This window comes from Mycobacterium sp. NTMscope_Eco_3 (assembly GCF_976985685.1).
On the sequence record NZ_CDRJYZ010000001.1, the window covers coordinates 2063618 to 2121288 of the forward strand.

The 57671-nt window shown below is 67.5% G+C and carries 49 protein-coding genes and 1 pseudogene (2 of these 50 running past the window's edge); 33 read left to right on the forward strand and 17 right to left on the reverse strand.

Annotation, left to right across the window (positions count from 1 at the left end):
* A protein-coding gene (locus tag AC0KTM_RS09455) for a type I polyketide synthase (protein ID WP_472415474.1) crosses the window boundary here: on the forward strand, positions 1–11375 show its 3' portion. Its footprint begins 1135 nt before the window's first position; only the last 11375 of its 12510 coding nucleotides appear in the window; its start codon lies off the left edge, out of view; it ends in the stop codon at positions 11373–11375.
* Between the two features lie 25 nt (positions 11376–11400).
* Positions 11401–14010, forward strand: coding sequence for a sugar epimerase family protein (locus AC0KTM_RS09460; RefSeq protein WP_238957959.1), 2610 nt, complete (start codon positions 11401–11403; stop codon positions 14008–14010).
* On the opposite strand, the gene AC0KTM_RS09465 is transcribed toward AC0KTM_RS09460, so the two are convergent.
* From AC0KTM_RS09465 to AC0KTM_RS09510, 10 genes are all read right to left on the reverse strand, one after another.
* Positions 14007–15233 (reverse strand): cytochrome P450, encoded by a 1227-nt coding sequence (locus AC0KTM_RS09465; protein ID WP_238957960.1) that lies wholly within the window; start codon positions 15231–15233, stop codon positions 14007–14009. The genes AC0KTM_RS09460 and AC0KTM_RS09465 overlap by 4 nt on opposite strands.
* A gap of 20 nt (positions 15234–15253) precedes the next feature.
* Positions 15254–16051 (reverse strand): SDR family NAD(P)-dependent oxidoreductase, encoded by a 798-nt coding sequence (locus AC0KTM_RS09470; RefSeq protein WP_238957961.1) that lies wholly within the window; start codon positions 16049–16051, stop codon positions 15254–15256.
* A 205-nt stretch (positions 16052–16256) separates the two neighbouring features.
* Complete coding sequence (locus AC0KTM_RS09475; protein WP_238957962.1) at positions 16257–16679, reverse strand: VOC family protein; 423 nt, start codon at positions 16677–16679, stop codon at positions 16257–16259.
* Positions 16676–17725 carry an NAD(P)H-dependent amine dehydrogenase family protein gene (locus AC0KTM_RS09480; RefSeq protein ID WP_238957963.1) on the reverse strand — a complete coding sequence of 350 codons (1050 nt, stop codon included), beginning with the start codon at positions 17723–17725 and terminating at the stop codon, positions 16676–16678. Before AC0KTM_RS09480 ends, AC0KTM_RS09475 begins: the two co-directional genes overlap by 4 nt.
* Positions 17722–18153, reverse strand: coding sequence for a hypothetical protein (locus tag AC0KTM_RS09485; protein WP_238957964.1), 432 nt, complete (start codon positions 18151–18153; stop codon positions 17722–17724). The genes AC0KTM_RS09480 and AC0KTM_RS09485 overlap by 4 nt, the downstream gene beginning before the upstream one ends.
* Before the next feature lie 13 nt (positions 18154–18166).
* Positions 18167–18892, reverse strand: a complete 726-nt coding sequence (locus AC0KTM_RS09490) for a hypothetical protein (protein WP_238957965.1) — start codon at positions 18890–18892, stop codon at positions 18167–18169.
* Entirely contained in the window at positions 18889–19017 is a 129-nt protein-coding gene (locus AC0KTM_RS09495; protein ID WP_007770904.1) for a hypothetical protein, read from the reverse strand. The genes AC0KTM_RS09490 and AC0KTM_RS09495 overlap by 4 nt, the downstream gene beginning before the upstream one ends.
* A gap of 17 nt (positions 19018–19034) precedes the next feature.
* The gene (locus AC0KTM_RS09500; protein WP_238957966.1) at positions 19035–19829 is read right to left on the reverse strand and encodes a CbbQ/NirQ/NorQ/GpvN family protein; all 795 of its coding nucleotides are present in this window, start codon (positions 19827–19829) and stop codon (positions 19035–19037) included.
* A gap of 22 nt (positions 19830–19851) precedes the next feature.
* Positions 19852–21381 carry a nitric oxide reductase activation protein NorD gene (locus AC0KTM_RS09505; RefSeq protein WP_472415475.1) on the reverse strand — a complete coding sequence of 510 codons (1530 nt, stop codon included), beginning with the start codon at positions 21379–21381 and terminating at the stop codon, positions 19852–19854.
* 219 nt (positions 21382–21600) lie between these two features.
* The gene (locus AC0KTM_RS09510) at positions 21601–22248 is read right to left on the reverse strand and encodes a hypothetical protein (RefSeq protein WP_095532428.1); all 648 of its coding nucleotides are present in this window, start codon (positions 22246–22248) and stop codon (positions 21601–21603) included.
* Between the two features lie 388 nt (positions 22249–22636).
* Here AC0KTM_RS09510 and AC0KTM_RS09515 point away from each other — a divergent pair, with 388 nt between their 5' ends.
* A complete protein-coding gene (locus AC0KTM_RS09515; protein WP_238957968.1) occupies positions 22637–23740 on the forward strand; it encodes an NAD(P)H-dependent amine dehydrogenase family protein in 1104 nt (367 codons plus the stop codon).
* Positions 23741–23747: 7 nt separating this feature from the next.
* Here AC0KTM_RS09515 and AC0KTM_RS09520 read toward each other — a convergent pair whose 3' ends face one another.
* Positions 23748–24347: a TetR/AcrR family transcriptional regulator gene (locus tag AC0KTM_RS09520; RefSeq protein ID WP_225326896.1), complete on the reverse strand. Its 600-nt coding sequence runs from the start codon at positions 24345–24347 to the stop codon at positions 23748–23750.
* Positions 24348–24556: 209 nt separating this feature from the next.
* Here AC0KTM_RS09520 and AC0KTM_RS09525 point away from each other — a divergent pair, with 209 nt between their 5' ends.
* From AC0KTM_RS09525 to AC0KTM_RS09540, 4 genes are all read left to right on the forward strand, one after another.
* Positions 24557–25345, forward strand: a complete 789-nt coding sequence (locus AC0KTM_RS09525) for an SDR family NAD(P)-dependent oxidoreductase (RefSeq protein WP_225326812.1) — start codon at positions 24557–24559, stop codon at positions 25343–25345.
* A 62-nt stretch (positions 25346–25407) separates the two neighbouring features.
* Entirely contained in the window at positions 25408–26490 is a 1083-nt protein-coding gene (locus AC0KTM_RS09530) for an NAD(P)H-dependent amine dehydrogenase family protein (RefSeq protein WP_238957969.1), read from the forward strand.
* 1 nt (position 26491) lies between these two features.
* Entirely contained in the window at positions 26492–27310 is an 819-nt protein-coding gene (locus AC0KTM_RS09535) for a mycofactocin-coupled SDR family oxidoreductase (RefSeq protein WP_275254809.1), read from the forward strand.
* 111 nt (positions 27311–27421) lie between these two features.
* Complete coding sequence (locus tag AC0KTM_RS09540; RefSeq protein ID WP_238957971.1) at positions 27422–28042, forward strand: hypothetical protein; 621 nt, start codon at positions 27422–27424, stop codon at positions 28040–28042.
* Between the two features lie 12 nt (positions 28043–28054).
* Here the strand turns inward: AC0KTM_RS09540 and AC0KTM_RS09545 are convergent, their stop codons facing one another.
* Entirely contained in the window at positions 28055–28684 is a 630-nt protein-coding gene (locus AC0KTM_RS09545) for a TetR/AcrR family transcriptional regulator (protein ID WP_238957972.1), read from the reverse strand.
* 92 nt (positions 28685–28776) lie between these two features.
* On the opposite strand from AC0KTM_RS09545, the gene AC0KTM_RS09550 reads away from it, so the two are divergent.
* Positions 28777–30000: a cytochrome P450 gene (locus AC0KTM_RS09550; RefSeq protein WP_238957973.1), complete on the forward strand. Its 1224-nt coding sequence runs from the start codon at positions 28777–28779 to the stop codon at positions 29998–30000.
* Positions 30001–30091: 91 nt separating this feature from the next.
* Here AC0KTM_RS09550 and AC0KTM_RS09555 read toward each other — a convergent pair whose 3' ends face one another.
* Positions 30092–30772, reverse strand: a complete 681-nt coding sequence (locus AC0KTM_RS09555) for a hypothetical protein (protein WP_472415476.1) — start codon at positions 30770–30772, stop codon at positions 30092–30094.
* A gap of 79 nt (positions 30773–30851) precedes the next feature.
* Between AC0KTM_RS09555 and AC0KTM_RS09560 the strand changes: the two genes are divergently transcribed.
* The 5 genes from AC0KTM_RS09560 to AC0KTM_RS09580 all read left to right on the forward strand — a co-directional run bounded on the left by AC0KTM_RS09560 (position 30852) and on the right by AC0KTM_RS09580 (position 35940).
* Positions 30852–32366: a carboxylesterase/lipase family protein gene (locus AC0KTM_RS09560; protein WP_225326806.1), complete on the forward strand. Its 1515-nt coding sequence runs from the start codon at positions 30852–30854 to the stop codon at positions 32364–32366.
* Positions 32367–32384: 18 nt separating this feature from the next.
* Positions 32385–34388, forward strand: a complete 2004-nt coding sequence (locus AC0KTM_RS09565) for a DUF7064 domain-containing protein (protein ID WP_472415477.1) — start codon at positions 32385–32387, stop codon at positions 34386–34388.
* Complete coding sequence (locus AC0KTM_RS09570) at positions 34385–34879, forward strand: gluconokinase (RefSeq protein ID WP_238957975.1); 495 nt, start codon at positions 34385–34387, stop codon at positions 34877–34879. The genes AC0KTM_RS09565 and AC0KTM_RS09570 overlap by 4 nt, the downstream gene beginning before the upstream one ends.
* Positions 34880–34946: 67 nt before the next feature.
* The gene (locus tag AC0KTM_RS09575; protein WP_472415478.1) at positions 34947–35336 is read left to right on the forward strand and encodes a TA system antitoxin ParD family protein; all 390 of its coding nucleotides are present in this window, start codon (positions 34947–34949) and stop codon (positions 35334–35336) included.
* A gap of 25 nt (positions 35337–35361) precedes the next feature.
* Positions 35362–35940, forward strand: a complete 579-nt coding sequence (locus AC0KTM_RS09580; protein WP_238957977.1) for an AAA family ATPase — start codon at positions 35362–35364, stop codon at positions 35938–35940.
* Between the two features lie 19 nt (positions 35941–35959).
* Here AC0KTM_RS09580 and AC0KTM_RS09585 read toward each other — a convergent pair whose 3' ends face one another.
* Entirely contained in the window at positions 35960–37027 is a 1068-nt protein-coding gene (locus AC0KTM_RS09585) for a DoxX family protein (protein WP_225326801.1), read from the reverse strand.
* A gap of 95 nt (positions 37028–37122) precedes the next feature.
* On the opposite strand from AC0KTM_RS09585, the gene pncA reads away from it, so the two are divergent.
* Positions 37123–37683 carry a pyrazinamidase PncA gene (gene pncA, locus AC0KTM_RS09590; protein ID WP_238957978.1) on the forward strand — a complete coding sequence of 187 codons (561 nt, stop codon included), beginning with the start codon at positions 37123–37125 and terminating at the stop codon, positions 37681–37683.
* Positions 37683–38483, forward strand: a complete 801-nt coding sequence (locus tag AC0KTM_RS09595) for a nuclear transport factor 2 family protein (RefSeq protein WP_238957979.1) — start codon at positions 37683–37685, stop codon at positions 38481–38483. Before pncA ends, AC0KTM_RS09595 begins: the two co-directional genes overlap by 1 nt.
* An 11-nt stretch (positions 38484–38494) precedes the next feature.
* Here AC0KTM_RS09595 and AC0KTM_RS09600 read toward each other — a convergent pair whose 3' ends face one another.
* Positions 38495–38845: a DoxX family protein gene (locus tag AC0KTM_RS09600; RefSeq protein ID WP_472415479.1), complete on the reverse strand. Its 351-nt coding sequence runs from the start codon at positions 38843–38845 to the stop codon at positions 38495–38497.
* A 165-nt stretch (positions 38846–39010) separates the two neighbouring features.
* Here AC0KTM_RS09600 and AC0KTM_RS09605 point away from each other — a divergent pair, with 165 nt between their 5' ends.
* The 6 genes and pseudogenes from AC0KTM_RS09605 (at position 39011) to AC0KTM_RS09630 (ending at position 45252) form a co-directional block, all read left to right on the forward strand.
* Positions 39011–40015: a sigma-70 family RNA polymerase sigma factor gene (locus tag AC0KTM_RS09605; RefSeq protein WP_472415480.1), complete on the forward strand. Its 1005-nt coding sequence runs from the start codon at positions 39011–39013 to the stop codon at positions 40013–40015.
* A gap of 12 nt (positions 40016–40027) precedes the next feature.
* On the forward strand, positions 40028–41353 hold the full coding sequence (locus AC0KTM_RS09610; protein ID WP_225326796.1) for an ABC transporter substrate-binding protein: 1326 nt from the start codon (positions 40028–40030) through the stop codon (positions 41351–41353).
* A gap of 15 nt (positions 41354–41368) precedes the next feature.
* Positions 41369–42318, forward strand: a pseudogene (locus AC0KTM_RS09615) (carbohydrate ABC transporter permease).
* Positions 42319–42352: 34 nt separating this feature from the next.
* Positions 42353–43147 (forward strand): carbohydrate ABC transporter permease, encoded by a 795-nt coding sequence (locus tag AC0KTM_RS09620; protein ID WP_275254811.1) that lies wholly within the window; start codon positions 42353–42355, stop codon positions 43145–43147.
* 2 nt (positions 43148–43149) lie between these two features.
* Positions 43150–44220 carry an ABC transporter ATP-binding protein gene (locus AC0KTM_RS09625; protein ID WP_238957983.1) on the forward strand — a complete coding sequence of 357 codons (1071 nt, stop codon included), beginning with the start codon at positions 43150–43152 and terminating at the stop codon, positions 44218–44220.
* Positions 44221–44286: 66 nt separating this feature from the next.
* Positions 44287–45252, forward strand: a complete 966-nt coding sequence (locus tag AC0KTM_RS09630; RefSeq protein ID WP_472415481.1) for a patatin-like phospholipase family protein — start codon at positions 44287–44289, stop codon at positions 45250–45252.
* Between the two features lie 15 nt (positions 45253–45267).
* On the opposite strand, the gene AC0KTM_RS09635 is transcribed toward AC0KTM_RS09630, so the two are convergent.
* Positions 45268–45555, reverse strand: coding sequence for a DUF3349 domain-containing protein (locus AC0KTM_RS09635; RefSeq protein ID WP_238957985.1), 288 nt, complete (start codon positions 45553–45555; stop codon positions 45268–45270).
* Between the two features lie 220 nt (positions 45556–45775).
* Between AC0KTM_RS09635 and AC0KTM_RS09640 the strand changes: the two genes are divergently transcribed.
* From AC0KTM_RS09640 to AC0KTM_RS09695, 12 genes are all read left to right on the forward strand, one after another.
* Positions 45776–46609 (forward strand): DUF3097 family protein, encoded by an 834-nt coding sequence (locus tag AC0KTM_RS09640; protein ID WP_472415482.1) that lies wholly within the window; start codon positions 45776–45778, stop codon positions 46607–46609.
* A 104-nt stretch (positions 46610–46713) separates the two neighbouring features.
* Positions 46714–47358 (forward strand): class I SAM-dependent methyltransferase, encoded by a 645-nt coding sequence (locus AC0KTM_RS09645; RefSeq protein ID WP_472417434.1) that lies wholly within the window; start codon positions 46714–46716, stop codon positions 47356–47358.
* Positions 47359–47444: 86 nt separating this feature from the next.
* The gene (gene efeU, locus AC0KTM_RS09650; RefSeq protein ID WP_225326789.1) at positions 47445–49016 is read left to right on the forward strand and encodes an iron uptake transporter permease EfeU; all 1572 of its coding nucleotides are present in this window, start codon (positions 47445–47447) and stop codon (positions 49014–49016) included.
* A 74-nt stretch (positions 49017–49090) separates the two neighbouring features.
* Positions 49091–50269 (forward strand): iron uptake system protein EfeO, encoded by a 1179-nt coding sequence (gene efeO / locus AC0KTM_RS09655; protein WP_374109718.1) that lies wholly within the window; start codon positions 49091–49093, stop codon positions 50267–50269.
* Positions 50270–50271: 2 nt separating this feature from the next.
* Entirely contained in the window at positions 50272–51591 is a 1320-nt protein-coding gene (gene efeB / locus AC0KTM_RS09660) for an iron uptake transporter deferrochelatase/peroxidase subunit (RefSeq protein WP_225326787.1), read from the forward strand.
* A gap of 165 nt (positions 51592–51756) precedes the next feature.
* Positions 51757–52281, forward strand: a complete 525-nt coding sequence (locus AC0KTM_RS09665) for an OsmC family protein (RefSeq protein ID WP_225326786.1) — start codon at positions 51757–51759, stop codon at positions 52279–52281.
* Between the two features lie 23 nt (positions 52282–52304).
* The gene (gene cynS, locus AC0KTM_RS09670; RefSeq protein WP_472415483.1) at positions 52305–52790 is read left to right on the forward strand and encodes a cyanase; all 486 of its coding nucleotides are present in this window, start codon (positions 52305–52307) and stop codon (positions 52788–52790) included.
* Entirely contained in the window at positions 52787–53854 is a 1068-nt protein-coding gene (locus AC0KTM_RS09675) for an acyl-CoA dehydrogenase family protein (protein WP_238957988.1), read from the forward strand. The genes cynS and AC0KTM_RS09675 overlap by 4 nt, the downstream gene beginning before the upstream one ends.
* Before the next feature lie 13 nt (positions 53855–53867).
* Entirely contained in the window at positions 53868–54488 is a 621-nt protein-coding gene (locus tag AC0KTM_RS09680; protein ID WP_225326783.1) for an RNA polymerase sigma factor, read from the forward strand.
* Positions 54485–54754: a hypothetical protein gene (locus AC0KTM_RS09685; protein WP_225326782.1), complete on the forward strand. Its 270-nt coding sequence runs from the start codon at positions 54485–54487 to the stop codon at positions 54752–54754. The genes AC0KTM_RS09680 and AC0KTM_RS09685 overlap by 4 nt, the downstream gene beginning before the upstream one ends.
* Entirely contained in the window at positions 54751–55665 is a 915-nt protein-coding gene (locus AC0KTM_RS09690) for a formate/nitrite transporter family protein (protein WP_238957989.1), read from the forward strand. The genes AC0KTM_RS09685 and AC0KTM_RS09690 overlap by 4 nt, the downstream gene beginning before the upstream one ends.
* 100 nt (positions 55666–55765) lie before the next feature.
* On the forward strand, positions 55766–56656 hold the full coding sequence (locus AC0KTM_RS09695) for a universal stress protein (RefSeq protein ID WP_225326780.1): 891 nt from the start codon (positions 55766–55768) through the stop codon (positions 56654–56656).
* Here AC0KTM_RS09695 and AC0KTM_RS09700 read toward each other — a convergent pair.
* Positions 56651–57671: the 3' portion of an acyltransferase family protein gene (locus AC0KTM_RS09700; RefSeq protein WP_238957990.1), read on the reverse strand. The gene runs 287 nt beyond the window's last position; only the last 1021 of its 1308 coding nucleotides appear in the window; its start codon lies beyond the right edge, outside the window — the gene reads right to left on this strand; its stop codon occupies positions 56651–56653. The genes AC0KTM_RS09695 and AC0KTM_RS09700 overlap by 6 nt on opposite strands.

A 57671-nucleotide genomic window follows, 5' to 3' on the forward strand; every position in this document is an offset into this window, starting at 1 on the left:
CCGCCGCGGGTGTGGCGGGTGTGATCAAGATGGTGCAGGCGATGCGCCACGAAACGCTGCCCGCGACGTTGCATGTCGATGAGCCGAGCCCGCATGTGGATTGGTCGGCGGGGTTGGTGTCGTTGCTGACCGAGGCTCGGCCCTGGCGGGCGGATGGGCCGCGTCGGGCCGGGGTGTCGTCGTTCGGTATCAGCGGCACCAACGCGCACGTGATCATCGAGTCGGGCCCGGAGGCCCCGCAGCGGGAAGCCGGTCCGGCGCTACCTGTGGTCCCGTGGGCGTTGTCGGCGAAGTCGCCCACGGCGCTGGCGGCGCAGGCTGCGCGCCTGGCCGAACATCTGCGAGGCCACGATGAATTGGACGTCGCGGACGTGGGCTGGACGCTGGCCGGCCGCGCGATGTTCGAGCACCGGGCGGTGGTGGTCGGAGGCGACCGGGACCGGTTGCTGGCCGGGCTGGACGAGCTGGCCAACGACGACCCGGCCGGGACGGTTCTGCGCGGCACCGCGACGCCGCCGGGCAAGACCGTGTTCGTCTTCCCCGGCCAGGGTTCCCAATGGCTGGGCATGGGCGTCGAATTGCTGGATACCGCACCGGTTTTCGCGCGACAGATCCAGGCGTGCGAAGAGGCGTTCTCGGAATTCGTCGACTGGTCGCTGATCGACGTGCTGCGCGGCGCACCCGGCGCCCCGGGGATGGACCGCGTCGACGTGGTGCAGCCGGTGCTCTTCGCGGTGATGGTGTCGCTGGCCGAACTCTGGAAATCGGTCGGGGTCAGTCCGGATGCGGTGATCGGCCACTCGCAAGGCGAAATCGCCGCGGGCTACGTCGCCGGCGCCTTGTCGCTGCGCGACGCCGCCCGCGTGGTCACGCTGCGCAGCAAGCTGCTGCGATCGCTGGCCGGCCCCGGCGGCATGCTGTCGATCGCCTGCAGCACCGAGCGGGCGCGGGAGTTGTTGGCGCCCTACGGAAATCGGGTCAGCATCGCCGCGGTCAACGGCCGATCGGCCGTGGTGGTATCGGGCGATGTCGCCGCGCTCGACGAGCTCGTCGGCTTCTGCGCCGACCTCGAACTGAGGACCCGGCGGATCGACGTGGACTACGCCTCGCACTCGGTCGAGGTCGAGGCGATCCGCGATGACCTCGCCGAGGCACTGTCCGGTATCGAGGCGCGTTCCTCGCGCATCGCGTTCTTTTCCACGGTGACCGGAAACCGCTTGGACACAGCGGGATTGGACGCCGACTACTGGTACCGCAACATCCGACAGACCGTGCAGTTCGACCAGGCCGTGCGCAGCGCGAGCGAGCACGGATACCGGACGTTCATCGAGTCCAGCCCGCATCCGGCCCTGGTCGCCGGGATCGAGGACACCGCCAACCACCAGGCCGACCGCTACGCCGAGGTCTCCGAAGCGAAAGTCATTCCCACCCTGGGACGCGACGACGGCGGCCTCGACCGGTTCCTGACGTCGGCCGCCACCGCGTTCGTCGCGGGAGTGAGCGTGGGTTGGCGCGGCGCGCTGGGCGGCGCCGGCTTCGTCGAGCTGCCGACGTATGCCTTTGACCGACGGCGGTTTTGGCTGTCCGGCGAAGGCGTCGCGGCCGACGCCACGGGCCTGGGGCTGGGAACCAGCGAGCACCCGCTGCTGGGCGCGGTCGTCGAGCTGCCGGCCTCGGGCGGGGTGGTGCTCACGGGCCGCCTGTCGCCCAGCCAGCAGGGCTGGCTGACCGATCACGCCGTGTCCGGTGCGGTCGTGTTCCCCGGCGCCGGGTTCGTGGAGCTGGCGATTCGCGCCGGCGACGAAGTCGGGTGTTCGACGGTCGACGAACTGACCTTGCAGGCGCCGTTGATGTTGCCGGCCAAGGGTTCCGGGTCGGGATCGGTTGCCATCCAGGTGGTGGTGGGCCCCGCCGAGGAGTCCGGTCAGCGCGTCGTGTCGATCTACTCGCGCCCCGGCGCCGGTTCGGGCTGGGTGTGCCACGCCGAGGGAACGCTGAGCACCGGCTCGGTCGAGCCGGGCGCGGATCTGTCGGCATGGCCGCCGGCGGGCGCCGTCGCGGTCGACCCGGCGGACGGTTACGAGCAATTGGCCGCGCGCGGTTACGGTTACGGCCCGGCTTTCCGGGGCTTGACCGCGGCCTGGGTACGCGGCGACGAGGTATTCGCCGAGGTGCGGCTGCCCGACGCCGCCGGGGGCGTCACCGGGTTCGGCGTGCACCCGGCGCTGCTCGACGCGGCCATGCACGCGCTGGTCATCGGCCACCAAATGGCCGACCACACCGACGAAGTGGTGTTGCCGTTCTCCTGGCAGGGCGTGTCGTTGCATGCCGCGGGTGCGTCGGCGGTGCGCGCGCGCATCGCGCCGGCCGCCGCCAGCGCGGTGTCGATCGAGCTGGCCGACGGCCTGGGGTTGCCGGTGCTGTCCGTGCGCGCGATGGTGGCTCGCTCGGTGAGCGAGCGGCAGCTGCGCGCGGCGGTGTCGGCTTCGGGCCCGGACCGGCTCTTCGAGGTGGAGTGGGCGCCCGCGACCGCGTCCACCGGGGAGTTGCCAGCGCACGAGGTCTTCGAATCCTTTGCGGCCGAGGAGGATCCGGTCACCGGATCGTATCGCCGCACACATGAGGTTCTGGCCGCCGTGCAGTCGTGGCTGACCGAGCATGACGCCGGGGTCTTGGTCGTCGCGACGCGCGGCGCGATGGGACTGGCGGGGGAGGACGTACCCGATCTGGCGGGCGCGGCCGTGTGGGGGCTGGTGCGGGCGGCGCAAACCGAGCACCCCGGCCGGATCGTGCTGGTGGATTCCGATGCCCCGCTGGACGATAGCGCGGTAGCGACCGTTCTCGCGGTCGGCGAACCCCAGGTGCTGCTGCGCGACGGCAAGGCCCACACCGCGCGGGTGCGCGGCAGCCGCGCGGTCGACGGCATCATGACACCGCCCGAAGACCGACCCTGGCGGCTGGGCATCAGCAGCGCGGGCACCTTCGAAAACCTGCAACTCGAGCCGGTTCCCAACGCCGACGCTCCGCTGGAGCCGGGTCAGGTTCGCGTGGCCCTGCGCGCGATCGCCACTAACTTCCGCGACGTCATGATCACCCTGGGCATGTTCACCCACGAGGCGCTGCTCGGTGGCGAAGGCGCCGGGGTGGTGGTCGAGGTCGGGCCGGGAGTCACCGAATTCGCCGTCGGCGATTCGGTGTACGGGTTCTTCCCCGACGGCAGCGGCACCCTGGTACCCGGTGACGTCCGCCTGTTGCAGCGCAAGCCCGCCGACTGGTCCTACGCCGACGCCGCCGGCATTTCCGCTGTCTTCACCACCGCGTACATGGCGTTCATCCACCTGGCCGAGGTCAAGCCCGGGCAGCGGGTGCTGGTGCATGCCGCCGCCGGTGGGGTCGGGATGGCGGCCGTCCAGCTCGCCCGGTACTTGGGCCTGGAGGTGTTCGCCACCGCGAGCCGAGGCAAGTGGGACACCTTGCGGGCCATGGGCTTCGACGACGACCACATCTCGGATTCCCGCAGCCTCGAGTTCGAGGACAAGTTCCGCTCGGTCACCGGCGGGGCCGGCATGGACGTGGTGCTGGACTCGCTCGCCGGGGAATTCGTCGACGCCTCCCTGCGCCTGGTCGCTCCCGGCGGCATGTTCCTGGAAATGGGCAAGACCGACATCCGCGATCCGGGCGTGGTGGCCCAGGAGTACCCGGGCGTCCGCTATCGCGCCTTCGACCTGTTCGAGCCCGGACGTCCCCGGATGCACCAGTGGATGATCGAGCTCGCCGGACTGTTCGACGCCGGGGTCCTGAAACCGTTGCCGGTGACGACGTTTGACATCCGCCGCGGTCGCGCGGCGTTGCGCTATTTGAGCCAGGCCCGTCACATCGGCAAGGTCGTCATGACTGTGCCTACCGGACCGGGTGTCGGCCTGGCCTCGGGCACGGTGCTGATCACCGGCGGGACCGGCATGGCGGGCTCCACGTTGGCTCGTCACCTGGTGGCGCACCACGGCGTCGAAGACCTGGCGTTGCTGAGCCGGCGGGGACCGGACGCGCCGGGAGCCGCCGAGCTGATCGCCGAGGTGGAAGCGGCAGGCGCCCGGGTGCGAGTGATCGCCTGCGACGCAGCCGACCGGACGGCGCTGGCCGCGGTGATCACCGAACTGTCGGCGCAGCGGCCGTTGTCCGGCGTGATCCACGCGGCCGGCGTGCTCGACGACGCGATGGTCACCTCGCTGACGCCCGAACGGGTCGACGCGGTGCTGCGGGCCAAAATCGACGCGGCTTTCAACCTGCACGAACTGACCCGCGACCTGAATCTGTCGGCGTTCGTGATGTTTTCGTCGATGGCCGGACTGGTGGGCTCGTCGGGCCAGGGCAACTACGGCGCCGCGAACTCGTTCCTCGACGGGCTGGCGGCACATCGGCGCGCGCAGGGGCTGTCGGCGATCTCGCTGGGCTGGGGGCTGTGGGACCAGGCCAGCGCCATGACCGGCAGTCTCGACGCCGCCGACCTCGCCCGGCTGGGCCGCGACGGAATCTTGGCGTTGTCCTCGGACGAGGCGATGGAACTGTTCGACACGGCATTGATCGTCGACGAACCCTTCCTGGCGCCCGCCCGCATCGATCTCGGCGCGCTGCGCGCCCATGCGGTCGCGGTGCCACCGATGTTCGCCGACCTGGTCAACGCGCCCACGCGGCGCCGGGTCGACGACTCGCTCGCGGCCGCGAAGTCCAAATCGGCTCTGGCGCATCGCCTGGATGGCCTCTCCGAGGCCGAGCAGCACGCCGTGCTGCTGGACCTGGTGCGTTCGCATATCGCCACCGTGCTGGGCAACACCTCCGCCGAGGCGATCGACCCGGACAAGGCGTTCCAGGAGTTGGGCTTTGACTCGCTGACCGCGGTCGAAATGCGGAACCGCCTCAAAACCGCGACGGGACTGGCGCTTTCGCCCACACTGATCTTCGACTACCCGACACCCAACGGCCTGGCCGGCTACATTCGCACCGAGCTCGCCGGGGCCCCGCAGGAGATCAAGCACGCCCCGGTCGCGCGCGCCACCCAGGACGATCCGATCGTGATCGTCGGCATGGCGTGCCGGTATCCGGGCGGGGTGAATTCCCCCGAGGATCTGTGGCAGATGCTCACCGAGGGCCGCGATGTGCTCTCCGAATTCCCGACCGACCGCGGCTGGGATCTGGCCGGCGTGTACAACCCGGATCCCGACGTCCCGGGCACCTGCTACACCCGCACCGGGGGTTTCGTCGACGGCGTCGCGGACTTCGACCCGGCCTTCTTCGGCATCGCGCCGAGCGAGGCACTCGCGATGGACCCGCAACAACGCATTTTCCTCGAGCTCTCCTGGGAAGCCTTGGAGCGGGCGGGGATTGAACCCGGCGCGCTGCGCGGCAGCGCCACCGGCATGTTCGCCGGCGTGTACACGCAGGGCTACGGCATGCACGCCGCGCCCACCGCGGAGGGCTTCCGGCTGACCGGTCAGTCCTCGAGTGTCGCGTCCGGCCGCGTGTCGTATGTGCTGGGGCTGGAGGGCCCGGCGGTGTCGGTGGACACGGCGTGCTCGTCGTCGTTGGTGGCGTTGCACATGGCGGTGCAGTCGCTGCGCTCGGGGGAGTGCGATCTGGCGCTGGCCGGCGGCGTCACGGTCAACGCCACGCCCGACATCTTCGTCGAGTTCAGCCGGATGCGCGGATTGTCCGTGGACGGCCGATGCAAGGCCTATGCGGGCGCGGCCGACGGCACCGGATTCTCCGAGGGCGGCGGCATGCTCGTGGTGGAGCGCCTGTCGGATGCGCAGCGGTTGGGGCATCCGGTGTTGGCGGTGGTGCGGGGTTCGGCGGTCAATCAGGATGGGGCGTCTAACGGGTTGACGGCGCCTAATGGGCCGTCGCAGCAGCGGGTGGTGCGTGCGGCGTTGGCTAATGCGGGGTTGTCGGCGGCCGAGGTGGATGTCGTTGAGGGGCATGGGACCGGGACGACGTTGGGTGATCCGATCGAGGCGCAGGCGTTGTTGGCGACTTATGGGCAGGATCGTGGTGAGCCGCTGTGGTTGGGGTCGATTAAGTCGAACATGGGTCATACGCAGGCCGCCGCGGGTGTGGCGGGTGTGATCAAGATGGTGCAGGCGATGCGCCACGAAACGCTGCCCGCGACGTTGCATGTCGATGAGCCGAGCCCGCATGTGGATTGGTCGGCGGGGTTGGTGTCGTTGCTGACCGAGGCTCGGCCCTGGCGGGCGGATGGGCCGCGTCGGGCCGGGGTGTCGTCGTTCGGTATCAGCGGCACCAACGCGCACGTGATCATCGAGGCCGTCCCATCTGAGACCTCCCCGAGCGCCGTTCAGGTGACCGAGCGCCCCGAGGTGTTTGTCCTGCCGTGGATGGTGTCGGCGAAATCGCCGTCGGCGTTGAGGTCTCAGGCCGCCCGGCTGGCGACCCATCTGCGCGCCCACCCGGATCTCGACGTCGCCGATGTGGGCTGGACGCTGGCGGGCCGATCGAGGTTCGAACAGCGTGCCGTCATCGTCGGCGACGACCGCGACGGCCTGCTGGCCGGGCTGGACGAGTTGGCCGCAGACGAGCTGGCGCCCTCGATCATTCGCGGTACGGCAACACCCGGCGGCAAGACCGTCTTCGTCTTTCCCGGCCAGGGCTCCCAGCTGCTCGGCATGGGTAGGGGATTGCACGGCGCGTACCCGATTTTCGCCGAGGCCTTCGACGCGGTCCTGGCCGAACTGGATCAGCACCTGCTGCGCCCTCTGCGCGACGTCATGTGGGGCAACGACGAAAGCCTTTTGAACACCACCGAATTCGCTCAGCCGGCGCTGTTCGCGGTCGAAGTCGCGTTGTTCCGGCTGCTCGAATCCTGGGGCATACACCCTGACTTCGTGATGGGCCACTCGATCGGCGAGCTGTCCGCCGCGCACGCCGCCGGTGTTCTGTCGCTGAAGAACGCCGCCGTCCTCGTGGCCGCCCGGGGTCGATTCATGCAGGCGCTGCCTGCGGGCGGGGCGATGGTCGCCGTGCAGGCCACCGAAGACGAGGTACGGCCGCTGCTGGTTCCTGAGGCGGGCATCGCGGCCGTCAACGGTCCTGCCTCCGTGGTGATTTCGGGAACTGAAGACGCGGTGACCGCGATCGCGGACCGGCTCCGCGCCGACGGTCGGCGCGTCCACCAACTCGCTGTCTCGCATGCGTTCCACTCCCCGTTGATGGACGCCATGATCGACGAATTCGGCACCGTGGCCGCGGGCCTGACCATCGGCACGCCGACCATCCCGATCATCTCCAACGTGACCGGCGATCTGGCCACCGATGACTTCGGAACGGCGGCGTACTGGAAGCGGCACGTCCGCGAGGCGGTGCGATTCGCCGACAGTGTGCGTTTCGCCCATTCGGCCGGCGGCAACCGATTCCTCGAGGTCGGTCCGAGCAGCGGCCTGACGGCGTCGATCGAAGAAACACTGGCCGACAACCCGGTGACGACGATGTCCGCACTGCGCAAGGACCGGCCGGAGCCGGTGGCCCTGGTCAACGCCGTCGCGCACGGGTTCGTCGCCGGGATGGCGGTGGACTGGCGCGCAGCAATCGGCACGGCGAATCTCGTCGATTTGCCCACGTATGCCTTTGACCGCCGGCGCTTTTGGCTCTTGCGCGACGACGCCCCGGCGGACGCTGCGGGCCTGGGCCTGGCCCCCGGCGAACACGCCCTGCTGGGCGCCGTGGTCGAACTGCCGGCGTCGGGCGGGGTGGTGTTGACCGGCCGGTTGTCCCCGGGCACGCAAGGCTGGCTGGCCGATCACGCCGTCGGCGGTGTCGTGCTGTTCCCGGGAGCGGGATTCGTCGAGTTGGCCATCCGCGCCGGCGACGAGGTGGGCTGCGGAATCGTCGACGAGTTGAATCTGGCGGCGCCGCTGGTGTTGCCGGCCGGCGGTTCGGTTGCGGTTCAGGTCGTGGTCGGCGGCCCGGACGATTCAGGCGCGCGTGCGGTGTCGGTGTTCTCGCGGACCGACGGGGGCTCGGGTTGGTCGTTGCACGCCGAAGGCGTTTTGCGCGCGGGATCGGTGCAACCGAGCGCGGATCTGTCCGTGTGGCCGCCGGTGGGTGCGGTCTCGTTGGATGTCGGCGACGGGTATGAGCAGCTGGCCGAGCGTGGTTACGGGTACGGCCCCGCGTTCCGTGGCTTGACGTCGATGTGGCGTCGTGGCGACGAAATCTTCGCCGAAGTGAACCTGCCCGCCGACGCCGGGGTGTCGGTGACCGGGTTCGGGGTCCACCCGGTGATGCTCGACGCGGCGTTGCACGCGGTCATCTTGGCGTCCGAGGATGACGAGCTCGCGCAGGGCTCGATACTGGTGCCGTTCTCCTGGCAGCAGGTGTCGTTGCACGCCGCGGGGGCGGCGGCGGTGCGCGCGCGGATCATGCCGGTGAGCCCCTCGGCGGTGTCGATCGAACTGGCCGATGGCTTGGGGCTGCCGGTGCTCTCGGTGGCATCGATGGTGGCGCGTCCGGTGACCGATCAGCAGCTCCTGGCCGCGGTGTCGAATTCGGGGCCGGATCGCCTCTTCGAGCTGATCTGGTCCGCCCAGCCGTCATCGACGGTGCCATCGGTGTCGGTCAGTGCCTGGGGCGCACCGGATTCCGTCGAATCGGTTGACGACGGGGCCGAGCGATCGGTGGTGCTGTTCGAATCGCAGCCGGTCTCCGGCGACGTGGTCACCGAGGTGTACGCGGCGACGCGGGCCGTGCTGCCGGTGCTGCAGTCCTGGCTGTCTCGCGACGCCGCCGCAACGCTGGTGGTGGCGACCCGGGGCGCGATGACGCTGCCGGGTGAGGACGTCACCGATTTGGCCGGCGCGGCGGTGTGGGGCCTGGTGCGGTCGGCGCAGACCGAACACCCCGGCCGGATCGTGCTCGTCGACACCGATGCGCCACTGGATTCCGACGCGATCGCCTCCGTGTTGGCGGTCGGCGAGCCGCAGGCGTTGCTGCGCAACGGGATGGTCTACACCGCACGGGTGCTCGGCAGCCGGGCGGTCGGCAGCCTGCTGACGCCGCCCGAGGAGGGGCCGTGGCGGCTGGGCATGAGCAGCTACGGCACGATCGAAAACCTGCGGATAGAGCGGATTCCCGACGCCGACGCGCCCTTGGGGCCCGGCCAGGTGCGGGTGGCGCTGTCGGCCATCGCCGCCAACTTCCGTGACGTCATGATCGCATTGGGCCTGTATCCCGATCCGGACGCGATCATGGGCATCGAGGCCGCCGGCGTGATCACCGAAACCGGCTCGCAGAATGGGCGTTTCGCGGTAGGCGACCGCGTCATGGGGCTTTTCCCGGACGGCACCGGGACGATCGCCAAGACCGACGAGCGACTGCTCGTCAAGGTGCCGGCGGGATGGTCACACACCGCCGCCGCGACGGCTTCGGTGGTGTTCGCCACGGCGCGCTACGCCCTGGTGGACCTGGCCACCGCCCAGCCCGGTCAGCGGGTGCTGGTGCACGCCGCCGCCGGCGGGGTGGGAATGGCCGCGGTCCAGCTGGCCCGCCAGATCGGACTGGAGGTGTTCGCGACCGCCAGCCGCGGCAAGTGGGACACCTTGCGGGCCATGGGTTTTGACGACGATCACATCGGTGATTCGCGCAGCCTCGAGTTCGAGGACAAGTTCCGGGCCGTCACCGGCGGGCGCGGGATGGACATCGTGCTCGACTCGCTGTCCGGCGATTTCGTGGACGCCTCCCTGCGCCTGGTCGCGCCCGGCGGGGTGTTCTTGGAGATGGGCAAGACCGACATCCGCGATCCCCAGGTCGTCGCCCGGGACCACTCCGGTGTGCGCTACCGCGCTTTCGACCTCTTCGAAGCCGGACCGGACCGCATTGCGCAGATGCTCGACGAGCTGGCCGCCATGTTCGCCGAGGACGTGCTGAGGCCGCTGCCGGTGACCAGATTCGACGTGCGCCGCGCGCCCGCCGCGCTGCGCTACCTGAGCCAGGCCCGCCATGTCGGCAAGGTTGTCATGACCATGCCCGACGCGTGGACGTCGGGCACGGTGTTGATCACCGGCGCCACCGGGATGGCCGGTTCGGCGGTCGCGCGACACGTCGTGACCCGCCACGGCGCGCGCAACGTCGTGTTGGTCAGCCGCCGCGGTCTTGACGCGCCGGGTGCTGCCGAGCTGGTGGCCGAGCTGAGCGCGGCCGGCGCGCACGCGGAGACGGTGGCCTGCGACGCCGCCGACCGCGAGGCATTGGCCAAGGTGATCGCCGACATCCCGATGCAGCGCCCGCTGACCGGCGTGATCCATGCCGCCGGCGTGCTGGACGACGCGGTGGTGACGTCGCTGAGTCCCGAGCGGATGAATGCCGTGCTGCGGTCCAAGGTCGATGCGGCGTGGAACTTGCACGAGTTGACGCGCGACCTGGATGTGTCGGCGTTCGTGATGTTTTCGTCGATCGCCGGGCTGGCGGGCGCCTCCGGTCAGGCCAACTACGCCGCCGGCAACTCGTTCCTGGACGGGTTGGCCGCGCATCGACGCGCCCACGGGCTGCCGGCGATCTCGCTGGGCTGGGGGCTGTGGGATCAGGCCAGCGCCATGACCGGCGGGCTGGGCGCCGCCGATCTCGCCCGATTTGGCCGGGACGGGATCGTCGCGATGTCCTCGGACCAGGCGCTGGAGCTGATGGACACCGCGCTCATCGTCGACGAGCCGTTCATGCTGCCCGCCCACATCGACCTCGCGGCGCTGCGCGTCAAGTTCGACTCGGGCACATTGCCGCCGATGTTCGTCGACCTGATCAACGCCCCAACCCGGCGTCAGGTCGACGACTCGCTGGCCGCCGCCAAGTCGAAATCTGCCCTGCTGCAACGCCTCGAAGGGCTACCCGAGGACGAGCAGCAGGCGATCCTGCTGGATTTGGTGCGTTCCCACATCGCCACCGTGCTCGGCAGCTCCAGCCCGGAGGCGATCCACCCGGACCGGGCGTTCCAGGAGCTCGGCTTCGACTCCCTGACCGCAGTCGAGATGCGCAACCGGCTCAAAGCCGCGACCGGACTGCCGCTTTCACCGACGCTCATCTTCGACTACCCGAATTCCGCGGCGCTGGCCGGCTACATGCATCGAGAACTCCTCGGGGCGTCGGAACACACCGCGGCGGCCGCGGCGCCGGGCGAAGCCGAGATCCAGCGTGTTGTCGGGTCCATTCCGGTCAAGCGCCTCCGGCAGGCCGGCGTGTTGGAGCTGCTGCTGGCGCTGGCCGACGAATCGAGTGGCGGTGGGCCGTCCGCGGCGCCGGTGACCACGGAGAAGGACATCGCCGACATGGACCTCGATGATCTGGTCAACGCGGCGCTGTTGGACGACGACGACTAGCCACCATGACCACCAAAGGCATTCAGTGAGAATTGCTGTCACCGGGGCCAGCGGGGTTCTCGGCCGCGGTCTGGCCGCGCGGCTGCTCACCCAGGGCCACGACGTCGTCGGCATCGCCCGCCACCGCCCCGAAAGCTGGCCGAGCGCAGCTGATTTCGTGGACGCCGACGTTCGTGATGCGGCAGCGGTCCAGCGGGCCCTGACCGGCGCGGAAGTCATCGCGCATTGCGCGTGGGTGAACACGCCGGGGCCCGACGAACGGATCGCCCACCAGGTCAACATCGACGGCACCCGCAACGTCCTCGGCGCAATGGCCGAGACCGGGGCCAGGCGAATCGTTTTCGCGTCCACGGCGCGCGTTTACGGCGGGGGAGATGCGCCGAACACCGAACGCGACGCCTTGGCTCCGGTCACCGTTGACGGCCAGTGCAATGCCCGGGTCGAACGCATGCTCGCGGAATCGGGCGGGGAATGGGTCGCGATCCGCTCCGCGCTGATCCTCGGCCGAAGCGTCGACAACTGGGCGCGCCGGATCTTGGCGCTGCCGGTGTTTCCCGCCCGCTCAAGCGATCGCCGCATGCAGGTCGTCCACCTCGACGACGCGCTTCGGCTGTTCAACCGGGCGATCGTGGAAAACGGAATCGACAGCGGCCCGGTGAATCTCGCCGCCCCCGGAGAGGTGACATTCCGGCAGATCGCCGCCGCGGTGGGCCGCCCGGTCGTCCGGTTGGGATTCGCGCCGGCTGAGCTGGAACTGGCGCAGGCCGCTCCACTCATGGACATCTCGCGGTTGCGCGACGAGTGGGGATTCCGCCCGGCGTGGGAATCCGGCGAGTGTATCGAGGATTTCGCGCTGGCGGTGCGCGGCCGGGTCACCGTGGGCAAGCGGGTGGTGTCGCTGCCGTGGCGGCTGGCCAACATCCAGGACCTACCTTCGGTCGACGCGCCGAGCAGCGACGGCGTGAAACCCAATTTGGCGGGCGCAGCGGGAGATAACGGCGAATTCGACACGCCGATCGACCCCCGCTTTCCCACCTTTCTGGCCACGAACTTATCGGAGGCCCTCCCCGGCCCGTTCTCGCCGGCCTCGGCGTCGGCCACGGTTCGCGGACTGCGGGCTAGCGCCGTCTGCGTCGCCGAGCGGCTACGGCCCGGGGGGCTGATCCAGCGTGAAATCGCCATGCGCATGGTCGCGGTGTTCGCCCACCGGCTGTACGGCGCCATCACGACCGCGCACTTCATGGCCGAAACGGTGCCGTTCGTGAAGCCGACGACGGTTGTGAGCAACAGCGGGTTCTTCGGCCCCAGCATGGCGGCGCTGCCGATCTTCGGTGAGCAGCGGCCGCACGCCGACACCAGCCCCATCCGAAAGCGACTGCGCACCATCCGCAACATCGGGGTATTCGGCGTCAACCTGATCGGGCTGTCCGCCGGCGCACCCCTGGACACCCGCGAATTCGTCGCCGATGTCGACCGCCTGGAGCGCTTGACCGACGGCGATCTCACTCGGCTCGACGATCGTCGATTGCTGAGCCTGATCTCGTTGGCACGGGACCAAGTGGTGCACGGCTGGGTGCTGGCGGCCGGCTCGTTCCTGTTGTGTGCGGCGTTCAACGTGTTGCTGCGCGGTCTGTGTGGGCGCGACACCGCCGCGCCCGCCGGCCCGGAATTGGTCAGCGCGCGTTCGGTCGAGGCGATGCAGCGGTTGGTGGCCGCCGCGCAGCGCGACCCCAAAGTGACAGCGCTGCTGGCGGAACCGGGCGACCGGCTGGACAAGCTGGCCGTCGAGGCGCCGGAATTCCACGCCGCGCTGCTCGCCGAGCTGGCGTTGATCGGTCACCGCGGCCCGGCCGAGCTCGAGATGCTGTCAACCAGCTACGCCGACGACCCCGAGCTGCTGGTCCGGATGGTGACCAGGGCGATGAGCGCGACGGCCGCGCCGGAGCCGCAGCGCGCTCGGATTCCGTTGCGGGCCAAGCCTGTTGCGGCGCTGGCCACCCAGCAGCTGCGGGACCGCGAAGTCCGCCGCGACAAAGTGGTGCGGGCGAACTGGGTGCTGCGCACGCTGCTGCGCGAGTACGGGCGTAGGTCGGTCGAGGCCGGCGTCTTCGGCGCCGCCGACGACGTCTTCTATCTGCTTGTCGACGAGCTCGATTCACTACCGGCAGATGTCGGGGGCCTGGTGGCCCGGCGCCGGGAGGAACAACGCCGGCTGGTGGCGGTGGCTCCGCCGACGGTGTTCAGCGGAAGCTGGCAGCCAACGTCGAACTCGTCGCCCGCGCTGGCGGGCGGGGACACCCTGCGCGGGGTCGGAGTGTGCGGTGGGCGGGTTCGCGGGCGGGTGCGCATCGTGCGCCCCGACACCATCGACGACCTGCAGCCCGGCGAGATCCTGGTGGCAGAGGTCACCGACGTCGGCTACACCGCGGCGTTCTGTTACGCCGCCGCCGTCGTGACCGAACTGGGCGGCCCGATGTCCCACGCCGCGGTGGTGGCCCGCGAATTCGGATTCCCCTGTGTGGTGGACGTTCAGGGGGCGACCAAGTCGTTGCCGCCGGGCGCCCTGGTCGAGGTCGACGGCGCGACGGGCGAAATCCACGTCCTGGAGCTCGCCGTGGACGACGCGCTGAGCTAGTCGAACTCCATCTCCAGACCGACCGGCCCGCTCAACCCCAGCATCGGTTTCCACTGTGCCGTCGCCACGCGGCGCGGGTTGGTCATGCGCCGCGCGAGGACTTTGAGCGCCCCGGCGAGTTCCGTTCGGGCGAGGTTCGCGCCCAGGCAATAGTGGGCACCGCCGCCGAACGTCAGAATGGGCGGCGGGTCCTCGCGGGTGATGTCGAACCGGTCCGGGTGCGGATAGACCTCCGGATCACAGTTGGCGGCAAAGGTATTCACTGAGATGAAGGTGCCGGCCGGAAAGGTGTAGTCGGCGAATGCGACGTCGTCGAGGACGGTGCGCAGGGTGGTACAGACCGCCGGCGAATGGCGCATGCATTCCTCGACGGCCGGCATCGCGAGGTTGGGGTCATCGCGCAGCATCGCCAGCTGCTCGGGGTGATCGCACAGCGCGTGCATGCACGCGGCGAGCTGATTGCGGGTGGTGTCAGTGCCGGCGGACAGGATGCTGAACGCCAGCATGCGCATCTCCGCGTTGCTCAGCCGGTCGCCGTCGTCCTGCGCGCGGATCAGTTCGGAGATCAAGTCGTCGGTCAACCGGCTCCGGCGTTCGGCGATCATGTCGTCGATGTAGGCGTCGAAATCATCCCACGCCCGCATCACGATGTGCTGCTCGTTCGCCAGGTCGGAGTCGAACCGCACGATCTTGAAAATGTCCTCCGCCCATAGCGAAAACTGCTCCCAGTCCTCGGGCGGTGCGCCCAACAACGCGCAGATGATCGGGATTGGGTAGGGCCGGGCGACGTCGGTGACGAAGTCGCAGCGGCCGGCCTCGGCGACCTGATCGATCAACTCGTTGATCACCATTTCGATGGTGTCTTCCATGCGTGCCGACGCCCGCGGTGTGAAGGCCTTGGACACCAGACCGCGCAGGCGCCGATGTTCCTCGCCTTCCATGCCGAGGATGGTGCCCAGCACCCGGTCATAGAGAGGGCCGGAGGTTATCCCGCGAGCCGTCATGTGCATGCCGGGTGGGAAGACGAACCGGGGATCGCGAAGTATCCCTCGGGCGAGTTCGTAGCCGAGCACCTCGGGTCCCAACGGCCCGAGGGCGATCGGAGATCGCTTACGCGCCTCGCGGATCTGTGGGGCGACCTGGTGCACGGTGTCGGTGATGTCGTAGTGCAGCGTGGGGAGGCCGGCGTCGAAGACGCTGGGTGCTGCGGTGTCGACGGTCATGGTGTCTCCTTGGACCGAAATCAGCTGGGTTGGTAGCGCTTTGGTAGCACCTCGATCGGCGCCGAAATGGCCTCGCCGGGGGCCAACTCACCGGAGTCGGGCAAATCCGGCATCAACCTGGCCGTGGACGTATCGGTTATCGCCGCGAAGTTGTCCCGCACCTTCTCGATGGTGAGATCGGCGTCATATATGCCCGTCGTCTGGCCGAACACCCGGATGCCCACGTTTCCCCCGCCCGCCTCGAGGTTGGCTCCGGATACCGGACAACTCTCGTGAACCAGGAACGCCACCGCGGGTGACACCAGGCCGGTCGGAAAGTGATCCTCCATCAGCCTGGTGAAGGCGGACGGGTTGTTGAAATGCCGCATGCGGCCGTAACCGGCGTCGCGCATGTGGGGCCAGGCCGCCCGGCACATCCACACGGTCCCCATCAGGTGCACGTCGATGACGTTGCGAAGGTCGGCGTCGGAGATTTCGTCGAAGTGCGCCATGAAGCAGACTCCGGCATTGTTCACCAGGATGTCGACGCGGCCCCACACGTCCAGCGCCGTCTGGACGACCCGGCGCGCGCCGTCCTCGTCGGCGACGCTGTGCAGGTCGGCGACCGCCTCGCCACCGGCCGCGCAGATCTCGTCGGCCACCTGCTCCGCGTTGGCCCGCAGGACGTTTCGGCCGTCGGGTCCCACGCCGAGGTCGTTGACGACGACCTTGGCTCCTCGCTGGGCGAGCAGCTTGGCGTGCGAGCGCCCGAGGCTGGGCTCCTGGCCGCCGGCCCCGGTGACGATCGCGACCCTCCCGTCGAACCGAAGCTCGGTCATGACCTGTCCGTGGTGAGGATCCGCAGCGGCAATCGCGGCGGGGAGCAGGTTGGGGACGGCCACGTGATCTCGGGCCGGTATCCCGGTGGCAGCTCGAAATGGGCTATCCGCCTTAACCATTCGGTCACGACGACGTTCATCAGATCGTCCAAGTCGAGCCCGGGAATACCGTTCGAGTCACGAGCCTCGGCCATGGCGCCTCCTATCACGGAATGTTGGTCGCCAAGAATGTCAGTGGCAGTCCCAGGATCGACACGTCGTTTTCGTCGAGAAAGGTGCCTTCGCCCTCCATGTGTTGCCGGAAACGCGTTGTCGCGCCGTAGCGCTCGGCGACGGCGTCGGCCCTGGAAGCTTCCGGGACTCCGATGACCACGGTGAACACGCCGTCTCCGTGGCGTTCGAGGAACTCGGTCACCGAAACGGCGACCTCCCCGGTCGACCCCGGGATCGGGCTGATCAGCTCGATGCCCCGATTCCAGTCGAGGTGAATGTCCAGGCCGAGCTCGGCCAGCTGCAGCGGCTCGAAGACGAACCCCAGATCGCTGAACATGTGGGTCACGGCCTCATGTCGTTCCGGTGCCACGGCAAACACGACGTGATGGAGCGAGGGTTCTTGTGTTGTCGTCATGTTGTCAGGACTCCGCGGGGAAGTAGCAGGGGGAGGTCGTTGTAGGTGACGATGCCAGGAGGTGCGGCGACGACGGCGGGTATCGCGGTGATCGCCGGCACGGCGGTGATGGTGAGGCCCAACATGATGTAGTCGTCCAAGGTCGTGCCCTCGAAGTCCGGCGGTGGCAGGAAGCTCAGCGTGGTCTTGATCGTCGGGCGGCCCAGCACCTCGACGGTGTAGCCCATGTCCAGCGGCCAATCCGGTTCCAGCGCTTGCCCCTTGCGCCATTGCCCGCCGATTTCGATGACCTCTCGGCCGGCCGTAATCCCTTTCCAGCGAACGTGGATGCCCGCCACGCAGCCCGTCGCGATGATCCAGTCTCCGGGCAGGTGCAGATCCTCGGCGGTTTGGGCGTACTCGGCTTCACAACGGACCTCGTCGAGCTCGACGCCGAGGGCGTCGGCGAGCAGCAACACGCCGTCGCGGAAGATCCCGGATCCTTTCTCGGTGACCGCCAGTAGGTCCGGATGGTCGATGGGATAGCCGAAGCCCATGGGGATTTCGGTCGCCGGCGAGTTGTAGATCGTGGTATCAAAGGACTCCAGCACCGACACCTTGTCCACCCGCTCAGAGAGTCCCGCCGATACGATGGCGAACAGCTGGACGAAGCCGGGGTTGATGCCGCTGCCGAAAATGCTCGATCCGCCCTCTTGGCAGGCCTGCGCGATGCGATCACGCCCCGCACCGAGGAAATGCCCGGTGATGAACCCGGCGGTGCCCACCACGTTGATGCCCGCACCCAGGATGCGGACCAGCTCGTCGACGTCGGGGAACATCGGGTTGTAGACCACACAGTCCGGCTTGAGCGCGAGCAGCGCCTCAATATCGTTGGTGGCCTTCACATCAAGCGGCTCGATCCCGCACAGTTCGCCGACATCACGCCCGGCCTTCTCCGGCGACCAGGCGTAGCATCCGACAAGCTCCAGCGTCGGGTTGGCGGCGATCGCCCGCACCGAACTCTTGCCGACGTTACCGGTCGTCCACTGAACGACCCGATAGGTCACGGGTGCGTCGCCGCCTGCGCTTGGCGGGCGAGCCGTTCGTCGTGAATCCTGACGAGCTCGCGGAACCCCAGCCGGTGGTACTTCGGTATCGGCTGGATACCCCAGACGTCCTGCGCGGTGGCCTTGCCCTCGGCGCCCTCCGGGGGTCCGAACGGCGGGTAGGGGTACTTGCACTCCAGGGTGTCGTTGGAGTACCGGATCTTCAGCAGCTCACTGCAGATCTGGGTGAGGCTCAGCGTCGGGTAGCCGTAGTAGACCGCCATGAACGGCAGCGTGAAGGCGCCCTCGATCACCAAGGCCACCAGACACACCAGCACGGCGCGCTTGATCCAGGTGTGCATGCGCGCGTAGTAGGGCGTCGTCCCCGGCTCGAGATCGGTGGCCGGGTCTTTGCCTTCGGTGGTGGTCGGTGCGGAAGGACTAGTCATGGCACTGCTCCTTTTAGTCGGAGAAGATTTCGCGATTGACGGTGTGCAGGTACGGGATGGCGAGGAACGGGGTGATGTAGAAGATGTCGTAGAGCCACCAGCCGATGACCGGGAACACGACACCGGCGTAGCGCACGTCGGCGAACATGGTCATGTTGAAGACGTAGGCGGACCAGATCACCACGCCCATCCAGCAGGTGACGACCATCCACTGGTGGCCCCAGCGCTTCGTCTGTAAAAACCCGATCGCCGCGGCCACCCGCATCGAGAAGACGGTGAGGATCAGGCCTGCCACATAGGCCTTTTCGCCCGGGCCCGCAGCGCCCCCGATCCACAGCTCGTTGTAGTGCCAGAAGTAGCCGGCGTCGAACATGTTGCCCCACCCGACCATCAGCACCCGGTTGATCAGCGTGTGGTTGGCGACCAGGTCAAGCGCCCACCCAAGACTGTTGAGCATTCCGTCGATCAGGACCAGATAGCCGATGAGGGTCACGATCATGGGCCGAACGGACAGCCCGGCGCGCAGGGCCTGGCGCTGCAGCCACACCCCGCGCATGAAGATGGGAAATCCGATCAGGCCTGGCGCCCACATGCCCATCAGGGCGGCGCCGACGATCATCCACTTGTCGGCGTGGCGCTGAGCCTGGCGTGATTCGTCGTGGTGGTCCTCGAGGCTGCGCGACGCGTCGGTACGGTCCGGCGCGTCTCCCGAATTTCGTTTCAGCAGCGGTACATTCACAGATCCCACCATCCCCGCGCGAACGACATGTAGAGCTGGACTCCGAACATCGCCAGCAGATAGCCGTAGATGAAGATCTGGAAGATGATGAGCGCCCTTTTGCGCTTCTCCTCCTGTCGGTCCATGCCGGTTGCTCCTTTCCCTAGGGCGAACTGTTCGAGGTGGCCAGGCTGGCTGCCGCGACTTCACGCAGACCGTCGGTGACCGCGCCATCGGTGCTCAGCGGCGCGAGTATGCACGCGTCGGCGGCGTCCAATTCGGTTGCGCCGGCTGCGATCAGTTGGGCGGCGGTGACCAGCACCCGCGTCGACGGCGGTTCGAAGTGGAAGGCTTCGTCGGCGGTGCGGATCGCGACCGCGCACCCGACCAGCCGCTGGGCGGTGGCCGACGGGATTCCGGATTCGGCGACGATCACGTCGGCTTCGCGGTCGGGCGGCAGATAGTGCATCGCCAGCGTGACGAACCGTTGGCGGAACGAGGGTTTGAGCTCCTTGAGTGAGCTGCGATAGGCCGGGTTGTACGAACACACCAGCATGAACTCTTCGGGGGCTTTCACCACCTCGCCGGCGCGGTCCAGGTACAACGACCGTCGGTGATCGGTCAGGGAATGCAGGATCGCCAAGGAGTCGTGGCGGGCCTCGACGACTTCGTCGAGGTAGCAGATCGCGCCGGCTTTGACGGCCCGGGTGAGCGGGCCGTCGGTCCAGACGACGTCGCCGCCGGTCACCATGAAGCGGCCGACGAGGTCGGAGCTGGTGAGGTCGTCGTGGCAACTGATCGTGACCACCGGTCGCTGCAGCAGCGAGCCCATGTGTTCGACGAACCGGGTTTTGCCGCACCCGGTCGGGCCGGTCAGCATCACCGGCAGGCGCCGCTGAAAGGCGTGTTCGAACAGCTGAACTTCGTTGCCGTTGGCGAAATATGTGTCGGTGGTCATCTTTTCCTTAATCGGTCGGCATTCACGCTGCGACCAGTTCGCGATGGACATGGGCCAATACCCGCGGTAATTCCTCGATGCGCCGGATCCGTTGCGACCGGCGCGGCCCGAACACCTCCGGAAGGGGGTCGACCCGGGTCGGCCCGACACCCACGTAATACATCGACACCCCGGCCTCGCTGGCCTCCTCGACGGCGTGCGCGGCATCGGCCCAGGCGTAACGGCCCTCGTAGCCTTCATCGGAGATCAGCCCGTCCCCGATGATGATCAGCAGGCGCCGCTCGGAGGCCTGGGCCAGCAGCCGGCTCGTCAAATGGCGCAGCGGCGCACCGAGTCTGGTGTAGCCGCGGGTGGCCCGGCCCAGCCCGCTCGGCGGCACGAACCGGCGGTCCTCGAAGTCCTTCAGGCACCGCACCTCGACGCGGTGACGGGTGTTGCCGGTGAACACGAAAACGCCATGGCGTTCGCGCGCCAGCGTCATGGCACGCGAAAGCGCGTCGGCACAGGCCAATTCGAGCTGGAACACGCGGCCCCCGTGTACCCCCAGCGACGAGCTGCCGTCGAGCAGCAGTGCGGTGGCGACGTCGCGGCTGCTGGGCAGCAGGTCGCGGAACACCCTCGGCTCCTTGGCCTCGCCCGTCGTCAGGTCGATGTAGTGGTTGACGTACTGGTCGACGTCGAGGTCCGAGCCGTCTTCGAGGCGGCTGGTCATTGCACGGTGGGTGTGCTCTTCGAACCACTTGCGGACGTCGACGGCCACCGGCACCGGACGGCGCAGGCGCCGGCCGTCGGCGTGCTCGACGACAGCGACGTGGTCGTGCATGAATCGCTGTGTCCACATGTTCCACTCGGGATAGGGAATCCCGGGCCGGTGTTGGGGTGTGACGTCGAGATCGTTGTCCTGCGGCCGGCTCGGCGGCGGCAGGTTCGGGTTGCGGACACCCCCATCACCGCCGACCGGAACCGAGTATGGCCGCGGAAGACGCTTCTGCGTGGCGGTCCACGGCATCCGCCCGAAGCTGCGTCGCAACCTATCGGTCAATCCCTGGGGCGCCGTGTAGGCGAGCGGCAAGGCACCCAACAGCGGAGGGATCGCCAACTCCCGGCCGGTGGCCGCCAATCCGATTGCCCTATCGAGCATCTGGGCGCCGTCCATGTCCGCGGCTTCGGGGTGGACGCCGGGGAGCAGCCGTTGGACCTCGGGAAGCAGGCCGGGCCACCGCGACGCGATCCAGCCGAGGGCGACGCCGCCTTCGACCAGCGTGAGCGCGCGCAGTTCGCGCGCGGATAGCTCGTTCAGCCGAAATTCGGTGACGCGTTCCTTCGATGGCGAGCATTGCAGGGCCACGCCGCAGGTCAGGGTTCTGCGGGTCCAGTCGGGGGCGGCGGGGTAGGGGACATGGACGAACGTGAGCCCCGCGTTCAACCCGAAGCCCCGCCGCTCGCCGGTGACGAGCCGCACGCCTTCGCGGCGCTGCTCGCTCAGCGCGACCGCCGTCACCGCGCAACTGCGTTCCAGCGCCATCGCGTGGCCGTCGGAATGCTCAGTCATCGGCCCAATCCCGCGCTCCCCGAACCCCGGTTCAGAACGTGCCGATGTTGGAGAACAGCCAGTACCAGAACCAGATGATCAGTCCGGTGCCGCCCCACGCGGCGACGTAGCGAAGAATTTCCCAGACATAACCCACGATGTGACCTCCTCGGTGACGTGGTCAGGTGATGCGTGCTGAGGTGTCGAGAACTCTCGTGAACCGAAGGCGCGTACGGCATTTCAGTCGGAGAAGAGTTCGCGGTTGACGGTGTGCAGATAGGGGATGGCGAGGAACGGGGTGATGTAGAAGATGTCGTAGAGCCACCAGCCGACGACCGGCAGCACGACGCCCGCGAAGCGCACGTCGGCGAACATGGTCATGTTGAACACGTAGGTGATCCAGATGACCACGCCCATCCAGCAGGTGATGACCATCCATTGGTGGCCCCATCGTTTCATCTGCAGAAAGCCGATGGCCGCGGCGATCCGCATGGTGAAAACGGTCAGGATGAGGCCGACCTCCAGGGCCTTCTCGCCGGGTCCCGCCGCGCCGCCGACCCACAGCTCGTTGTAGTGCCAGAAGTAGCCGGCGTCGAACATGTTGCCCCAGCCGTTGAGCAGGACGCGGGCCAGAATGGTGTGGTTCGCCACCAGATCAAGGGCCCAGCCGACGGTGTTGATGGCGGCGTCGATGATGACGAGGTAGCCGAGCAGGGTGACGAGCATCGGCCTCACCGAGAGGCCGTCGCGTTGCGCCCGGCGCAGCAGCCGCACGCCCCACAAGAACAGCGGCAGGCCGAAGATGCCAAGGGCTGCGGTGCCGATCAGCAGACTGCCGGAGATGAGCCATTTGTCGGCCCGGCGCTGCGCCAATTGTGAGCGTTCCATGTGCTCGTCGATGGCCAGACCAGGCGGGGCGGAGCCGGGCGATCCGGTGGCTGCACCTATCCCGGAATCGCGCTGATGCAGCTTCGGCAAATTCACGAACCCTCCCCGCCATCGACACTGATTGGATCGGCGAGTGCACTATAACAGGCTGACTACAGTCAGCAGAAGTAGCGGACGAGGTCGACGGCGATGTCTCGGTGGAGTCCGCCCGTATTCTGGCAGTTACCGAGTGCCGCAGGGCCAGTAGGCGTGGTGGGCGCCGCTGCCCGCGGCGTGGCGCCCACCTGCTAGCACTGACGAAAGTCAGCTGGTAATCGTTGACACGCCCTTCGGCCGAAGCCTACGCTCAGCGAGCGCGCAGGCGTTCTGGCCATGCAAAGGAGTAGCGATGACGCTCAAGTCGCCGGCCGAGAAGAAGTATCGCGTAATCCAATGGGGCGTCGGCAATGTCGGGACGATCGCGCTGCGTCATTTTGTGCACAACCCGGCCTATGAACTGGTCGGAGTCCTGTGCAATCGTCCGGAGAAGGTCGGCAAGGACGCCGGTGAGCTCTGCGGCAAGCCGCCGACCGGTGTGCGGGCGACCACCGACAAGGATGCCATCGAGGCACTCGATGCCGATTGCGTGTTCTACGCGCCGTTATGGTCCGACCCCGATGAAGTGTGTCGTTTACTGCGCGGTGGCAAGAATGTCGTCGCGTCGGGTGGGGCGTGGTGGTATCGGACTGAGCACAGTCAGGCGGACATCGACAAGATCGATGCCGCGTGCCACGAGGGTGGGACGTCGTTTCATGCCGGCGGTGTAAACCCGGGGTTCGCTGGAGACCTGCTCGTCCTGACGCTGGCCCGAATCGTCAGTCAGATCGACACTATTCACATCTACGAGGTGGTGAATTTCGGGCGGGACACCCTCAAGTACCTGTATGAGATGGGAATGGGAAGCGATCCGGCCGGGTTCGAGGATGGCCCCAATCTGTTGGGGCAGGCATGGCCCTTGTTCGCGCAGTCGATGGCCATGGTTGTGGAGGGAATGGGCAAAACAGTCGAGAAATACACGACTGAGGTAGAACTCGGGACTGCCACGCGCGACATCCCCTTCGAGGGAGGGGAAGCCAGCGACATGCCAGGCTTCAAGGGCGTGATCAAGAAGGGCACCGTCGCCCGCCAGCATCACAAGTGGACGGCGTGGGTGGACGGTAAGCCCCTCATCGCTTTTCACGAGATCTACACGATGGACACCTTCGACGCCATTGAGCCGCAGGAGGATTGGCCCCAGCACTACCACTACCGGATCGTGATCGAGGGCGATTCCTCCACCGAGCTGATCCTGCAGGGGGCACAGGACCCGAATGGCGGCTACGCGCTGCCCGGCTACACCTGGACCGCGATGGGCCCGGCGAACGCGATACCCGCGGTCTGCGACGCTCCACCGGGGTTCATGTCACACAAGGAACTCGGGCTGATGCCGCTGCGTGGCGTGATACGGCCCTAGCGGCGGGTCAGGGCTTCAAACTTCGCAACGTCCTCGCGACGAAGTCTTCCAGCAGGGTGTGGCCGGTCGGCCAATGGTTGGTGGTGATCAACAGGGCGTAGAGGCCCAGCAAGAAGAACACCGCGCTGTTCATCGGATTGACGTGCCGATCGGTCTCACCGCGTTCCTGCGCCAGCGCGATTTCCTGGGCCACCAAGACGATCAACGGGTGATCTCGGCCGTCCTCGGTCTGCGGGCGGGTTTGGGAGAAGTGCAGCGCGAGAAAGTCATTGAAGAGCCGATCGCCCAGCCGACGTTCCAGCCCGACCACCAGGCGGACCGCCTCATTCAAAGCGGAAGCAAGGTCGTGCTTGGACTTCAGGAATTGGGCGAACTGCTTGGCTATGCGATCCTCTTCGCGGCGCTCGAGCTCCAGCAGCACGTGCTCCTTGGTGGGGAAGTGGAAGAAGAAGGTCCCGTGCGCGACTCCTGCGGCGGCCACGATGGCACTGACATCGGCCTCGGCCATGCCGGCTCGGGCGAACTCCGCGATCGCGGCGCCCATCAATCGCTCCCTCGTCTGCAGGCGCTTTGCTTCTCGTGCCGACAGCCGATCCGTCACAGCCATTTCTTTCCTCACGGTTGACCCGACTCGTGCGAGAGTTGCGGGGCTCAACGGCTCATTATGCCGTGTCCGCACCAGAAAGGCTTGCATAACTTGATCATTCTCAGATAATCGGCGGCGTTACCGACGTCGATTGCGCAGATTCGTTGACTTTAGTCAGCTTGGTTCATAGATTGAACGGCGCACACCACGCGCGATCGAAGGAGCTCGGCATGGCGTTGGAACAGTTCCAGCTTGATGGGCAGGTCGCGATCGTGACGGGCGCCGGGAAGGGTGTCGGGGCGGGCATTGCCCGGGTCTTGGCGGAGGCCGGCGCCACCGTTGTCGGGACCGCACGCACCGAGGCGGATATCGTTGGCACGATTGAGGGTATCGAGGCCTCCGGCGGCAAGGGGTTGGCGCTCGTGGCGGACGCGATGAGTCGTGCCGACGGAGAGCGCGTCGTGAACACGGCCATGGAGCGGTTCGGGCGCATCGACATTCTCGTCAACAATGTCGGCGGCTCCACCTATGCGCGGTTTTTGGACATCACCGACGAAGACTTCCGGCACACCTTCGACTGGTGTGTGACATCCGCGTTCATCATGAGTCAACTCGTCGCCCCGCACATGCTCGGGGCGGGGCGCGGATCCATCGTCAACATCTCGTCTGGGTCTGCCCGGTTCGGCATCCGGGCCTTGACGGCCTACTGCGTCGCGAAGGGCGGTCTCGAGGCGCTCACCCGCGCCATGGCACAGGAACTCGCGCCGAAGATCCGCGTCAACGCGATTGCGTTGGGTTCGTTCGCCACCGATGGTCTACGGGGCAGCTTGGACTTGATGCCCGGGTCGCTCGAGAAAATGCAGGAGGCCACGCCGCTGCATCGGCTCGGTGACGTCGAGGATCTCGGACGGCTGACGGTCTACCTGTGCACGCGCGACTGCTACGCGACCAACGCGATCTTCCACGTCGATGGCGGCATCGACTCGAACAACTCGCCGCTGCCAATCCCCGATTACTGACCTGGACCGCGATTCAACGCGTCATGATGGGTCATCGCCCACGGTCGGAAGGATGAGGGTAAGTGCGCAGAGTCATACAGTTCTCCACCGGAAACGTGGGCCGGCATTCGTTGCGGGCCATCATCGGCCGACCGGATCTGGAACTGGTCGGCGTGCACGCCGCCAGCGCCGACAAGATCGGCAAGGACGCGGCGCAGCTCTGCGGGCTGGACGAGCCGACCGGCATCATCGCGACCGACGATATCGAGGCGCTGCTCAATCTTGGCGCCGATTGCGTGGTCTACACGTCTCAGGGTGAGACGCGGCCCATGGAAGCCATCGAACAGATGGCCAAGTTTCTCGCGGCGGGCATCAACGTTGTTGGTACGTCGATGGTCTGGCTGGTGACGCCCCGCCATGCCGACGACTGGTTGCGAGAGCCGTTGGAGCGCGCGTGCGCGGCAGGCAACGCCTCGCTCTACGTCAACGGCATCGACCCCGGCTTCTCCGGCGATACGCTGGTGCATTCGGCGGCTAGCCTGACCACGCGGATCTCGTCGATCACCGTGCAGGAGATCTTCGACTACGGCAACTACGACGATGCCGAGTTCACAGGTGCGGCAATGGGATTCGGAACCACGCCGGACGACGACACGCCAATGATGTTTCTGCCCGGGGTGATCGTGGCGATGTGGGGTGGTCAGGTCCGCAGTCTGGCCGACCATCTCGACATCGAGCTCGACGACGTGCGCCAGCGCTGCGAACCGTGGTATACGCCAGAACGCATCGAGTGCACGATGATGACGGTGGAGCCGGGGCAGATGGCCGCGGTCCGGTTCGCCACCGAGGGCGTGCGCGACGGTGAACCGGTCATCACCCTCGAGCACGTCACCAGGCTCACCCCGGCCGCCGCGCCCGACTGGGAGTTCCCACCCGAGGGCCATACCGGGGTGCACCGCGTCGTCGTGGAGGGCGAGCCGCGCGTGGAGATCAACACCCACGTCTCCCATCCGTTGCTGGATTCCACTGACGCAGGGTGCATTTCGACGGCGGGGCGGGCGGTCAACGCGATCGACTGGGTGTGCAACGCGCCCCCGGGGCTGATCGGTGTCGAAGACATCCCGCTCTCGGCGACGATGCGCGGGCTGATGTGGAACGAGCACTGAACTGACCACCGCGGCTCCAGGACGCGTCGCCGGTAAACGCATTCTGATCACGGGCGCCGCCCGCGGTATGGGCCGCGGCCATGCGTTGCGGCTCGCCGAGGAAGGCGCGGACCTCATCGTGCTGGACATCTGCGAATCGTTGCCGCAGATCGAATACCCCTTGGCCACAAGGCAGGAGCTTGACGAAACGGCAGAGATGGTGCGCAAACTCGGCCGTCGCTGTATGAGCTACGTCGTGGATGTCCGTAACGACGAACAGTTGCGCGATGCGGTCGACGACGGCGTCGCGGCACTGGGCGGGCTGGACGGCGCGGTCGCCAACGCCGGCGTGTTGACGGTGGCGCCGTGGGACAAGACGACTGCCGATCAGTGGCGCACGGTGGTAGACGTCAACCTGATCGGGGTGTGGAACACCTGCGCGGCCGCGATACCGCACCTGCTCGAGCAGGGCGGAGGCAGCCTGGTCAACATCAGCTCGGCCGGCGCCCTCAAGGGCTTTCCGCTGCAGACGCCCTACACGGCGGCCAAACACGGCGTCGTCGGCTTGACCCTGGCCTTGGCGAACGAACTCGCGGCACAGAACGTGCGCGTCAACACCGTGCTTCCCACGGGCGTCCCCACCGGAATGGTCCCCGCATCGTTCGGGCCTCTCCTGGGCGAGCAGCGGTCCGATCTGATCCCCATCTTCGTCAACGCGATGCCCACGCCCGCCGTCGAACCCGCCGACGTGAGCAGCGCGGTCCTGTTCCTGCTCTCGGACGAGTCCAGATACGTGACGGGTCTGCAGTTCAAGGTCGACGCGGGCGTGACCATCAACTGAAGCGAAACTCGCCCGATGCGGATTTGCCCGGCGGCCCACAAAGTTTGCGTGTTCGTGCTGCGTCGCGCCGGGGTAAGGGATACAAATAGCTGACCGCAACAAGGAGGGCTCATGACCAACGTCCGGACGTCCGCGGTCGGTCTGGCGGCCACCGCGATGCTGCTCAGCGCTGCAATGGCGGGCTGCGGCGAGGACAAGAGTTCGACGGCGCCATCGGGCTCGACGTCGTCGTCGAGTTCGGCCGTGTCGTCGAGCCCCTCGCTGTCACCGGGGGCGCCGGCGGACTACAGCTCGTTGCTTATCAAGCCCGCCGACGTCGGCCCCCGCGCCACCGCTGACGGGCCGCCCAGTCAGAATCCGGGCGGCATCGTCGGCGTCGGGCAGGTCTTCAAGAACCCCGACGGCAAGCGCACCATCGTCGACACGGTCGCCGTCTTTCCCGATGCGGCGACGGCCGACCAGACGGCGGCGAATATGCGAGACGTCGTCGGCAAGAAGGTCAACGGGCAGCAGCAGCCCATCGATGTCGGCTCCAACGGGTTCATGGTGATCGGGCAGAGCAGCGACCCGGCCAACCCGATGGAGATCTCCGAGGCGGTATTCGTCGAGGGCAGGGCCATGGTCGACCTGGAATCCGACTGTGTCATAGGCAATCCCACGCCGGCCGACATCCTGCTTGATCTCGCTCGCAAACAGGACGCTGCGGTCAAGGCGGGCCTGCCGGCTAATTGATCGGGCGGTCTTTCAGAGTGGCCAGCCGTCCGGCTGCAGCGTGTAGCGCAGTTCGGCCGCCGGGGGCAATGGCCGTCGCTCATCGACCGATATCGCGTCGACAACAAGGGCGACGTAGCGTCGCCAGCCGTCGCTGTCCGAATCCATCGTCGAGAGCACGCTGAAGAGCATCGCTATCAGGCGAGGCAGGTCGTCGCTGACCAGATCCGCGCGGATCCTGCCGAGCCGCTGGCCTTCGCGGGCAAGCTCGGCGAGTGCGGCGTTGAGCGGCACCGAGATGTCGGACGTGAGGGACCCGGCCCGGCGTGCGGCGGCCAGCAGGCTGTGTTCGCGGGCGCCGAGCGCGATCGCCGCTTCGATCAGTTGGGTCAGGCCGCGTAGCGGATCCTTTGCGCGGCGGGCGCGGTCGATCACCGGGGTGAGATCCTCGGCGATGCTCTGTTCCAGCGCCGCCAGGACGAGGTCCGCCTTGCCGGGGAACCGGCGGTAGAGGGTTCGTTCGCCGACGCCGGCGCGGCGGGCGACCGCCTCCACCGGAGCGTCCGGGCCCAACTCGCCGTAAACCTCGCGCGCCGCGCGCAGTATGCGCTCGACGTTGCGCGCCGCGTCCGCCCGCAACGGCCGGTCTTCCACCGCGGTCATTGTGACAGCGTAACTGACGGTTGACTACCGACAGCCGTCGCTTTACGCTCTACAACTGGCAGATAACTGACATTTAATGGGAAACGCGGCTTATGTCAATATCTTTCGAGACGTCCGACTCCTGCTCCGATGCCGATCTGCCGGCACTGCCGATGCCGCGTCCCGCGCGGTGCCCGCTCGCAACGCCGGTAGAGTTCGCGAGTTGGCGGGACGAGCCCGGTTTACGACAGGCGATGTTCCACGGCAATCCGGTCTGGGTGGTGAGCCGCTACGCCGACATCAGGGCGGCGCTGGTTGATCCGCGGCTGTCCGCGAAGACCATTCCGGACGCCATCATGCCCACGGACGCCGACAACAAGGTCGTGGTGATGTTCGCGCGCACCGACGATCCCGAGCATCATCGGATCCGTCGGATGATGACCGGCAACTTCACCTTCAGGCGTTGCGAATCGATGCGGCCACAGATCCAGGAGACGGTCGACCACTTTCTCGACGAGATGATCGCCGTGGGGCCCCCTGCAGATCTGGTCCGTGAATTCGCCTTGCCGGTGCCATCATTGGTGATCGCGCTGTTGCTGGGAGTGCCGCCCGAAGACCTCGAGCTCTTCCAACGCAACACCACCGCCGGGCTCGACCAGAAGACGTCCGAGGCGGAAAAGGGACAGGCCTTCGGGGCGATGTACGCCTACATCCAGGATTTGGTGCAACGCAAGGAGCGCGAACCCGGCGACGATCTGATCAGCCGCATGATCACCGAGTACGTCGCGACGGGCCAACTCGACCACGCGACCGCGGCGATGAACAGTGTGATCATGATGCAGGCCGGCCACGAGACCACCGCCAACATGATCTCGCTGGGAACCGTTGCGCTGCTACAGCATCCAAGCGCCTTCGAGCGACTGGGCCACACCGACGATCCCGCCCTCATCGCGAACACCGTCGAAGAGCTGATGCGCTATCTGAGCATCGTGCACAGCCAGGTCGACCGCGTGGCGACCGAAGATCTCGTGATCGGCGGCCAATTGATCAGGGCGGGGGAGTTCGTGATGATGAACCTGCCCGCCGGGAACTGGGACACCGAATTCGTCGACGATCCAGAGAGTTTCGACATCGATCGAAACACGCGCGGGCACTTGGGTTTCGGCTACGGCGTGCACCAGTGCATCGGGGCCAACCTGGCACGCGTCGAGATGCAGGTCGCGTTCGCCGCCCTCGCGCGGCGGCTGCCCGGGCTGAAACTGGCGGTCCCGCCGGAGGAGTTGCGTTTCAAGGACGCCGACATCTACGGCATGAAGGAGCTCCCGGTCACCTGGTGATCACCACCACCGCGTCGCACACCACCACCGCCCAGCGTGGAGTTGTTGGCGCGAATTTCACGCAACAAGTCGACGCTGGGCAGCGAAAGCCTCAGCAGCTGAACGCCGCGCCGACCCCGTCGGGCGGTGGCACCGACTTCAGGCAGCCGAAGGGCTGAATGCCGGCGGGCGCCAGACGCGCCGCCGACTGATGCGCGTAGTTCACGCAATACAGGCCCGCCTGGTCGGCGCGGCACCGATAGTCACCGAACGACAGCGAATCCCCACTCGGCAGTTCCGGTCCGTTGCCGTTGACGAACGGACCGGGGTCGGCCCGTGCGGCTCCCACCTGCAGGCGCACCCCGTCGAAAGTGACCCAACCGCCCTGCCATTCGCCATAGGCGGTCGCGGGCGCCGGCGCCGGAGCGGTCAGGTTCACCAGGCAATTCAGCGCGCCGCCGGTGTGTGGGGCATCCGTCATGCAGGAGACTTTGCCGCCCGCTCCCGCCAGGGCGATGTCGCCGCCCAGGGGTGTGGCCACACCGTCGCGGGTGGCCGTGTGATAGCGAGCCGGATCGGCGGGGTGGGCCGCCTCTATCCACGCGATGACGTCGGAGACCGCGGCGCCGGCGGCCGGCGCCGCGGCCGCTCCCGGCGTCTTGCTTTCCGACGGGCCGTCGGCGGCCCCCGCGGATGTCGGGGTGGTGCTAGGCGTCGACTCCGAGTGGCCGCCCGTGGTGTGTGAGCACCCGGCGACCAGTAACGACGCGGCGATCATCGCAGCTATCCGCATGCAGTCAGGCTAACCGCCGCGCCGGCCAATTAAGGCGCTGCGCGCGCGTTAACGCCGTCATGTCGGTTACCGTCGGGTTATGCATCACCGGACTGTCCGCGCACGCACGGCCACCGGCACCGTCGAGGGCTTCACCCGCGACGGGGTCAATCGGTGGCGGTCGATCCCGTATGCCCGTCCACCGGTGGGAAACCTGCGCTTCCGGGCGCCGCAGCCGGCGGCGCCGTGGTCGGGGGTGCGGCACTGCCATGGCTTCGCGAATTGCGCGCCCCAGCAGCGCCGGTACACCCTGCTCGGCCTGTCGGGTTTGGGAGGCCGCTATCAGCCGATGAGCGAGGACTGCCTCACCCTCAACGTCGTGGCACCCGAAGCCGCCGAGGGGCCGCTACCGGTGATGGTCTTCATCCACGGCGGCGGGTACTTCCTGGGCAGCTCGGCGACACCGCTCTACGACGGGGCCCCGCTGGCACGCCGGGGGTGCGTGTACGTGTCGGTGAACTACCGGCTGGGCGCTCTGGGATGCGTGGACTTCTCGTCGCTGTCGACGCCCGAGATCACCATTGACAGCAACCTGTACCTGCGCGACCTGGTGCTGGCGTTGCAGTGGGTGCGCGACAACATCGCCGGATTCGGCGGTGACCCGGACAACGTGACGATTTTCGGCGAGAGCGCGGGCGCGTGTATCACCGCCTCCCTGCTGGCGGTGCCTTCCGCCGAAGGCCTGTTCGCTCGGGCGATCTCGGAGAGTCCCGCCTCGGGTCTGGTGCGGTCGAAAGAGGTTGCCGCCGAGTTCGCGAACCGCTTCGTCGGTCTGCTGGGCGTGCGCAAGCAGGATGCCGCCGACGCGCTGATGCGGGCGTCCGCGGCCCAACTGGTGCGCACCCAGCACGCATTGATCGACGAGGGCATGCAGAACAGGCTGGGCGCCTTCCCGATTGGTCCGGTTGTCGGGGATGACATGCTGCCGATGGATCCCGTCGAGGCGATGCGGCGCGGTGAGGCGCATCCGGTGCCCCTCATTGTCGGCACCAACGCCGAGGAGGGTCGGCTGTTCACCCGATTCCTGGCGATGCTGCCGACCAACGAATCGATGGTCGAAGAGCTGCTGGCCGAGGCGGAACCCGCTATCCGCCAACGCATTACCGCCGCGTACCCGGACTACCCCGAACGTGCGGCATGCATCCAGCTCGGCGGTGATTTCGCGTTCGGCTCGGCGGCCTGGCAGATCGCCGAGGCCCACGGCACGCACGCGCCGACCTACCTCTACCGGTATGACTACGCCCCGCGCACGCTGCGCTGGTCGGGTTTCGGCGCCACCCATGCCACCGAGTTGCTGGCGGTCTTCGACGTCTACCGCACCAGGTTTGGCGCGTTATTGACCGCGGCGGCCGACCGGCGGGCGGCGCTGCGGGTCAGCAACCAGGTGCAACGGCGTTGGCGCGCCTTCAGCCGCACCGGCGTCCCGGGCGAGGACTGGCCCGCGTACAACTCCGCCGATCGCGCCGTGATGGTCTTCGACCGGAAATCCCGGGTCGAGTTCGATCCCCACCCGCAACGCCGGATGGCCTGGGACGGCTTCTCACTCGCGCATTGACCTGGCACGCTGACCCTCATGCACGCCGAGACCGAGCAAGTCATCGAAACCCCCAGTGATCTCACCGCCTCCTGGTTGGCCGCGGTGATCGGCACCGGACCCATCGCCGATTTCTCGGTCGAGCGCATCGGCACCGGGCAGATGAGCGAGTGCTACCGCATCCAGCTCAACTACGCCGAGGCCGACCGCGGGCCCGAATCGGTGGTGCTCAAGGTCGCGGCCACCGACCCGGTGAGCCGACAGACCGGGCTGGCGCTGGGACTCTACGAGCGGGAGGTCCGCTTCTACGGCGACATCGCGCCGCGGCTGGGCGGGCCGATCGCGCCGTGCTACCACGCGGCGGTCGACACCTCGACGGGCGTGTTCGACCTGCTGCTGGGCGACGCCGGCCCGGCCGTGGTCGGTGATGAAATCGCCGGCGCCACAATCGAACAGGCCCGCCTCGGTGCCGTCGAACTCGGACGGCTGCACGGGCCGCTGCTCGGCGACGTCTCGCTGGCCGAAGCGCCGTGGCTCAACCGCGAGGCGCCGCTGAACCAGGCGATGATCGCCCCGCTGTACGCCGGATTCGTCGACCGCTACGGCGACCAGATCGCCCCGGAGCACCGCGAGGTGTGCGAGCGCTTGGTGGCCGCGTTCGACGGTTACCTCGCCCAAGACGCCCAGGCGTCCGAGATCCAGGGCTTGGTGCACGGCGACTACCGGTTGGACAACATGTTGTTCGGTACCGCCGGCGCCGACCGCGCGCTGACGGTGGTCGACTGGCAGACCGTGTCCTGGGGCCCCGCACTGACCGACCTGTCCTATTTCCTCGGCTGCGCGCTGCCCCCCGAGGACCGCCGGGAGCACTACGACGCGCTGCTGCGGGCATACCACGAGGCGCTGGGGCCCGACGCGCCCCTGACCCTGGCCGACGTCGCCGACGGCGTGCGCCGGCAGAGCTTTTTCGGCGTGATGATGGCGATCGTCTCCTCGATGCTGGTGGAGCGCACCGACCGTGGCGACCAGATGTTCATGACGATGCTGCGCCGGCACTGCGATCACGTCCTCGACACGGACGCGCTGGCGACGCTGCCGACCGCGGTGCCGGCCGAGCCGTTGCAACCGGTGCCCGAGGATGAACTCGCCCACGATCCCACCGCCGAACCGCTGTGGAGCGAGAGCTGGTACGCCGACTTTGCCGACAGCGCACAGGGATTGGGGGGCTGGTTCCGCCTCGGCCTGGTGGCCAACGAGCAGACCGCATGGGTTCACGTGCTGCTGTGCGGCCCCGGCATACCCACCGTCGCCGTCGACGCGCAGGTTCCGCTGCCCCCGGACCCGTGGACGGTGCGCAGCGACGAGTTCGAACTCGGCCACTCCGCCGGCACGCCGTTGCAGAGCTACCGCGTCGACGTGCGCGCGCGGGGTCACGAGCACTCCGACCCGGCGGCGCTGTTGCGCGGGGAGTCCGGCACGCCCGTCGAGATGACCATGAACCTGGTGTGGGACACCGATGGCACCCCGTACAAGTACGGGGTCACGACGCGGTATGAGATTCCGTGCACCGTCTCGGGCACGGTCACGATCGGCGACACCAGCTACCGCCTCGATGCGGTGCCCGGCCAGCGCGATCATTCCTGGGGTGTGCGCGACTGGTGGAGCATGGATTGGATTTGGAGCGCGCTGCACCTGGACGACGGCACCCATCTGCACGGCGTCAACATCCGCATTCCCGGCGCGCCGGCGTTCAGCATCGGCTACACCCAGGGCGCCGACGGCCGGGTCACCGAGCTACAGACCGTCGACTCACGAGAGTCCTTCGCCGGCAACGGGTTACCAGTGGATGCGACGCTGACGCTCAACCCGGGGGAGCTCACCGCCAAGGTGGACGTCCGCGGCCAGGCGCCGGTCCGGCTCGTCGCCGCGGACGGGCGGGTCAGCCAGTTCCCCCGCGTGTGGGCCACGATCACCACCGCCGACGGGCGCAACGGCGTCGGCTGGCTGGAATGGAACCGCAACCTCGGCGAACACACCGGGTGAGCGGATCGGCCCCCGTCGTGGTGATGGGCGTTTCCGGATCGGGCAAGTCGACCGTCGGTGCGGCGCTGGCGCGACGCATGCGGGTCCCGTTCGTCGACGCCGACACCCTGCACCCGGCCGCCAACGTCGCCAAGATGGCGGCCGGCCACCCGCTCGATGACGACGACCGCTCGCCGTGGCTGGACAAGGTCGGCGAATGGCTGGCGGCTCACCGCGACGGCGGGGTGGTGAGCTGTTCGGCGCTGAAAAGGAAGTACCGCGACCGGCTGCGCGCGCACTGCCCGGGCGTCGAGTTCCTGCATCTGTCCGGTTCGGCGGAACTGATCGCCGGCCGGCTGGCGGCCCGGACCGACCATTTCATGCCGGCCGCGCTGCTGCGCTCGCAACTGGACACGCTGGAGGCCCTCGGCCCCGACGAGGCCGGCATGACGGTCGATGCCGGAGGCGATGTCGACGCGATCATCGACGCCGTTCTGAAACAGCGCCGCTAGCAGGGGATACGCGCCGGTGTAGCATTGTGCTACAACTCGTAACGGTGTGCTGCATGACGGAGGAAGCATGGCCGACGCTCTCGATCGCGTCACCCGGGTGGCGTCCGACCTGATGGACAGCGCCGCGGCAGAAGGCGCCCGCCAGAGCCGTTCGGCCAAGCAGCAACTCGACCACTGGGCGCGAGTCGGGCGCGCGGTGTCCAGCCAGCACACCGCCTCGCGGCGGCGGGTCGAGGCCGCGCTCGCGGGCCACCTCGCGACCGGCGAACTCACCGTCGAGGAGGGCGTGGTGTTCAACGCCGAGATCTCGGCGGCCATCGAACAAAGCCTGGTGCACGCCAACTACGGGGCGACGCTGGCCGGGCAGGGCGTCACCACGGTCGCCCTCAACGAGGACGGCGACGTCGTCGAGCACCGGCCCGACGGCTCCGCCGCGGTGTTGGCGCGCGGGCGCTGACCCGGCGTTCGCCCGGCGCGGCCCGATGGAGCGACTTGACCTGGTGGTCGGCCCGAACGGCGCCGGCAAGTCGACCTTCATCGCGTTCACCCTGGCGCCGCTGTTGCCCGGCAGCCCGGTGGTCAACGCCGACGAAATCGCACGGCAGCGCTGGCCGGGGGAGGCGGCAGGGCGCGCCTACGAGGCCGCGCAGGTCGCCGCCGACACCCGCGCGAAGCTGATCGACCTGGGTCGGTCGTTCATCGCGGAGACCGTGTTTTCCCACCCGTCGAAGCTGGACCTCATCCACACCGCCCATCGCGCGGACTTCACCGTCGTCCTGCACGCGATGCTCATCCCGGAAGACCTTGCCGTCGAACGTGTCCGGCACCGCGTGCGGGCCGGCGGCCATGACGTGCCGGAAACCAAGGTTCGCGAGCGCCATCGCCGCTTGTGGACACCGGTCGCCGAAGCCCTCGCGCTCTCTGACGTCGCGACCGTCTACGACAACAGCCGGCTGCGCGGGCCGCGCATAGTCGCCCGCCTCAGCGGCGGCATGACGATCGGTCGCCCCGACTGGCCCGCGTGGGCTCCGGAGATCCTGCAGAAGCGCTGGACGGAGTAGCTGCACCAGCGCGATGCAATTACCAGGACAGCTTGCGGCGGCCGGTCTCGACCTGCCCGCCGACGCGCTCGCGCGCGGTGTCGGCCAAGTGGCTGCCCCGCTTGCGTGCGGTCTCGGCGAGCTCCTCGGAGCGCGCCCTCGCCGTGTCGGCCAGCTTCTCGCTGCGTTTGCGTGCCTTCTTGGCCAGCTTCTCGCTGCGTTTGCGTGCCTTCTTGGCCAGTGGTGCGGCCCGATCGGCGGCCTCATCGGCCAGCTCTTCGCTGCGTTTGCGCGCCTTCTCGGCCAGATAGGCTGCGCGGTCGGCGGCCTCGTCGGCCCATTCCTCACCGCGCTTGCGGGCCTTCTTCGCCAGCGGCTTGCTGCGCTCGGCCGCGGTGCTGGCCAGCTCGCGGCCGCGTTCCAGCGCGGTTTCGGCGTAGGGCGCACCGCGTTGCGCTGCCGTGCTGGCCAATTCGCGGCCGCGTTCCAGTGCGGCTTCGGCGTAGGGCGCGCCCCGCTCCGCCGCGGTGCTGGCCAACTCGCGGCCGCGTTCGGCGCCGACGTGCAGGCCGTGTGCGATCCGGTCGCCCAGCTCCGACAACTCGCCTTCGAAGGCCGAATCGTCGGATCCAGGCCACGCCGACGAGACCCGCTCCGAGAGCCGTTCGGCCGCCCGGCGCCCGCGCCACCCCAGTGACGGTTTGCCCGCTGTGTCGGCGGAGGCGATCAACAGTCCGCCCAACAGGCTGAGATCGGTCAGAAACTGCTGCCGCTTTTGGGCTTTGGCCGCCGGGTCGCTTTCGTTCCAGAACGAGTGCGCCCCGAGGTTCGCCGGTAACACCGTCACCGCCAGCGCGGCCGACGCGATGCGGGGGAGCTTGCCGGTGGCGAGCAGCAGGCCTCCGCCGATTTGGACGGCCGCGGTGATTTGGGCGACCGTCTCGGGGTCGCTCGGAATGTTGCCGCTCACCGAATCCGGCAACGCCTGCAAGCCGTCCACCGCCGGGGCCGCCGCCTGGGCCGCGGATTTGGGGTTGAGTAGTGAATTGACTCCTTGCCCGATGAATGCGACTGACAACAGGGGTCGCGCGATTCTCCTGATCACCATGGCCCGTGTATTACCCGACTGCCTGTCGAGCAAACCGTGGCACCGATTTGCGCAGCTAGGGCGGCGCCGCGGCGCACCCGGATACTGTGGAGGCCGTGCGAGCGTTGATCATCGTCGACGTGCAAAACGACTTCTGCGAGGGCGGCGCCGTGCCGGTGGCCGGCGGCGCCGCCCTCGCGCCCGCCATCAATGCCTATCTGGCCGGCGATTCGGGCTATCGCTACGTGGTGGCAACCCAGGATTTCCACGTCGACCCGGGCGACCATTTCTCCGACCGGCCGGACTATTTCTCGTCCTGGCCCCCGCACTGCGTCGCCGGGAGCGCGGGCGCGGACTTTCGCCCCGACTTGGACACCGCGCGCATCGATGCCGTCTTTCGCAAAGGCGCCTACTCCGCGGGCTACAGCGGCTTTGAAGGTACCGACGAGAACGGGACGCCGCTCCTGGAGTGGTTGCGGCAGCGCGGGGTTGACGACGTCGACGTGGTTGGCATTGCCACCGACCATTGCGTCCGGCGGACCGCGGAGGACGCGGCACGTTCGGGTCTGACGACCAGGGTGCTGGTGGACCTGACCGCGGCCGCGGCGGCGGATTCGGGCGCCGCGGCGCTGGCGGAGATGGAATCCGTTGGCATCGAGTTGGTGGGGGGACGGTAATGGTGGTGCCACTGGACCGGGAACGTCTGCTCGCGGCGGTGGAGCGCTCACCGCAGGCGGCCGCCGCGCACGATCGCGCCGGATGGGTGGCGTTGTTCACCGGCGACGGCCGGGTCGAGGACCCGGTGGGTTCGCGGCCCCACGTGGGGCATGAGCAGATCGGGCGTTTTTACGACACTTTCATCGGCCCGCGTGACATCAAATTTCATCGCGATCTCGACATCGTCTTCGGCACGGCGGTGCTGCGCGATCTCGAGCTCGAGGTGGCCATGGGCCCGGCCGTGACCATGTACATTCCGGCATTCCTGCGCTACGACCTCCGAGAAGCCAACGGCGAGTGGCTAATCGGCGAACTACGGGCGTATTGGGAGCTGCCCGCCATGATGGCGCAGTTCCTGCGCACCGGGCCGGGCGCGGTGCGCCCCGCGCTGCACCTGTCGAAAGGACTGCTGACCAATCAGGGATGGCGGGGGACCGCCGGATTCATGGCCGGATTCCGGCGGGTGGGCGCCCGCCACCAACGGCTCGTGCGGAGTTTCCTCGCCGCCGCCGCGCAAGGAGACACGTTCGCCGCGGCGCGGGCGCTGTCATCAAAGGCTGCAATAACTTTGGGTGATCGTGACCCCCTCGAGCTGGCCGAACTCGTGGAACAACTGGACGGGGCCGGCGCAACCAAGATGAGCAGCGCCGGCCCGACGGTCGCGGTCTCCATCAACTCGGGCCACGGGCGTGCCATCATGTTCGCCGACGTGGCCTGGCGCGGCAACGCGATCAACCGGATCCGGTACTTTCCCGGCTGATCCGTCCGTTTTCAGCGGGCGACCAGCAGCGCCAGCGACGTTGCGGACAGGCACAAGTAGGCCGCGGGGAACGCGATGTTGTACAGGACGCGCGCCTTCACGTGCGTCAATACCGCACCGATGAAAAACAGGACCAGGCCCGTGGCGGCGGCTATTCCCAATTCGCGTGGGCCCAGCAGTCCGACCGCGATTCCGGCGGCCCCGGCCAGCTTCACCGCGCCCAGCGCCGGTAACCACGAACGTGGCACCCCGACCTCGGCGGAGTTCGCCAGCACGAATCGAGCCGGAACGAAGTCGGCGATGGCGATTGCGGCGGTGACGGTAGCGGTCGACAGCGCGATCACGACAAGTGCGGTGTTCATGTGGATCAATCCCTTGTCGCGCAGCGAATTCCGCCGCGAATTGCCTGGTTACACAGCCCGCCGCGGCGCACAATCGGTAAGGTCATGGTGTTGGTCTCCTTCGCAACAGGAAGTCCGGTGGATGCGGTCATCTCCTTGACGATTCCCGTGCAGAAAAGGTGACCCATGAGCGCAACAACGGATTTGGCGGCTCTCGCGCAGCGATTCGACGCCGATCGGCGACACCTGCGATCGGTCGCGTTCCAGCTGCTGGGCTCGGTGGCCGACGCGGACGACGCGGTGCAGTCCGCCTGGCTGAAGGCCAGCCGCGCGGACTTCGGGGCCATCGACAACCTCTCCGGGTGGTTCACGACGATCACCGCGCGTGAGGCGCTGGACCAGCTGCGGGCGCGCAAGCGCCGGGCCGAGCAACCCCTCGCCGAACCCGACGAGCTGGACCGGCTGGCTGGGGCGTCGTCGGCGCCGGCCGACGAGGACGCGCTGCTGGCGGAGTCGGTGAGCAGCGCGCTGCTCGTCGTGCTCGACCGGCTCTCACCGGCACAGCGCGTCGCTTTCGTGCTGCACGACGTGTTCGCCATGCCATTCGAGACGATCGCCGCGTTGTTGCACCGGTCCCCGGATGCCGCGAAGAAACTCGCCAGCCGGGCCCGCGGCCGGCTGCACGACGGCCCGGTCGCCGAACCCCGCAGCACGGCCGGCCACCTGGAGGTGGTCGAGGCGTTTCTGGCGGCCTCCCGCGGTGGCGACATCGCCGGACTGCTCGAGCTGCTGGCTCCCGACGTCGTGCGCACGGTCGACCGCGCCCTGGTCCCCACGGACGTGCCCACCACGGTGCGCGGCGCCAGGCAGGTCGCCGAGGAGACGCGCCGGTTCGCCAGGCAGGTCGCCGAGGAGACGCGCCGGTTCGCCAGGCGGGCGCGCGCCGGGGTCGTCATGCTCATCGACGGTGCGCCGGGCATCGTGATCGTCGCCGGTGGGCGCGCTCAGATCCTGCTGGTGATCGGCATCGGAGCCGACGATCGCATCCACACGATCGACATCACCGGCGATGCCGAGCGCATCCGCAGGGCGGCGCTGGCGCTGCCCCGCGGGCCGATCCAGGAACATCACAACCTCGTCGGGTACCAAGGACGTCAGACAGAGCCGGCCAACGGCCGGGAACGCGGCTAGACCGGGAGAGCCATGCTCGACAAGCCGTTCGGACGGCGCAGCTTGCTGCGGGGCGCCGGCGCGCTGTCCGCCGTGGCGCTGGCACCGTGGTCGGCCGGCTGCGCTCCCGACGACGACGCGCTGACCTTCTTCTTCGCGGCCAACCCGGACGAGCGTGAGGCGAGGATGCGCATCGTCGACGAGTTTGCGCGCCGCCATCCCGACATCAAGGTGCGTGCGGTGTTGTCCGGGCCGGGCGTCATGCAACAGCTTTCGACGTTCTGTGTCGGCGGCAAATGCCCCGACGTGCTGATGACATGGGAACTGTCCTACGCCGAACTCGCCGACCGCGGCGTGCTGCTGGATCTGAACCCCCTGTTGGCGCGGGACAAATCGTTCGCCCAGCAGCTCAAGGCGGACAGCATCCCGGCGCTGTACGAAACCTTTGCCTTCAACGGAGGGCAGTTCGCGCTTCCCGAGCAATGGTCGGGCAACTACCTGTTCTACAACAAGCGGCTGTTTGCCGAGGCCGGGGTGCCGCCCCCGCCCACCGCATGGCAACGCCCTTGGGATTTCACCGAATTCCTGGACACCGCACGGGCGCTGACCAAGCGCGACGCATCCGGGCGGGCCGCGCAGTACGGGTTCGTCAACACCTGGGTGTCGACCTACTCGGCGGGGCTGTTCGCGATGAACAACGGCGTCCCGTGGTCCAACCCGCGGGTGAATCCGACGCACCTCAATTTCGACGACCACGCCTTTCAGCAGGCGGTGCAGTTCTACGCCGACCTGGCCAACGAGCACAGGGTCGCGCCGAACGATTCGGAGACGCAGTCGATGTCCACCCCCAACCTGTTCGCGGTGGGGCGGGCGGCGATCGCGCTGGGCGGGCACTGGCGCTACCAGACCTACCTCCGCGCCGAGGACCTCGATTTCGATGTCGCGCCGTTGCCGGTCGGCCCGGCGCGCGCAAACCGACGCGCGGCGTGTTCCGACATCGGCGCCACCGGGCTGGGCATCTCGTCGACCAGTCCACGCAAGGAACAGGCCTGGGAATTCGTGAAATTCGCGGCCGGCCCGGTCGGGCAGGCGTTGATCGGTGAATCCTGTCTGTTCGTTCCCGTGCTGCGGTCGGCTCTGACATCGGAAGGATTCGCCAATGCCCATCGACGGATCGGCAATCTCAGTGTGCTCACCGAGGGCCCTGCGTTCTCGGAAGGACTGCCGATCACTCCGGTGTGGGAGAAGGTCAACGCGTTGATGGACCGCAACTTTGGCCCGATCCTGCGCGGTCGCCAACCGGCGACGTCCTTGGCCGGCCTGTCCCGCTCCGTCGACGAAGTGCTGCGCAGTCCATGACCGCGACGCATTCAGGTGGCGCGGCCGCCCCGGCGCGGAAGGCGAGCGGAAGGGTCCCGGAAAACCCGAGCCCGTGGCGCCGGCACGCCTGGGCCGGCCGGCTGTTCGTCGCCCCAAACTTGGTGGCGGTCGCCGTGTTCATGCTCTTTCCGCTGGGCTTCTCGCTGTACATGAGCTTTCAGCGCTGGGACGTGTTCACACCGCCGAAGTTCGTGGGGCTGAAGAACTTCGGGGAGCTCTTCACCTCGGATCCGCTGTTCGTCATCGCGATCCGCAACACGGTGATCTTCACCCTTGGGACGGTGGTGCCCACGGTTGTCATCAGTCTGGCCGTCGCCGGTGTGCTGAACCAGAGAGTCAGGGGCATCGGTATTTTCCGGACCATCGTCTTCCTCCCATTGGCCATCTCATCGGTGGTCATGGCGGTGGTGTGGCAGTTCGTTTTCAATACCGACAATGGCTTGCTGAACATCATGCTCGGCTGGGTTGGGCTCGGTCCCGTCCCATGGTTGGTCGAGCCCCACTGGGCCATGGTCTCGCTGTGCATTGTCAGCGTATGGCGCAGCGTGCCGTTTGCCACCGTCGTCTTGCTGGCCGCGATGCAGGGCGTCCCGGGGACGGTGTACGAGGCCGCCACCATCGACGGAGCAAGCGAGACAAGGCAATTCATCTCGATCACGGTGCCGCTGATCCGGGGGTCGATCTCGTTTGTGGTCATCATCTCGGTCATCCACGCCTTTCAGGCGTTCGACCTGGTCTACGTCCTCACCGGCGCCAATGGCGGGCCCGAATCGGCGACCTACGTCCTGGGCATCATGCTGTTCCAGCACGCGTTTTCGTTTCTCGAGTTCGGGTACGCATCCGCGCTGGCGTGGGTGATGTTCGCCGTCCTGCTGGTGTTGACCGTCGTGCAGTTGAAAGTGAGCCATCGACGTTCTTTGGAGACTTCGCGTGGGCTTAAGTGAGGGTGTCATCAGGCGCACCGCGTTGCGTGGCGGCATGGTCTATGCGGCCCTGCTCGGCATCGCCTGGTGCGCGCTGTTTCCGATAGCGTGGGCGCTGTCGGGTTCGCTCAAGACCGAGGGCGAGGTCAGCGAACCCACACTGCTGCCGGCGCACCCGCGGTGGTCCAACTACACCGAAGTGTTTGCGTTGCTGCCGTTCGGGCGGATGTTCTTCAACACCGTGCTGTATGCGGGGTGTGTCACCGCGGGGCATGTCTTCTTTTGCTCACTGGCCGGATACGCCTTCGCGCGACTGGACTTTCGCGGCCGCGATGCACTGTTCGTGGTTTATTTGGGCACGTTGATGGTGCCGCTGACGGTGACGGTGATCCCGCAGTTCCTCGTCATGCGGACCCTGGGATGGGTCGACACCCCGTGGGCGATGATCGTGCCCGGCTTCTTCGGTAGCGCGTTCGGCACGTACCTGATGCGGCAATTCTTCCGGACCCTCCCCACCGACCTGGAGGAAGCGGCGATACTCGACGGTTGTTCGCCGTGGCAGGTCTATTGGCGCATCCTGCTGCCGCACGCCAGGCCGGCGGTGATGGTGCTCGCGGTGCTCACCTGGGTCAACGTCTGGAACGATTTTCTGTGGCCGCTGTTGATGATTCAGCGCAACAGCCTGGCCACGCTGACGTTGGGGCTGGTGCGAATGAAGGGTGAGTACGTTTCCCGGTGGCCGGTTTTGATGGCAACCTCGCTGCTCATCATGTTGCCATTGGTCGTGATCTACGCGTTCGCGCAACGTTCGTTCGTCCGCGGCATCGCGGTCACGGGAATGGGTGGGTGATCATGGCCTCGGTGAGCTTCGAGCAGGCGACACGGCACTATCCCGGAGCGGATCGCCCGGCCCTGGACAACCTGGATCTCGTTGTCGGCGACGGCGAGTTCGTCGTGCTGGTGGGGCCCTCCGGATGCGGCAAGACCACCTCGCTGCGGATGGTGGCCGGGCTGGAAACCGTGGACTCCGGGCGCATCCGGATCGGCGACAGGGACGTCACCAAGGTCGATCCCAAGAACCGGGACGTCGCAATGGTCTTTCAGAACTATGCGCTCTACCCGCACATGACGGTGGCCGAAAATATGGGCTTCGCCATGAAGATCGCCAAAACCCCAAAGGCGCAGATCCGTGAACGGGTGTTGGACGCGGCGAAATTGCTTGATCTGCAACCGTATCTCGATCGCAAGCCGAAAGACCTGTCCGGCGGACAGCGCCAGCGAGTGGCGATGGGCCGCGCGATCGTGCGCCGGCCGCAGGTGTTCCTGATGGACGAACCGCTGTCCAATCTGGACGCCAAACTGCGGGTGCAAACCCGCAACCAGATCGCCGCACTGCAACGGCGGCTCAGCACGACCACCGTCTACGTCACCCACGATCAGGTCGAGGCGATGACGATGGGTGACCGCGTCGCCGTGCTGTGCGACGGCGTGCTGCAGCAATTCGCCCCACCCCGCGAGCTTTACCGAAACCCGGACAACGTCTTCGTGGCGGGTTTCATCGGGTCGCCGGCGATGAATCTGTTCACCCTGCGCATCGTGGATTCCACCGTGTCGCTGGGTGATTGGCCCATCACGGTGCCACGGGAGATCGCCAGTGCCGCAGGCGAGGTCGTCGTCGGGGTCCGTCCCGAACATTTCGGGCTGGGTGACCTCGGTGTCGAGATGGAGGTCGACGTGGTGGAGGAGCTGGGTGCGGACGCCTACCTGTACGGGCGAATCACCGGCTCCGGCAAGGTAATCGAGGCGCCGATCGTGGCGCGCGCCGACGGACGCAATCCGCCGGCGAGAGGCAGCAGGGTGCGCCTGCATCCGCAGCCGGGACACGTGCACTTCTTCGGCGTGGACGGTCGCCGACTGTGTTGATCATGCTCCCGGGTTTCGGCGTGCCGTGCAGGCACAGCCCGGCTCCGTCCGGTTAGGGTGGTGGTAGTGAGTGACGTGCGTGCCGACCTGGTGTGCGAAGGCGGCGGTGTCCGGGGGATCGGACTGGTGGGAGCGGTGGATGCGCTCGACCAGGCCGGGTACCGGTTTCCCCGCGTCGCGGGAAGCAGCGCGGGCGCCATCGTCGCCTCACTGGTGGCCGCCCTGCAGGTCGCCGGTGAGCCGATCAGCCGGTTGGCCGACATCATGCGCGCCATCGATTACCGGAAGTTCCTCGACCGCAATCTGATCGGACGAGTTCCGCTGATCGGCGGGGCGCTGTCCTTGCTGACGTCGGACGGTGTGTATCGGGGCGCCTACCTCGAACAGTTGCTCGCCGGGCTGCTCGGTGATCTGGGCGTCCGGACGTTCGGCGATCTGCGCACGGGGGAACAGCCCGAACAGTTCGCGTGGTCCCTCGTGGTGACTGCCAGCGACCTGTCGCGGCGCCGGCTGGTGCGGATCCCGTGGGACCTCAGCACGTATGGCATCAACCCCGATGATTTTTCGGTGGCGCGCGCGGTGCACGCGTCGTCGGCCATTCCGTACGTGTTCGAGCCCGTTCGGGTCGCCGGCGCGACGTGGGTGGACGGCGGATTGCTATCGGACTTTCCGGTCCAGTTGTTCGACCGGCCGGATGCCCAACCACGGTGGCCCACATTCGGTATCCGGCTGTCCGCGCGTCCGGGCATCCCGCCCACGCATCCCGTCCACGGTCCGGTGTCGTTGGGGCTCGCCGCGATAGAGACGCTGGTGAGTAACCAGGACAACGCCTACATCGACGATCCCTGCACCGTCCGGCGCACCATCTTCGTGTCCGCCGACGAAGTCAGCCCGATCGACTTCGACATCACCGTGCAGCAGCGTGAGGCCCTCTACCAACGAGGATTGCAAGCGGGCCAACAGTTTCTGCGGACCTGGAACTACGCGGACTATCTCGCCGCGTGCGGCGGCCCGGTGCCAAAATCACCGTGACGGCGCTGAAGCCGGCTACCCGCGCGAGCAGCGAATCACATGGACGCGACGCCGGACACGCTCGACGTCATCCGGCGTCGGCAATTGGTTGGTGATCCGGGTGATCTCCACCCCGATATCAACGGGGCTGATCGGCCAGACGCGACGCGCGATGAGATCGCTTGCAATGGCGGTGATGTCGTGGCTGCAGAGTCGTCGGCGCGTCAACGCCACCAGCGGCACGTGACCGGGAGCCGGCATGCCGGTGGGGTAACCGGCCCGCACAAACGCCACAATGCTTGTCACCCAATGCGACAAGTCCATACGTCCACCTCGCTAACCGCCGCAAGTTGCACATGAGCGGCAGTGCTTGCCTTAGCTAGCAACGTACCATCGGCGACGTCATCAGCCAGGTAACGCCACACAGTTAAACGCAGCTTTTTACGGCTCGCCCGCGCTGGCGCCGAGAGTGATCTTGCCGACCATCGCCCCATCCTGGCGTGCCGTAACACTGTTTGGCCACAAGGCTTTCTACTATTGCCGCGTGGTGGATCGCTATGGAACCGATGTGCTGGCCGCGGGACGGCGCAAGCCCCGCTCGACCGAACACCCGGCCGAATTGGGCCTGGTCGTCGAGGACGTCGAAACCGGCTACGTCGGCGCGGTGGTGCGAGTCGAATACGGCCGGGTGGACCTGGAAGACCGGCGCGGTCACGTGCGCGGCTTTCCTTTGGGCCCTGGGTATTTGCTCGAAGGACGACCCGTCATCCTCACCGCCCCGCGGCGGGCGGCGCCGGCGGCCCCGACCAGGACGGCGTCGGGCTCGGTCGCAGTACCGGGGGCCCGCGCGCGAGTCGCCCGCGCCAGCCGAATCTATGTCGAGGGCCGCCACGACGCCGAACTCATCGCACAGGTGTGGGGCGAGGACTTGAAGATCGAAGGTGTCGTCGTCGAGCAACTCGGCGGCGTCGACGATTTGGTGGACATCGTCGCCGAGTTCGCGCCCGGCCCGGGGCGACGCCTCGGAGTGCTCGTCGACCACCTCGTCACCGGTTCCAAGGAGGCCCGCATCGCCGACGCGGTGCGACGTGGCCCGGGCGGTACCGACACCCTCGTCGTCGGTCACCCCTACGTCGACATCTGGCAGGCCGTGAAGCCGCAGCGGCTGGGGCTGACCGCCTGGCCGGACGTGCCGCGGCAGGTGGACTGGAAACACGGCGCGTGCCAGGCGCTTCGCTTGCCCCACGCCGATCAGGCCGACATCGCCAGGGCCTGGCGGCATATCCGTTCGCGAGTGCGCGACTGGAACGACCTGGAGCCGGCGCTGATCAGCCGGGTCGAGGAACTCATCGACTTCGTGACGCAGCCGGTGTGCTGAGCCTGCCGACGTAGTTAAGCTCTTGCCCGTTGCCGCTTCACGTCAGTCGAGATCTGCGTCGAGCACCGCATTTGATCGGCGTCGATCGAGGCATACCGTGGGGTATGGCTTCTCGACACACCTTGTTTCGGGTCTTTTATCGGCTCGGCTTTACCCCTTGGGACGGTCATGCCGAGGCGAACGGCCTACGGGAGCTGATCGAGGGAACCGCGGACCTACCCGCGTCGCCACCGGGAGAGGCACTGGATGTCGGATGCGGCACCGGAGACTCGTCGATCTACCTTGCCCAGCATGGACGGCGGGTCACCGGAGTTGACTTCGTGCCGAAGGCACTCGGAAGGGCCCGCGCCAAGGCTCGTGCTGCTGGCGTGGCGGTCGATTTCGTCCAGGCTGACGTCACGCACCTGAGTCGAGCCGGGATCGACGCGAAATTCCAGTTGATTGTGGACAACGGATGTTTGCACGGGATGAGTGATAGCGACCGCGATCTTTACGTCCAGGAGGTCACGGCGGCGGCTGCCCCCGGGGCGCGACTGTTGATTGTCGCCGCCCCGCCCGGTGGCCCGGTCAGATTTCTCGGGCTCGATCAGCTGGAGATCCAGCGCAGGTTCACGCCCGAGTGGACGCTGCTGTCGACGGCAGAAGAAAAGATGGCATTTGTCAACAGGTCTGCCCACCGATACACACCGATCGCGTTGATCCGCAACCGATTCGCAGTGCACTGTTACCTGCTGCAGCGCACCGGGTGATTCTAGAGAGCAACCAGCCCATTGGTGCACCGCTAGGTCGGCTACGCTAAGCCGAAATCCCGATCGGCGGGACAGAAATAGGGCGCATGCAGGGCGTATTCGGCGTATTCATAGGCACGTTCCTCATCGGCCTCCGCGAAGGCCTCGAGGCTTCGCTCATCGTGAGCATCGTCGGCGCCTTCCTCAAGCGCAACGGCCAGACGATCCGCCCGATGTTCGCCGGCGTGGCCCTGGCCGTGTTGCTCAGCGTCGCGATGGGTGTCGGTCTCGACCTGTTCGCCGCGAGCCTGCCGCAGGTCCAGCAGGAGATGATGGAGACCGTCATCAACGCCATCGCCGTGGTGTTCGTGACGTCGATGATCATCTGGATGAACGGCAACGCCGCGCAGCTCAAGGGCGAACTCGAGCGCGGGGCCCGGCAGGCGATCAATCGTGGCGGCGCGCTGGCCCTGGCCGCCATGGCGTTTCTCGCCGTCCTCAAAGAGGGCTTCGAGACGTCGGTGTTCTTGCTGGCCGCCGCCGAGACGTCGCACGGCAACCGGTGGTTCGCCCTGCTCGGCGGCGCCGTGGGCATCGCGGCGGCGATCGGGCTCGGCGTGGGCCTGTACTTCGGTGGTGTGCGACTCAACCTCGGCCGGTTCTTCCGGGTGACCGGGGTGTTTTTGGTGCTGATCGCCGCCGGGCTGGTGGTGGGCGCGTTGCGCACCGCGCACGAGGCGGGCTGGGTGAGCATCGGCCAGCAGCAGGTGCTCGACCTGTCCGGGTGGATCCCGAGCAACTCCGTCCTGGGCGCGGTGACGGCGGGCGTGTTCGGCATCCCCGCCGACCCGCGGCTGATCGAAGTGCTGGGCTGGCTGCTGTATGCCGTGCCGGTGCTCATCGTGTTCCTGTGGCCGGCCCGGCTCGCCGCCGCGCCGCGCGCCCGGGGCCGGCTGCTGGCGGCCGCCTCGGCGCTGCTGCTCATCGTCGCGGCCGGGTTGGCGATCATGACGCCCGCCGGTCGCGCGTCGCCGAACGTACCGGCGCGCACCGTCACCGACCGCTCGGGCCACACCGCTGCGGTGTCGATGGCGACCGGGCCGCACGGCCGCGAGCTGACCGTGGTTCCCCGGGGTACCTCGACCGTCCGACACATCCTGCTTGTCCCGGCGGACGATCAAACCGTGGACGGCTTACCCGTACAGGTATGGCAGGCTTCCGAGGCCGCGGGGGCCGACGGTGCGCCGGAAGTCACGCTGGAGCAGTTGCTGAGCATGACGGGCGGCCGGCTGCCCGTGGGACTCGGGGTGGGCCGCACTCCGGGGCCGTTTCAGGGTCAATGGTCAACGACCACGGTGTATACGGTGCTCGCGCGGGGCGATTTCGTGGTGAGTGCGCAAGCGACGAGCAACCGCACGGCGATTTTGACCGGCGGCGGGCTGGCCGGGGCCAAGACCGTCAGTCTTGGCGGGCTGGCGACGGACTGGTCCACCTCCGGCGCCGAAGACCACTCGACGGCGGCCGAGATCGTCGCGCGCGGCCGCAATCGCGGGGACCGCCAGCTCTGGAATGTTTGGCTTCCACTGGTGCTTGGCGGTTTCGCCCTGGTCTGCGGTCTCGGCGCTATAGCCTCGATGCGGCAACGGCACGCCGGCCACCCGAGAGAGGACAACGATTGATGGTGAAGCGCACCGCGCGGCCCGGGTGGCGGTCCTCTGAGACGTGTTTGGCCGCAACGGCTTTGATCGCGGCCATGCTATTGGCTACGACCGGGTGCAGCCACCGGAGTGCCAACTCGGCTCCCGCGGCGCAACCGAGGCCGGGCGGCACCAACGCGGTCAAGGTCACCATGACCAATACCGGCGGCAAGGACGGCTGCGCGCTGGACACCAACGCCGTGCCCGCCGGGCCGGTGACCTTCACGGTGGCCAACACGAATGCGCCCGGGATCAACGAAGTCGAATTGCTCAGGGACCAGCGGATCGTCGGCGAGAAGGAGAACCTCGCACCCGGCCTGGACCCGGTGTCGTTCACCGTCACGCTAGACGGCGGCGCCTACCAGCTGTACTGCCCCGGGGCGAGCACCGAATACCAGACCCTGACGGTGACGGGTACCGCGCCGGCGACACCGACGGGCACCGTGGCCAGCATCCTCAGCCAGGGCACCAAGGACTACGCGGCCTACATCGTCAACCAGATCGCGCAACTCAACGACGGCGTGAAGTCCCTCGATGCCGCGGTGCAGTCGGGCAACCTCGACGCCGCGAAGGTGTCCTACGCCAAAGCCCGGTTGTTCTGGGAGCGTTCGGAATCCACCGTGGAGGGCTTCGTGCTGCCGGGCTTCGCGGTCGGTGACAATGCCGGCAACCTCGACTATCTGATCGATATGCGGGAGTCCACCCCGGTCGACGCCAAGGTCGGGTGGAAGGGCTTCCACGCCATCGAGCGTGATCTCTGGCAGGGCGGCGCGATCACCCCGGCAACCAAGGCGTCCAGCACCGAATTGGTCAACAATGTCGGCAAATTGAACGGCATCCTCACCACCCTGGCGTACAAGCCCGAGGACTTGGCCAACGGTGCCAGCGACCTGATCGAAGAGATCCAAAACACCAAGATCACCGGCGAGGAAGAGGCCTTCAGTCACATTGACCTGGTGGACTTTTCAGGCAACGTCGAAGGCGCCCAGCAGGCGTACGCGTCGCTACGGCCGGGTCTGGAACGGATCGACGCCAACCTCGTCAAGCTGATCGACCAGCAGTTCCAGAGCGTCCTCGCCGTCCTGGACGGGTACCGGGACCCCACCGCGCTGGGTGGCTACCGGACCTACACCCCCGCGTTGCAGGCCAGCGACGCGCCGAAGCTGACCGCGGTCATCCAGCCGCTTCATCAGAGCATGTCCACCGTCGCCCAAAAAGTCGTCGCGGGCGGCTGATCGTGACCGACGACAGGACCGGCTTCGCCGGCAACGGCCCGGACAACGTTGGCGCGCAGCCGGACTCGGCCGCGGTATCGCGCCGGCGCGCGATCGGTGGCGCCATGCTGGCCGGGCTCAGCGGCGCCGCCATCGGTGCCGTCGGGGGCGGCCTCGCCGGGCACGCGATGGCGGCCGGACAGCGCGGCGACGACGACGACGACACCGTCGACCTGCGTCGCAGTTACCCCTTCTACGGTCAGGCGCATCAGGGCGGAATCGACACCCCGCCGCAGCGTTACGCCATGTTCATGTCCTTCTCCCTGGCCGCCGGCGCCGGCCGCACCGAGCTGCAGACCCTGTTGGCGCGATGGTCGGCCGCGGCCGCGATCCTGCAGCAGGGCAAGCCGGTCGGCACCGTGCAGCCGCAGGTCGACGTGCAGCCGCCCGCCGACACGGGAGAGGCCTACGGGCTGAGCCCCGCCGGCCTCACCGTCACCATCGGATTGGGGCCGGCGCTGTTCGGCGACCGGTTCGGTCTGGCCGCCCGCCGGCCCGCCGGGTTCACCGATTTGCCGCCGCTCAACGGGGACAACCTCGATCCCCGCCTGCACGGCGGCGACCTGTCCGTGCAGGCGTGCGCCGACGACCCCCAGGTCTGCTACCACGCCGTGCGCAACTTGGCCCGGCTCGGCCGCAACATCGTCTCCCCGTTCTGGGCGGTGCTGGGATTCGGCCGCGCCTCAGCCGGGCCGGGCCAGCACACACCGCGAAACCTGTTGGGATTCAAGGACGGAACCCGCAATATCGCCACAGGCGCGGAGTACGACAAATTCGTCTGGGTCGACAACAGCGACCAGCCCTGGATGAACGGCGGGACCTACCAGGTGGTCCGCAAGATCCGGATGCTGCTGGAGACATGGGATGTCGACCGGATCGGCAATCAGCAGAGGATCTTCGGCCGCACCAAGGACGAAGGGGCGCCGCTGAGCGGAAAGGCCGAATTCGATACGCCCGACTTCGCCGCCAAAGGCGCCGACGGCAACCCGCTCATCGATCCGATGTCGCACGTCGGGCTGGCCGCCCGCGAAAACAACGACGGCATCATGATCCGCCGGCGGTCCTACAACTACACCGACGGTCTCGACGCCAACGGCCAACTCAATGCCGGCCTGCTGTTCATCTCGTATCAAAACGATCCGCAAGATTTTATCCGCTTGCAGAACCGCCTGGGTGCCCACGATCTGCTCAACGAATACATCCGTCACATCGGATCAGCAATCTTCGCCGTCCCTCCCGCGCCCGCTGAGGGCCACTACATCGGCCAAGGCCTGTTCGGCTGAGCAAACATCGTCGCCCCGTCGGGGGCCGCTGAGCGGCGCCGCGTTTCGTCCATGTGATGTTTCGTGACGGGCCGGTAAAGCAATCTCACCCGCCGTCACACATCGATGCCCGCCGCGCACTAACTCCGTGACACCGCAGAATCAGCGAGAAACGGAGAAACACACATGACCGACGCGCTCGTCATCGACGCCGAAGGCCTTGACCGGCTGTCGTGTAACGCCAAGGCCAACCCCGAGACCGGCAAGAAGACGCTCAAAGCCAAGACGGTGTGTGAGACGGGGTTTCGCAACATGACCTATGTCCGCGACCTGGCGCCGATGCTGGTGGGGGAGCCGCCCGCGCTGCTGGGTGATGACTCGGCGCCCAATCCCTCCGAGACCGCCCTGGCCGCGCTGGGCTCATGTGTGTCCGTGGGACTGTTGGCCAACGCCACACACCGTGGTGTGACCCTCACCAAAATCGAGGTCGAGATGGAAGGCGACATCGACATCTCCGCGGTGTGGGGCGTGGGGGACACCCCGCAACGAAAGCGCCTCGGGTTCAGCGCGGTCCGCTGCACAGTGAGCCTGGCCGGCGATGCCGACGAAGCCACGCTCAAGGAGATCCACGACAACGCCATCGCGTGGTCGCCGGTCGTGAACACGTTTCGCAACCCGGTGAGCGTCGAATCGTCCCTGCGCACCGGATAAGCATTGTGTCTCAAAACCGAAGCATGGCAAATACATTGACCAAATCCGACCTCGGCGCGGCCATCAGGCTGGCCCGCGCCAGACAAGGACTCAGCTGGGCAAAGATCGCCGAAACCATCGGCAAGGACCCGGTGTGGACCGTCGCGGCGCTGCTTGGGCAGCATCCGCTCTCGGCCGGCGACGCCCGGGCAGTGGCGTCGCTCCTCGACCTCGACGAGGAGGCCGTGGCCGTACTGCAAATGATGCCGCACCGGGGATTCGATGCGACCATATCGAAAGATCCCACCATCTACCGGTTCCACGAGGCGCTGGCCGTCTACGGTCCGGCGATCAAAGAACTCATCCATGAAGAATTCGGGGACGGCATCATGAGCGCGATCAACTTTCAGCTCAGCGTGCGGCGCCGTCCGCACCCGCAGGGCGACCGAGTGGTCGTCACATTCGACGGCAAGTTCCTCGATTACGCGTGGCAACACTCCACCGAGCAGCCTCAGGAGGTAGCGCAATGACGGCGACCCTGGATCCCGCGGCCAGCCGACTGGATGTCGGCCTGTTGGACGACATCCGGGCCCACGCCGCGGCGCTGGACGGCGGCGAGGGCCATTCCCGTCGCAGCTTCACCGCGTTGGGGGACGCGGGCCTACTCGGGCTCGGCGCCCCGGGCAACGCCGACGGCCGGCTCCCGACGATGGCCGAGGTGATCCGGTTGATCTCCGGGACCTGCATGAGCACCGGGTTCTCGCTATGGGCCCATCGCATGACGGTCGAGTATTTACTCACCGCCGCAACCCCGTTCAGCGCGACCGCCGTCGGCCCATTGCTGTCGGGAAACGTGCTGGGAGTCACCGGCATGGCCGCGGCGTTCAAGGAGGCAGCGGGTTGCGGCAGCGTGGAATTGACCGCCACACCGGTGGCCGGCGGCTATCGGGTGTCCGGTCCGATCAGGTGGGCCAGCAACCTGTACCCCGACTCGACCATGGTGACGGCGGTGCGTACCGATGCCGGCGAAAGATTGATCGTCGCCTTGCCATTGGACACACCCGGGGTGCTCCTGGGTGAGCACTTCGATCTGCTGGCCATGGGGAGCACGGCGTCGTCGTATCTGAACCTGGACTGCGCAGTCGTCCCCGACGGTCAGGTGCTGTCGCGGGATTTCGAGGGCTTCCTGCAGGCGGTCCGCCCGACTTTCCTTGTGCTGCAGTCGGCGATGTGTCTGGGGCTGGCCAGGACGGCGCTTGAGCAGGCAAGGCTGGGCCTCGGCGGCGTCAACTCGGTCTTCGGTGCCGACGTCGACCGCGTCGCGGACAAGCTGACCGACGCCGAGGCGACGCTCGCGCATGTCGCCGCCGCCGTCGGGGGTCCCCGGACGCCCACCAAGAAGGAGCTGCTGTCGCTGCGGCTCGCCGCGGCCGAACTGGCCAGCGCCAGCGCTGATTTGGAGATCCGAACCGCCGGCGGCAAGGGGTATGCGAGCCGAACGCCGGTGAGTCGGCGCTACCGGGAGGCGGCGTTCATCCCCGTCCAGTCGCCGTCCGAAGGCCAACTGCGCTGGGAGTTGGCTCGATGCGCGTGAGCACGGGTCGACGATGGTGACTCCGGTGGCGGTGCCGCCGGAGGGCACCCAATCGCAACTCCTGGTCGGCGGGGTTCCGCTGGCCAGCCTGGTGCGCGACTATCACCGCCCGATGGTGAATTTCGCGCGGACCATGGTGGATTCGCCGGCGGTGGCCGAAGAAGCCGTGCAGGAGGCGTGGGTGCAAGTGCTACAATCGTCGGATTCGTTCCAGGGGCGCTCCTCGGTGAGCACCTGGTTGTTCGGGATTGTCAAGCACACCACCGCACGGCACCGGCGCCGCGAATCACGAATCCGCCATCACGAGGTGCTGGCCGCCGCCGATGAAGACCCGCTGTCGGGCCGCATGCATCCCGAGGGCCACCCCGATGCCGGACACTGGCGCGTGCCGCCGTCCCGCCGCTTTCTGCCGGAAGATCACACCGTCCAAAGCGAACTCGTCAGCTACGTCCGGGCGGCGCTGGATGCCTTGCCCGAGCGGCAACGCCAACTGGTCATCCTGCGCGACATCGTCGGCATATCGGCCGACGAGGCGGCCGAGCTTCTCGAACTGTCCAATGAGGCGCAGCGCGCACTGCTTTACCGCGCCCGGGGAAAACTCCGAAACGAACTGGAAAAGCGGTATCGACGATGACCGTTCACGACAACACCGTCCCTGCTATCGATTGCGTCGACTTCGTCCGCCTGGTCGACGACCTCGTCGACTCCGACCCGCGGCAGTGGGGCCCGATCGTCGCCAAGCACCTCGACGAATGCCCCCCGTGCCTGATCTATCTGCAACAGATGCTCGACCTCAAGATCCTGCTCGGCCACGTCTTCGACGACGAAGAGCTCGGCGAGGACCACATCTCTGGAGTCCTCAACGCGGTCAACACCTTACGGAAGGGCGAACACGGATGACGCTCAACGCTCAAGCGCAGCTGCTGCCGAACTCGGTAACGGTGGCGGACCCGGTGACCGCGGTGCCTACCGGCGGCGCCCTCGACGGTGCCCGCGAGGACCCCTTCGAGCCGCTGGCCGTGGGCGCCATGGTGGATCGGGTAGCGGCCATGGCGGTGGAGAAGGCCGCGCATCCGTGGGCATTTTTGATGCGCTCCTTGGTCGGCGGCGTAATGGTGGCGTTCGGGGCGCTGCTGGCCCTGGTGGTCAGTACCGGCGTCAAAACCCCTGGGGTGGCAAGCCTGTTGATGGGCCTGGCGTTCGGCATGTCCTTCGTCCTCATCCTGGTGTCGGGGATGTCGCTGATCACCGCGGACATGGCCGCCGGCTTCCTTGCCGTGCTCAAACGCACGCTGAGCGTTGGCAACTACGCATTGCTGGTGACCGTCGGACTGATCGGCAACATCGTCGGTGCACTGGTATTCGTCATCATCTGCGCCGCGGCCGGCGGCCCCTACCTGGGCGCTTTTGCCGACCGCGCGGCGACCGTCGGCACGCTGAAGGCGGGCCAGCCCTTCTGGACCGCCCTTCTGCTCGCCGTGGTGTGCACGTGGTTCCTGCAGACCTCGATGTGCATGTTCTTCAAGGCCCGCAGCGACGTCGCCCGGATGACATTCGCGTTCTACGGCCCGTTCGCATTCGTGATCGGCGGCACCCAACACGTGATAGCCAATGTCGGTTTTCTCGGTCTTCCCTTGCTGCTCAACCTCTTCCACCCGTCCGCACCGCGAGGCGCGATCAGCTGGGGGTTTGGTGCGCACGGGTTGCTCACCAACATCGGCATCACCACCGTCGGCAACCTCATCGGCGGCACGGTCTTCGTGGCGCTGCCGTTCTGGATCATCGCGCGGCTGCAGCGCCGCCAGATCTAAGCGCCGGCGACGGCACTGCGGCCCGGCGATCGAGAAACCTAAGCCTCACGACAGGCGGGTCGTCCTCGGGTAGCGTTGTTGATGAGTGAGGGAGAGCGAAATGCCCGGACCCGTCAAACAACTCGGTGTCGTCGTGGCGGTCGACGGCTCGTCGGCATCAACGGTCGCCGCGCGCTGGGCGGCCCGGGAAGCGGCGATGAGGGGCATCTCGCTGACCGTCGTCCACGCGGTGTCCACCCCCGCGGCGACATTCCCGCCGGTCCCGTACCCCGAATCCCTCGTCACCAATCTCGAAGACGAAGGCAAACAGGCGATCATGCACGCGGTGAAGGTCGCCGAGGAGGCGATGCCGGCGGATCGCACGGTGCCCATCGGAAGAAAGCTGGTGTACTCGACGCCCGCATCGGCGCTGCTCACGATGTCCGATACTGCGGAGATGATCGTCATCGGCGGCTCCGGGCGCGGATTGCTGGCCCGGGGTCTGCTCGGGTCCGTCAGCTCGACCGTCGTCCGTCACGCGAATTGTCCAGTCGCGGTTATCCGCGACGAAGGGCTACCGGATTCGCCGGACGCTCCGGTCGTCCTGGGAACCGACGGCTCACGGGCTTCCGAACTGGCAACGGAGATCGCGTTCGATGAAGCGTCGCGTCGCGGGGTCGACCTGGTGGCAATCCACGCATGGAGCGACGCCGCCATCGACGAAGTATTTGAAATCGACTGGCCGGTCGTGGAAGGTGAAGCGCAACGCAGCCTGTCGGAGAGTCTGGCGGGCTGGCAAGAACGCTATCCCGACGTCACCGTGCACCGGTTCATCGCCCGCGATCGGGCGGCGCGGCACCTCATCGACAAATCAGAAAGTGCACAGCTCGTCGTGGTTGGCAGTCACGGACGAGGTGGGCTGACCAGAATGCTGTTGGGGTCCGTCAGCAACGCGGTGCTGCATTCGGCCCGGGTGCCGGTGATCGTCGCTCGGCCGGTGGCTTCTTCATAGCGTGTTCACTGGGCGGGCCGTGGGACGCAACGCCGCGCAGAGCGCCCCGGCGGCGAAAACCACCGCGATCAGCCACGGGAAACGCCCATCGGGAGCGAAGCCCGCTGCGGCGACGACGGCCAGGGCGTAGGCCGCCATCGCGGCGCCGGTGAGCATCACCGGCTCGGCCCAACGCTCAGTGAGTGGGACACCGAGCAGTGGCAGGGGAGCCGCGAAAACCCTTTGCGCCCACCACAACAGCGCGATCTCGACCGCGGTCACGACGCTGAGTATCGCCACCCATTCCAGGCGGGCCAGCCACCAGGCGGCGCTCCCTTCGGGGGGCTGCGGCAAGAGTCCGGTGGGATACCCGATGATCGCCACGATCACGACGGGAATCATGTGCCACAGGTAGAGGGCCATGATGTTGTTGTTGGCGATGGACAGCGCCCGCTCGACACGGACGGCGCGCAGCGCGCGGTTGAGGGTGGGTGCAAGCGCCATCACAATGCCCGCTTGCGCGCCGCCAAAGGCCAACAGCGCCACCGTGGGTGGTGTCGTGTTGTCGATGGTCTGGCCCGGGACGCCGATCATGCTGATCGGATAGACCCGCAGCCAAATCAACACCGCCAGCCCCGCCGCCGAGACGGCGGCCAGCAGCCAGGGTCTGCGGCCGGTCAACAGCCCACCGCGCCAAGCGATCCCGAGCTGATACAACGCGCCCCAGCCCAACAGGTAGTTCACCCAGTCGAGATAGTGCACGTGAGCGCCGAGCCTGGCGGCATCGATGACCGCAACCGCAAACACGAGCGACGCCGGCGCCCACAGCCCCCAACGGCGGTGTGCGGCAATCGCAACCGGCGTCAACGACACCACCACCAGATACACGGCCAGGAACCACAGGTGCATCGCTACCGCCCAGCCGGCGTACTCGAGGACCGAACCGCCAACGCCGCAAAAGCTCAACGCAACAACGACTACCGACACCAACGCCGTGTATGCCGCGGTCGGCCCGAGCACCCGGGCCAGCCGATGC

Bases quoted from the DNA above. Each gene is read 5' to 3' on its own strand.
- AC0KTM_RS09465 (WP_238957960.1), bottom strand. From the start codon at position 15,233: ATGACCGTCGACACCGCAGCACCCAGCGTCTTCGACGCCGGCCTCCCC.
- AC0KTM_RS09470 (WP_238957961.1), bottom strand. From the start codon at position 16,051: ATGACCGAGCTTCGGTTCGACGGGAGGGTCGCGATCGTCACCGGGGCC.
- AC0KTM_RS09475 (WP_238957962.1), bottom strand. From the start codon at position 16,679: ATGACGACAACACAAGAACCCTCGCTCCATCACGTCGTGTTTGCCGTG.
- AC0KTM_RS09485 (WP_238957964.1), bottom strand. From the start codon at position 18,153: ATGACTAGTCCTTCCGCACCGACCACCACCGAAGGCAAAGACCCGGCC.
- AC0KTM_RS09495 (WP_007770904.1), bottom strand. From the start codon at position 19,017: ATGGACCGACAGGAGGAGAAGCGCAAAAGGGCGCTCATCATCTTCCAG.
- AC0KTM_RS09500 (WP_238957966.1), bottom strand. From the start codon at position 19,829: ATGACCACCGACACATATTTCGCCAACGGCAACGAAGTTCAGCTGTTC.
- AC0KTM_RS09505 (WP_472415475.1), bottom strand. From the start codon at position 21,381: ATGACTGAGCATTCCGACGGCCACGCGATGGCGCTGGAACGCAGTTGC.
- AC0KTM_RS09510 (WP_095532428.1), bottom strand. From the start codon at position 22,248: ATGGAACGCTCACAATTGGCGCAGCGCCGGGCCGACAAATGGCTCATC.
- AC0KTM_RS09515 (WP_238957968.1), top strand. From the start codon at position 22,637: ATGACGCTCAAGTCGCCGGCCGAGAAGAAGTATCGCGTAATCCAATGG.
- AC0KTM_RS09520 (WP_225326896.1), bottom strand. From the start codon at position 24,347: ATGGCTGTGACGGATCGGCTGTCGGCACGAGAAGCAAAGCGCCTGCAG.
- AC0KTM_RS09525 (WP_225326812.1), top strand. From the start codon at position 24,557: ATGGCGTTGGAACAGTTCCAGCTTGATGGGCAGGTCGCGATCGTGACG.
- AC0KTM_RS09540 (WP_238957971.1), top strand. From the start codon at position 27,422: ATGACCAACGTCCGGACGTCCGCGGTCGGTCTGGCGGCCACCGCGATG.
- AC0KTM_RS09545 (WP_238957972.1), bottom strand. From the start codon at position 28,684: ATGACCGCGGTGGAAGACCGGCCGTTGCGGGCGGACGCGGCGCGCAAC.
- AC0KTM_RS09550 (WP_238957973.1), top strand. From the start codon at position 28,777: ATGTCAATATCTTTCGAGACGTCCGACTCCTGCTCCGATGCCGATCTG.
- AC0KTM_RS09555 (WP_472415476.1), bottom strand. From the start codon at position 30,772: ATGCGGATAGCTGCGATGATCGCCGCGTCGTTACTGGTCGCCGGGTGC.
- AC0KTM_RS09560 (WP_225326806.1), top strand. From the start codon at position 30,852: ATGCATCACCGGACTGTCCGCGCACGCACGGCCACCGGCACCGTCGAG.
- AC0KTM_RS09565 (WP_472415477.1), top strand. From the start codon at position 32,385: ATGCACGCCGAGACCGAGCAAGTCATCGAAACCCCCAGTGATCTCACC.
- AC0KTM_RS09575 (WP_472415478.1), top strand. From the start codon at position 34,947: ATGGCCGACGCTCTCGATCGCGTCACCCGGGTGGCGTCCGACCTGATG.
- AC0KTM_RS09580 (WP_238957977.1), top strand. From the start codon at position 35,362: ATGGAGCGACTTGACCTGGTGGTCGGCCCGAACGGCGCCGGCAAGTCG.
- AC0KTM_RS09585 (WP_225326801.1), bottom strand. From the start codon at position 37,027: ATGGTGATCAGGAGAATCGCGCGACCCCTGTTGTCAGTCGCATTCATC.
- AC0KTM_RS09595 (WP_238957979.1), top strand. From the start codon at position 37,683: ATGGTGGTGCCACTGGACCGGGAACGTCTGCTCGCGGCGGTGGAGCGC.
- AC0KTM_RS09600 (WP_472415479.1), bottom strand. From the start codon at position 38,845: ATGAACACCGCACTTGTCGTGATCGCGCTGTCGACCGCTACCGTCACC.
- AC0KTM_RS09605 (WP_472415480.1), top strand. From the start codon at position 39,011: ATGAGCGCAACAACGGATTTGGCGGCTCTCGCGCAGCGATTCGACGCC.
- AC0KTM_RS09610 (WP_225326796.1), top strand. From the start codon at position 40,028: ATGCTCGACAAGCCGTTCGGACGGCGCAGCTTGCTGCGGGGCGCCGGC.
- AC0KTM_RS09620 (WP_275254811.1), top strand. From the start codon at position 42,353: ATGGTCTATGCGGCCCTGCTCGGCATCGCCTGGTGCGCGCTGTTTCCG.
- AC0KTM_RS09625 (WP_238957983.1), top strand. From the start codon at position 43,150: ATGGCCTCGGTGAGCTTCGAGCAGGCGACACGGCACTATCCCGGAGCG.
- AC0KTM_RS09635 (WP_238957985.1), bottom strand. From the start codon at position 45,555: ATGGACTTGTCGCATTGGGTGACAAGCATTGTGGCGTTTGTGCGGGCC.
- AC0KTM_RS09645 (WP_472417434.1), top strand. From the start codon at position 46,714: ATGGCTTCTCGACACACCTTGTTTCGGGTCTTTTATCGGCTCGGCTTT.
- efeU (WP_225326789.1), top strand. From the start codon at position 47,445: ATGCAGGGCGTATTCGGCGTATTCATAGGCACGTTCCTCATCGGCCTC.
- efeO (WP_374109718.1), top strand. From the start codon at position 49,091: ATGCTATTGGCTACGACCGGGTGCAGCCACCGGAGTGCCAACTCGGCT.
- AC0KTM_RS09665 (WP_225326786.1), top strand. From the start codon at position 51,757: ATGACCGACGCGCTCGTCATCGACGCCGAAGGCCTTGACCGGCTGTCG.
- cynS (WP_472415483.1), top strand. From the start codon at position 52,305: ATGGCAAATACATTGACCAAATCCGACCTCGGCGCGGCCATCAGGCTG.
- AC0KTM_RS09675 (WP_238957988.1), top strand. From the start codon at position 52,787: ATGACGGCGACCCTGGATCCCGCGGCCAGCCGACTGGATGTCGGCCTG.
- AC0KTM_RS09680 (WP_225326783.1), top strand. From the start codon at position 53,868: ATGGTGACTCCGGTGGCGGTGCCGCCGGAGGGCACCCAATCGCAACTC.
- AC0KTM_RS09685 (WP_225326782.1), top strand. From the start codon at position 54,485: ATGACCGTTCACGACAACACCGTCCCTGCTATCGATTGCGTCGACTTC.
- AC0KTM_RS09690 (WP_238957989.1), top strand. From the start codon at position 54,751: ATGACGCTCAACGCTCAAGCGCAGCTGCTGCCGAACTCGGTAACGGTG.
- AC0KTM_RS09695 (WP_225326780.1), top strand. From the start codon at position 55,766: ATGCCCGGACCCGTCAAACAACTCGGTGTCGTCGTGGCGGTCGACGGC.